We start from the raw sequence: 56,730 nt of genomic DNA, 5'->3' as shown, positions 1-56,730 counted from the left end.
GCAGCGCCAAGGATCGCGAGCGCGGCCGCTTCCTGGGCTGCCAGGCCGTGCCCGGCGGCGATTGCACGATCAAGGTCCGCACCGCCGAGCAATACGCGCCGGTCCATCCGCCGCGCCAGCTCACCGCGCGCCTCGAAGCCTGCCGCGACATCACCCACGACATCCGCGAATTCCGCTTCTCGCTCGAAACGCCGCTGCCCTTCGAGCCCGGCCAGTACGCCCTGCTGAGCTTGCCCGGCGTGACGGGACAGCGCGCCTATTCGATGAGCAACGTGGCCGATCCGGCCGATCCGTCACTGCACTTCCAGGTGCGCCGCGTGCCCGGCGGCGCCGGCACGCGAACGCTGTTCGACACGCTGCGGCCAGGACATCGCATCGAGATCGACGGCCCTTATGGACACGCCTGGCTGCGCCGCGACGTGAGACGCGACGTGGTCTGCCTGGCCGGCGGCTCTGGCCTGGCGCCGATGATTTCGATCGCGCGCGGCATTGCTTTCGATCTCAACTTTCAGGATAACGAATTTCATTTCCTTTACGGCGGCCGCACGCTCGACGACCTCTGCGGGCGCGACATGCTCGAGGCGCTGCCCGGCTTCGGCACGCGCATCCACTACCGCACGGCGGTATCCGCGCCCGACGCGAGCGAAGCCGCTGGCGGCGCGGACCACGTCGGGTTCGTGCACGAGCTGGCCGACGCGCTGCTCGGCGATCGCCTGCGCGACATGGAAATCTACTTCGCGGGCCCGCCGGCGATGGGCGCCGCCGTGCAGCAGATGCTGCTGGCGCGCCAGGTGCCGTTCGATCGCGTGCATTTCGACCAGTTTTATTGAACCCGTCACCCGGCGTCCCCTCGCGCGCCATCGGCGCGCGCCGCCGCGCGACCCTATCAGGAGCGAACCCTTGTCCAAACTGAAACTCGCCTTCGGCTGCTGGAACTACGATCGTACCCGCGCGCTGATGGACGGCTCGGTCCAGCCCGACGGCATCGACCTCAACTACCTGAACATGCCGGTGGAGGAAACCTTCTTCCGGATGCTGCGCAATCGGGAATTCGATGCATCGGAGATGTCGCTGTCCTCGTACACGATGTCCTGCTTCCGCGAACCGCGCCCGTTCATCGCGATCCCCGTGTTCCCCTCGCGCTTCTTCCGCCATTCCTGCATCTACGTGAACGCCAACTCCGGGATCCGCACGCCGCAGGACCTGATCGGCAAGCGCATCGGCAACCCCGAATACCAGATGACGGCGCCGGTCTGGATCCGCGGCATCCTCTCCGATCATTACGGCGTGCCGGTCGACAGCGTCACCTATTTCAGCGGCGGCGAGGAAGAACCGAACCGCTCGGAGAAGCTCAAGCTCGACCTGCCGTCCAACATCCGCGTCGAGCAGATCGGCCCGGACAAGACCCTTTCGCAGATGCTCTACGACGGCGAGATCGACGCGCTCTACACGGCGCGCATGCCCTCGTCCTTCCTGCGCGGCGACGGGCGCGTGAAGCGGCTGTTCGAGAACTACGTGGACCTCGAACGCGATTACTTCCGCACTACCGGCATCTTCCCCATCATGCATACCGTGGTGGTGCGCCGCGAGATCTACGAAGCCAATCGCTGGGTCGCCCAGTCGCTCTACAAGGCCTTCGTCGAATCGCAGCGGCGTACCTACCAGGATCTCAACGAAACCGCCGCGCTCAAGGCGATGCTGCCCTGGCTCCACGCGCACATCGAGCAGACGCGCGAGGAAATGGGCGACGATTTCTGGCCCTATGGCCTGCAGAAGAATCGCGAGACGCTCGAGGTATTCCTGCGCTACTCGCACGAGCAGGGGCTGTCGAAACAGCGGCTCACGCCAGAAGACCTGTTTGCGCCGGAAACCTTCGAATCGTTCAAGATCTGATCGCGCGGCAAAATCGCAGCAATGAAAAAACGGGCATGAAGCCCGTTTTTTCATTGCCCTTGCCAACCCGTCAGGCGCGCCCGGCACCTTCCTCCGGCGTGTCGGCGATGCCGGCGCGTGCCGCATGCACGTCGACGCGCTCGGGATAGACATAAGGCCCGAGCCGGCAGATCGACACGATCGCCAGCGTGATCATCGCCACGAAGCTCCACAGCGCGACGTGATACGAGTGCAACAGGTCGTAGCAGAGGCCGGTCAGGAAGATCATGATGCCCGCGCCCCAGCCCCAGCAGGCCCAGATGCCGCCGCAGACGCGCCCGAACAGGCGCAGGTCGAAATAGCGGCTGACGATGAAGGTGATGATGTCGGCCTCGGCGCCGATGCTCACGCCGATCAGGCCCGCCGCGATCATCGCGTCGAGACCGATCGCGCCGCTGGCCAGGATCAGCACGCCGGCCAGCGTGATCGCGAACGACATCGCCGCGACATAGGGCGCATGCATGCGATCCATCAGGTAGCCCGCGAGCAGGCGCCCGATCGCCGACGACAGGCCGGCGATCGACAGCATGCTGGTAGCCATGCCGATCGTCGCGCCGCGATCCATCATCATCGGCACCATTTGCGACAGCAGGGCCAGCATCACGCCCGACATGCAGAAGATCGCGATGCCGAGCTGGCGAAAGCTGCGGCTGGTGCGAACGATCCTCGAGAGCTTCGGCAAGCCGGCGTCGAGACTGCGCCTGCGCGCCTCCTTGGTGCCTTTCGGCATCCTGACGAGGAAGTACAGCGCCGGCAGCGAGAACGCCGCGACCGCGGCCGCCACGCCGAGATACCCGCCGCGCCAGCCGAAATGGCTGAGCAGGAAACCCGCGTATTGCGGCATCAGCGCGCCCCCCACCGCGGTGCCGCCGACGGTCAGGCCCAGCGCCAGGCCGCGATGCTTGTCGAAGCGCGCGCAGACCACGTTCGCGTACGGCAGTGCGTTGCTGCCCGGCGCGAAGAAGCCGACGGCGACGAACGCCAGGCAGAACAGCGGCACCGAGGGCGGAATCACGCCGACCAGCGCGATCGACAGCGCGAACAGGCTGAGGAAGATCAGCGTCGGCTTGCGCACGCCCCAACGGTCGATCAGCGAACCGAGCACGATGGTGCCCGGTCCCATCGCGAACTCGAAGATGGTCAGGCCCAGCGATACCTCGGACCGGCTCCAGTGATTCTGCGCGGCGATCGCGCGGATGAAAGTGCCGAACATGAACGCCGCGATCACGCCGGCGCCCACCGACAGACAGATGGCACCGCCAACGACGGCCCACCATCGATTCAATTCCTTGTTAACCACGTCTCGCTCCATGTGTCATTGCTATTGTCGGGTGCCCAGGGCCTGCAACAGGTCGTCGAGGTAGCCGATGTCGTTGACGAGCAGCATCGTCGAGCAAAGCGTCCGCAGCGTGTCCGAGCTGCGCGCCGCGCCCGCAACGGGCGCCGCCGCGATGCGGAACAGGCCCGATACGCTGACGGTCTCGCGTCGATAGAGCCGTGCCGCCAGCATGCCGAGCGCTGGATCGTCCGCGTCGCCGCCGACGATCACGACCAGATCGGGCACGCCACGCCAGGCATCGAGGCGATCGTCGGGCACCGGCGCTTGGCCGCCGCCATCGGCGGGCACACCGGCTCCGAGCTCGGCGAGCGCGACGGCCGGCGTCATGCCGGTCGCCGCGAGAAAGGCCGCCGGCCCGCTGAATTCGACGTTCGCGTGCCGCGGCTGCAAGCGGCAAAGCGCGACGTCGGGATCGTCGTCATCGAGAAACACCACGCGAATCCGGCGCGGCAGGGCATTCGCCGCCTCGATCCGGTAGCGTGCCTCGGGCCAGGATTGCCGGTGATCGGCCTTGCCCGGATGATCGTGGGGTGCAGTGTTGTGCATGTCGACACCTGCCTTCGCTGGCGCGCCGCCGCTGCATCGACGACGCCTCATCGGGAAACGGGCGCCGCGCGCGGCGCCCGCATGAACATCAGACCGAGGTATGCGGCTTGCCGTGTTCGGCGCGCAGCGCCTCCCTCGCGCCCTCCCTGAACGGCTGGCTGCGCGGCAGCACGGTGGCGACCGAGCGGATCCGCTGCGCATCGGCATCGCGCCCCGGCGGCAGTTGCCCCTGCTCGGCCAGCGCGCGTGCCGCCTTCATCAGGCGGTTGCGGACCATGATGATGCCGTTGTCGGTGGACACCAGGTTCTCGCGCGTGCGGTCCTGGATCGGCCCCATGCTCTCCTGCAACGACGCGTCCTGCATGCCGATGCCCTCCACGCCGCTGTAGGTCAGGCCGGCACGCTGCGACTCGCGATCCATCAGGTAGTCGTTGCCCTTGTTCTGCAGCGGCAGGTAGGTGCCGGGGATGTATTTCACGTGGATGCCGTGGCCCTCTTTCATGGCGTTCACCTCGGCCTCGGTCAGTTCGCGCGTCGGGTGATAGTCGAAGCTCCAGGCCCAGCAGTGCTCGTCGTCGATCGGCACCCAGAAGTGGCCGTGCACCGGGTGATCGCCACGCGGTGGCACCAGCGTGAAGCAGGGCATCACCCAGGGCGTGATCCGCCAGTAATACTGTTCGTTCTCCGCATTACGGCGCGCGCCGATGAACAGGCCGCCCTCCGCGTCGACCACCTCGAACACCGGGCTCAGGTCGTTCAGGTTGTATTGGTTGCCCTTCGCGCCCTTGAACAGCGGATCGCGATGCAGGCTCGCACTGTGCAGGAACGACACGTGGCTCGAATCGACGCCGCCCTCCAGCGCCTGCAGCCAGTTGCTTTCCTGAAGGCGCTTGGTGATGAAGCTGCAGCCGAGCGGCAAGGTGGCGAACTCGAATTCGGGCAGCGGCGGCTGGTCCTCGGGCGGCCCCATGTAGACCCAGACGATGCCGCCACGCTCCACCAGCGGATACGACTTGAGCTTGATGCGCTCGCAGAAGCCGCTTTCCGCCGGCTCCGACGGCACTTCCATGCAGCGGCCGTTCACATCGTATTTCCAGCCATGGTACGGGCAACGAATACCGCCCTCCTCGTTGCGACCGAACCAGAGCGACACGCCGCGATGCGCGCAGAACTCGTCGATCAGGCCGAGCTTGCCCTCCGAATCGCGGAACGCCAGCATGCGCTCCGACAGCAGTTGCAGGCGTACCGGCGCGCCGCCCGCCTGCGCGACCTCCTCCGACAGCAGCGCCGGCAACCAATAGCGCCGGAACAACTCGCCCATCGGCTTGCCGGCGCCGGTTTGCGTCAGCAGATCGTTCTGTTCTTTCCTCAGCATGTCCTGTCCTTCCTTGCGTATCGAATCTCGTCTCATGCCGGCCTGTCGGTCGGCTCGCTCTTGATGGTCGTTCCATATATAGGAACGCTGTTCTTTTCAATTGAACAAAGTTATCATCCGTCGAAATCCTTTGTCAAACGGAGATTTCCCATGTCGCAAGCGTGTAGCCGCGTAGGTATTTGCAAGGTTTCGGAGGTTGGTGAGGGCAAGGCGATCCGGATCGAGAAGCATGGCCTGACGCTGGCCGTGTTCAATGTGGACGGGCAGTTCTTCGTCACCGACGACACCTGCACGCACGGCCCGGGTTCGCTCTCGGAGGGTTGCCTCGAAGGCCATCGGATCGAATGCGATTTCCACAACGGCGCCTTCGACATCCGTACCGGCGCCGTGGTATCCGCGCCCTGCATGATTCCGCTGAAGACCTACGAGGCCCATGTCGAGAACGGCGAGATCGGTATCGACGTGGCCGACGAACACTGAGCACCACCCTGTATTTCCCTGGAGGAGACGAAGTCCATGCACCGTCCCAGAATCGCCATCGCGCTTGGCGACCCCGCCGGAATCGGCCCCGAAATCGCGTTGAAAGCCGCGCTCGACGCGCGCGTGCGCCAGATCTGCGATCCCCTGCTGGTCGGCGACGCCGATGCGCTGGCCTGGCACGCGCGTGCCTGCGGAATCGACGCGCGCATCCATGCGATCGCCGAGGCGCGCGAGGCCGTGACTTCGAGCGGGCGTGACGTCACCCTGCTCGCGCTCGATCAGTTCTCGCCCGAACCGCTGGAAGTCGGCAAGATCGCCGCCGCGCATGGCCGTGCCGCCATCGAGGCCGCGCGTGTCGCCATCGAGGCGGCGATGGCCGGTGCCGTCGATGCGGTAGTGGCCTGCCCGCAGACGGAGTATTCGATCAAGGAGGCCGGCATCGAATTCGACGGTTACCCGTCCTTCGTGGCGCGCTGCACCGGCACGCCGGCCGACGATGCCTTCCTGATGCTGTGCTTCGACACCACCCGCATCGTGCACACCACCTTGCACGTGAGCCTGCGCCGCGCGCTGGAACTGGTGACCGAGGAACGGGTGCTGCGCGTGCTGCAGGCAACCCATGCGGTGCTGTCGCGCAACGGTGGCGCGGCGCGCATCGCGGTGGCGGGGCTCAACCCGCATGCGAGCGAACACGGCATGTTCGGCGACGACGAGGCGCGCATCATCGAGCCGGCGCTGAAGGCAGCGCGCGAACTCGGCATCGACGCGGACGGCCCGTTCGGCGCCGATACGATGTTCCAGAAGTCCGGCTACGACGCTTTCGTCGTCATGTATCACGACCAGGGGCATATCGCGGCCAAGCTGCTGGCGACCAATCGCACCGCGGGCATGACGATCGGCACGCCGGTGCTGTTCTCCTCGGTCGCGCACGGCAGCGCGCTCGACATCGCCGGCGGCAACCGGGCGAATCCCGAGGCGGTGGTCGAGGCCGTGCACCGGCTGGTCAGCGCGACCCGGGCCGAGCGGCAGCGCGTGTAAGCAAGACGGCGACGATGTCGCCGTCATCAAACCAGGCTCAGAAGCGCGTCAGCATCCCCACCGCGCCCATTACCTGATTGCCCGTGGAAGACGCGCCGCCGGCGTTGTAGAGCGAGGCGACGTTCCTGCTGCCGGTGGCATGCTGGACCATCGCCTCGGCATACAACTCGGTACGCTTGGACAAGGCATAACGCGCGATCGCGTTGACCTGGTTCCACTTCGGATCCGTGCCGTAGGCGGTGGCGCCGCTCAGATGCGCGTCGGTATAGGCATAGGACACGCCGAGCCTGAGCGCCGGCGTGAGGTGGTACATGCCGTTCAGCTCGTAATTGTCGAAGCGCGCCGAGCCGTTGCCGAGCCCGAACGCGCTGGTGCCCTGGTACTGGCTGTGCGAATAGACGAAGCCCAGCACCGCAGGACCGAACGCGTAGTTCACACCGGCGGCGACGCTGCGCTGCACGTCGGCGCTCAAGTTGCCTTTCACCTCGGCCTGGTCGACCGCGCCTCCGGTATTCGCGAACGCGGTGCCGCCCGGCGTGCGCGTGCCCGAGCCATTGGTTTGCAAATACCCGGCGGCAGCCGTGAGTGGGCCGTGGGCATAGCTGGCCGCGACGCTGTAGGCGCGGCTGGTGGCGAAGCCGGTGCTGTTGCTGAAGGCATACATGCCGCCGAACTTGAAACCGGCGTAGTCCAGACTGGTGAATTTCACGGCGTTGTTGAAGCGCACGCTGTGCTGGAGATTGTCGTTGTCGTAGGGATGCGCGAAGCCGGAATCGCCAAAGGTGCCGGCCGTGGCCGACAGCGGCGAGACGAAATCGACCACGTCGTCGTATTGGCGGCCCAGCGTGAGCGTGCCGAACTGCTTGCTGGCCAGGCCGACATAGGCTTGCCGGCCGAACATGCGGCCGTTCTGCCCGAGCTGGCCGTTGTTGACGCTGAAGCCGTTCTCCAGCACGAAGATCGCCTGCAGGCCGCCTCCCAGGTCCTCGGTGCCGCGCAGGCCGAAGCGGCTGCCGCTGATGTTGCCGCTGGCGAGCGCGACGCGACCGCTGCCGCCCACGTTGTTGGTATAGGCGATGCCGGCATCGACCAGCCCGTACAGGGTGACCGAGCTTTGCGCGTGCGCCGAGGCTGCCGCGAAGGTGGCCAGGCAGGCCGTGGCCAGGGATATTCTTTTCACCGTGAGACTCCAGTTCCATTGAAACGCCGGGTTGAGACGCCGGCGAGTATAGGAAAGGCCGCTCCGGAAAATGTCGACCTGGTTGCGCAGGCACCTTTCCTGGAATTGGAAGAATCACGTCAAATCACTGAAACAATCGCGTGCCACGCGCGCGGGCCGCTCCTGGCATTGCTAATCCGCGCGGCGTGCTCGATGCGCCGGGCCGCGTCGAGAGCAGGTGATGGCCGAGCCGTCCTCCACCAAGCCTGCAGCCCGTTTCCATCCCGAGATAAAGAACTGATCGGGGCCGGCACCGATCCTGTGCGTGCCGGCCATGGCCACGCTCATTGACCGAAATAGACGGGCTTCATGCCGTCGTTTTCCAGGGTGACATGGTGATGGCGCGTACCCGAAGCCGAAGCGCCGCCGACGCTGCCGCCATAACCCTGCTCGTCGCTGATGGTGCGCACGGCGATCTGCTGCTGCCCCACGCGCTGCTCGGCTGCCTGCAGTTGTGCCGGGTACGTGGTGTCCTCGCCGCGCGCCGAGTTGTATCCGGCGGCTTGCAGTTGCACGAGTTCGGCGCGCACCTGTGCACGCGTCAACTGGCTGGTCTGCGCCTGGGCGGCGCCAGAGGCGAACGTGAGGGCAACGGCGGCTGCGGTGGCGGCGACGATACGATTGGCGAGAAGCGTCTTCATGATGGACTCCAGTGATATGTTGGTTGCGTTCGCAACGTTGTCGACCCATGTCGTTTCGCTGCGGGTTCGTGATCTCCTTGTCGATCACGTGTATCCACTGTAGTGCCGCGACGCTTCTCGATGAATGTCCGCGCGGCTCAACAAACTGCTCGTTCGTCTCAAGTGCCGTACCGGGTCCGCCAGCCTCTATAATCAAGCGCGCCCCGCCCTCACCTCACCCGCCCGCCCCATGCCGGAAACCCTCCACTTCCTGCTGCTCCCCGGCTTTTCTGCACTTGGCTGCATGTCGGCGATCGAGCCGCTGCGTGTGGCGAACCGCTTTCGCCCCGATCTGTACCGCTGGCAACTACTGAGCATGGACGGCGCGCCGGTGCTGGCCAGCAACGGTGTGGCGCTGAACGCCGACGCGGCCTTCGGCGAGGTGGAGCACGCCGATACGGTGTTCGTGATCGCCGGCTTCGAGCCGCTGGCGCGCTACACGCGCACGCTGGGCGACTGGCTGCGGCGCCAGCACCTGGGCGGCGCCACCATCGGCGGGATCGACACGGGCAGCTTCGTGCTGGCCGAGGCCGGGCTGTTCGACCCCTCGCACACGCTGACGCTGCACTGGGAGGCACTGGCCGCGTTCCGCGAGCGCTATCCGCGCCTGAACGCGACGCAGGAACTGTTCGAGACCGGCGAGCGCCGCATCACCTGCGCGGGCGGCACCGCCTCGATCGACATGATGCTGGAGCTGATCGGCCGCCGGCACGGCGCCGACCTGGCCGCGACCATCTCCGAGCAGTTCGTGGTGGGCCGGATCCGCCAGCATTCGGATCGGCAGCGGCTGGAGATCGCGGCGCGATACGGCGTGCACAACCGCAAGCTGATCCAGGTGATCGGCGCGATGGAGCGGCATACCGAGACGCCGCTGTCCTCGGATGCGCTGGCGCAGGACGTCGGCATCACGCGGCGCCAACTCGAGCGCCTGTTCAGCTCGATCCTCAACGACACGCCCACGCGCTTCTACATGCAGCTGCGGCTGGACCGCGCCCGCGAACTGCTGCAGCAGACCGACATGACGATCACGGCGATCTGCGTGGCTTGCGGCTTCGAATCGCCCTCGCACTTCTCGCGCAGCTACCGGGCGCGCTTCGGCGCGAGCCCGCGCAACGACCGGCAGACGCAGCGCTGAGCCTGGCACGCTGCGCGAGCCCGACAAGGCACGGAAGGCCTGCTGAAACCCAGCACACGCACCAGTGTAGAAAATCCGCTGAGCAATCGTGAGATTCGCGCGAAGCCCCGTCGCACGGAGCGCAATTCATCAATTGCAGCCTATTGCTGAGACACACTCAGTCAAACTGAGAATTCAAAAACAGGATGACGGCTACATTGCCATGCAGGCTCATCCGCGATGAGGTGGTGCAAGCACGGAGGTGCCCCAGCCAGGGCGGCGATCCATCGGTCGCCTCATCTCCACCCCATCCGACATCCTGTTGAGAACAAGCGATGAAACTTTCCACGCCATCGATCCACGGCACCACCCCAGCCACCGGCCAGGATTCCACCCAGCCGGCGGCGCACACGCCGGGTTCCCGGCCGCAGCCGACGGAGACGCGATCCCGCATGGGCGGCGCCCTGCAGAATCTCCCGCAACGGCCGACGTCGAATCGCTCGGACAAGTCGCGTCCGGATGCGGGTACCCAGCGCGCCTCCAGGCCGAACCAGCATGCCTCGGCGTACCCGATGGAGGCACCCGAGCACGCCGAGGCCTATCAGAACATTTCGGTATCCGGAGAATTCGAGCACGACGCGAGCCGGTACAGCAATGCACTCATGATGTACTGCGAAGCCGACAGCCGCGTGCCTGCCCCGTTGGTCGATACGATCCAGCAGCACCCCAAGGACATCGAGCTGGAATTTTCCACCTCGAACCGCATGCCGGCCAGCCGAGCGGGCAACACCGGCGCGTCAGTGAACGGCGTGGGAGTCCATACCGATCCGGCGGCGCTCGCGCAGCATATCGCCGCCGGACATCCGCTTTCGCTCTCTGTGCAGGTGAACGAAAACCATGTGCTCACCCAGAACAGCGGGTATGGCGCGCATGTCATCGATCATGAAATGTCCTTGCACGTCGCCCCCATCGTCGACGTGTTCCTGGAGGCCAAGACCATGGCCGCGCAGGGCAACCAGAGCGCGGTGGCCGAGTTCATCCGCGGCGAGCAGGCCGATGGCGGACGATTGAACGCGGACACGCACCATCGCAGCCTGGCCCAGATCCGGCCCGACCGCCTCCCGGATGCGCATACGGAGCGACTTGTCAAAACGCACGTCGAGCTGATGTCGGGCGCGGACGACGATACCGTGAGAAGCCAGATCGGGAACGCGATGCGGGCGGACGTGACAGTCCATCAGCACAATAACGACTGATTCGGCATGGACAACGACGAAGGGGCGGCGGCCACGCTCGCCGCGTGGCCGCCGCCCCTGGTTCGCAATGCCGGGCCGCCCGGCCCATCATCAACGCATCAGAACGAATGGCGCATGCCGATCCGCACGTCCGCCTGCGTCTGCGTGGTCGACGGCGTGAAGCTGTAGCCGATCACGGCATCCACGCCATTCGAGGCGCGCAGGTAGTCGCCGGAGATATACACGTCGGTACGCTTGGACAGCAGGTAATGCACGCCGGCCGAACCCTGGTTCCAGTGATGGCCCTCGAAGCGCGTGTGCTGGTAGCCGCCGATCAGGCTCAGCGCCGGCGTGAACTGATACGTCGCGCCGCCTTCATACACCTGCATGTGCGAGCTCTGGCCAAAACCCTTGATCGTCGTGTAGGTGAAGTTGCCGATCAGCGAGAGCTTGCCGATCGCGTAGCTCGCGCCCACGCCGAAGGTACCCTGCTTGTCGATGTTCATCGGCGTGCTGGAGAACAGGTCCGTCACCGCGCCCGTGGCCGGATCGACGCTGACGGTCGGCTGGCCGAGGAAGGTCTTGGTGCCGATCATCGCGTAGGGATCGAAGGCGTAGATGCCGTTCGGGTTGTTCAGCTGCGTATAGGCGGCGCCGGCCGAGAAATCGCCGTTCGCGTAGCTCGCGCCCAGGCTGTAGGCGCTGTTGCGGTGGAAATTGCCGGCCACGTTGCCGAACGAGTACATGCCGCCGAACTTGAAGCCCGCGAAGGTGTTCGACAGGAACTTCACCGAGTTCGGCAGGCGGTCGCCGTTGAATCGGTCGAAGTCGCCCTGGTGGATCGCGTAGCCGCTGGCCCAGGCCGAGACATTGGTCAGGTAGACCATCTCCTCGGTCATGTCGAGCTGGTCGCCGAAGGACAGCGTGCCCCAGTCGTTCTGCAGTCCGACATAAGCCTGGCGGCCGAACAGCGCGCCGCCGAAATTGAGCTGCCCGTTGCCAAGCCGGAAGCCGCTTTCCAGGGCGAACACCGCCTTCAGGCCGCCGCCGAGGTCTTCGGTGCCCTTGAAGCCGATCCGGTTGCCGTAGGACACGCCGTCGTCGAACTTGAACACATGCGCGCCGCCGGAATTGTTCACATAGGTAATACCGGCGTCGATGATGCCGTACAGCGTGACGCTGCTCTGCGCGTGACTCGTCGACGACACGCCCGCCATGGCCAGCGCGGCGGCGCCGGCTGCGGCAACTTTCATTCTTTTTTTCATCGTGGCAACCCCAAACCTGCATCCCTGTTGGAAGAATGACCCACGCGCGGCGCGGGTCCGAAGCCTTGCTTGAAACGGGTGACGCTGGCGTGGCCGGCAAAGCCGAATCGCGAACCGGACACGTGAGGAAAAAAATACAAACCCAATTTATGGGTCACCCGTCTGCGAACGACAACAAATGGTCTGTATGCGACCGACCCGTGAAAGCCCTGAGACGGGTTCGCGGTGCCGCCGCCGCGAACCTCGCGCGGGTTCCGGGCGCCTCAGTGCAGGCCGAGCGCCGTCCTGGCGGCCGGCAGCGCAGGCGCACCGCTGGCGGTGGTGACGCCCGCCAGCCAGGCGTCGAGCAGGTCGGGATGGGCCTGCAGGGCGCGTTTCGCGGCATCGGTGGGCGAGAGCTTGTCGATCAGCATCGAGGCGATCATGGCGTTCTCCACGTCCACGCTGAAGCTGACCTGCCGGAACAGCTTGCCGAGGTTCGGGCACTGGTTCGCGTAGCCGTTGCGCGCGACCGTGTTGACGGTGGCGCCGCCGTAGTCGGGGCCGAAGTAGGCATCGCCGCCCGACAGGTAGACGGGATGGAACCTGGTGTTCATCAGGTGCGGCTCCCAGGCCAGGAACACGATCCACTGGCGGTCGCGTTCGGCGCGCTCGACCTGGGTCAGCATGCCGGTCTCGCTCGATTCCACCAGGCTCCAGTTGCCCGCGCCTAGCGCCTTGTCGGCGATCATCCGCTTGATGTTCTGGTTGGCCGGCGCGCCCGGCTCGATGCCGTAGATGCGATTGCCGAAGCGGTCGGCGTACTTGGCGAGGTCGGCGAAGCTGTGCACGCCGGCGGCCGCCACGTAGTCGGGCACGGCCAGCGTGAACTTCGCGTGCGTCAGGTTCGGGTGCAGCACCTCGATCGACTTCTCCTCGACGAAGGGCTTGACCAACGGCCCCTGCGCCGGCATCCAGTTGCCGAGGAACACGTCGATCTGCCCTTTCTTGAGGCCCTGGAAGGTGATCGGCACCGACAGGTTCGAGACGCGCTGGCGATAGCCGAGGGCATCCAGCACCACGCCCGTCATCGCATTGGTGGCGTCGATATCGGTCCAGCCCGGCGCGGCCATCCGCACCTCGGTACAGGCGGCGGGCTCGGCCGCCCGTGCCAAGGCGCCCGGCAGGACGACGGCCAGCAAGGCCGACAGCGCGGCCGTCGCGAAGGTGCTGCGCCGCGGCGCGCGAGCCGCCCCGGCAGATCGATTGAAGCGTGTCATCGTGGGTTTTCCTTATGGAATGGATGGATGGCCTGCGGCGGGTGGCCGGCGCCCGGTATTCAGCCCTGCACGCGCGGATAGCGCGCCATCGCCTCGAGCGTGTCGAGTTCGATGTGGTTGCGCATGTAGCGCTGGCTCGCGTCCTGGAACGGCTGCCAGTCCCAGGAGGCGATGCGCCCCTGCGTGGTCGCCGCGAAATGGAAGCGGCGGCGGCGCTGGCTGGCCAGCACCTGCGCGTGGATCGCGTCCAGGTCCCAGCGCTTGGCCACTTCGGCGCGGAACGCGGTGACCAGCTCCGCCAGCGCCGGATCGTCGGCGAGGTTGCGCAACTCGCGCGGATCGTCGTGCAGGTTGTAGAGCTGGTCCGGATCCACCGGCGTGTGGATGAACTTCCACTCGCCGCGCCGGATCATCACGATCGGCGCGATCGCGCCTTCGGCCAGGTATTCGCCGATCGCCTCGTCGTGGCCGGCGCCGCCCCTTAGATGCGGCAGCAGGCTGCGTCCGTCGATGCTATCCGGCCATTCCACCGGCGCGCCGCCAGTGGCGAACTCCACCAGGGTGGGCAGCAGGTCCAGGTGCGAGACCGAGGCCGCCACGCGGCCCGGCGCGAAGCGCTTGGGCGCGTTGACGATCAGCGGCACGCGGCAGCCGCCCTCGAAGAAGGTCATCTTGTACCAGAGGCCGCGCTCGCCGAGCATGTCGCCGTGGTCGGCCGTCACGATCACGATCGTATCGTCGGCGAAGCCGCAGGCTTCCAGCGCGTTCATCACCGCGCCGAACTGCGCGTCGACATAGGAGCTCGAGCCGTAATAGGCATGGCGCGCCGCCCTCACCTGCGCCTCGCTGGGCGGCGTGCGGTCGATCTCGCTGACCGCGCGCAGCCGCTTCGAATGCGGGTCGCTCTCGTCGTAGCCGAGCGTGACGGCCGGCATCGGCACGTCCTCGTCCTGGTAGAGGTCCCAATACTCGCGCGTGATCGCGTAGGGATCGTGCGGGTGCGTGAGCGACATCACCAGGCAGAACGGCCGCGTGTCCTGCCCCGCCGATTTCTCGCGCGCCAGGTCGTAGAGCTTCTGGCGGGTGGCGAAGGTCACCTCGTCGTCGAAATCGAGCTGGTTGGTACGCACGCAGGGGCCCGCGTCGAGCACCGAGCCCATGTTGTGATACCAGCTCGGCCGCGCCTCGGGCTGGCTCCAGTCGGGCACCCAGCCGAAATCGGCCGGGTAGATGTCGGTGGTGAGGCGTTCCTCGAAGCCGTGCAGTTGGTCCGGCCCGCAGAAGTGCATCTTGCCGGCCAGCGCCGTGCGATAGCCGGCCGCGCGCAGGTAGTGCGCGAAGGTGAGCGTCTGGGCCGGCAGCTCGGCCGCGTTGTCGTAAGCGCCGATCGCGGCCGGCAGCTTGCCCGACATGAAGGAAAAGCGCGAGGGCGCGCACAGGGGGCTGGCGCAATAGGCCGATTCGAACACCACCCCGCCGGCGGCCAGGCGGTCGATGGTAGGCGTGATCGCGCCGCGATGTCCGTAGGCGGACAAGGCGAACGGGGTCAGTTGATCAGCCATCAAGATAAGGATATTCGGCTTCGTGTTAAGCATCGCGAATTGACTGAATTAGAATCGACGGGATCGCGGCGCTGCCGGCCGCGCCGGGTTTTCGGCGCGGCGAGCGCGCCGCGGCAGGCTTCACTGTCGCCGGCTGGAATCGCGCGGGGAAGAGGTCGTTTGCTTATGGGCCATCAGAGGTGCTTATGAGAAGTCCCGATCGGTTACCGCCGATGCAGGCGCTGTCCGCCTTCGAATCGGCGGCGCGCCTGGCCAGCTTCACGGCCGCCGCGCGCGAGCTGGGCTCGACGCAGCCGGCCGTCAGCCAGCGCGTGGTGCAGCTCGAGGAAGCGCTCGGCGCGCCGCTGTTCGAGCGCGGCCACCGCGGCGTGACCCTGACCGAGGACGGCGCGCGCCTGTTCGAGGCGGTGCGCCAGAGCCTGGACACGCTGCGCTGCGCCACCGCCGACATCCGCGAACGCCGCGCCCGCGGCGCCCTCACCCTGGTGACCGACGTGGGTTTCGCGACCTACTGGCTGATGCCGCGCCTGGCGCAACTGAAGGCCGAGATGCCCGACGTGGACGTGCGCGTGGTGACGGCCCAGCACGCCGACCTGCAACGCGACCACGCCGACGTGGCGATCCTGTTCGGCGACGGCGACTGGCCGGCCTGCACTTCCACGCGCCTGTTCGAGGAAGCCGTGACGCCCGTGTGCTCGCCGGCCTTCCTGGCCGCGCATCGACGCAAGCTGAAGGGCCCGGCCGACCTGCTGGCGCTGCCGCTGCTGCACGTGCAGCCGACCAAGCCGGAACGCTGGCTGGACTGGCACGGCTGGTTCGCCGCCCACCAGCTCACCGCCCCGCCCGAGCCGCATGGGCTGACGTTCAATAGTTATGCGCTGGTGGTGCATGCCGCCCTGATGAACCAGGGCGTGGCGCTGGGCTGGTCGCCGCTGGTGGACGAGCTGCTTGCGAGTGGCCAGTTGGTGCGCTGCGTGGAGGCGACGGCGGTGACCGAGCGCGGGTATTTCCTGGTGCGGCCGCCATCGCGGCCCGAGGCGCCGGCGGTGGGCCGGTTCCGGCGCTGGCTGTTCGACCGCTGCCGCGAGCCGGCCGGCGCCGGGCGCGCCGTGGCGGCGGCGCCGGTTCATGCCGCCGTGAGCGGGCGCTGAGGGGCTGGGCGGCTGATCATGGTTCGGCGCTGTCGGTTGGGTGCCGCCACCGCCCCGGTTTGGCGTTTCGATACCAGCGGCACGGCGTTTCGATTCTATCCACCCGGATTACGGACTGGTCTACTGGAGCCCTGCCGCGAGAAGCGGCCGCGTGTGGCGCGCCGCGCCACCGGTGATCCGAGGAAAGCATGTCCGGCTCCGTTCGCAACTCCCGATTCCTGTTGACGCTATCCTGCCCCAGCGCGGCCGGCCAGGTGGCCGCCGTGGTGGGCGTGCTCGATAGCCACCGCTGCTATGTCGACGAACTGACCGTGTTCGACGACGACCTGAGCGGGCGCTTTTTCGTGCGCTGCGTGTTCCATGCCTCCGATGCGGCCGATACGCCCGATATCGACGCGCTGCGAGCCGAGTTCGCGCCGATCGCCGAGCGCTTCCAGATGCAGTGGGCGATTCATGATGCCGATGCGCGGCCGAAGGTGATGATCCTGGTTTCCAAGCTCGAGCATTGCCTGGCGGATCTGCTGTTCCGCTGGAAGATGGGCGAGCTGAAGATGGATATCGTGGGGATTGCCTCCAATCACGCGGATCTGGAGCCGCTGGCGGTGCAGCATGGCTTGCCGTTTCGGCATTTTCCGATCACCGCGGAGACGAAGGCCCAGCAGGAGGCGCAGTGGCTGGATATGTTCGAGTCCAGTGGGGCTGAACTGGTGATTCTGGCGAGGTATATGCAGGTGCTGTCGCCGGAAACCAGCGCGAAGCTGGCGAATCGGGCGATCAATATTCATCACTCGTTCTTGCCGGGGTTCAAGGGGGCGAAGCCTTATCACCAGGCGCATACGCGTGGCGTCAAGCTGATCGGGGCGACGGCTCACTTCGTTACCGATGACCTGGATGAAGGGCCGATCATCGAGCAGGTGGTCGAGCGGGTCGATCACTCGTATCGGCCGGAACGGCTGCTGATGGTTGGACGGGATATGGAGTCGATCACGCTGGCTCGGGCGGTGAAGGCATTTATCGAGCGGCGGGTGTTTCTCAATGGGGATCGGACGGTGGTGTTTGGCTGAGTTTGATGTGACTCGGTGGGCGGGAACGCTTGCCGGGCTGAGTGTTTCCTTTAGTCTCTGACTTTGACAGCCCCCGCGCAGGAATGTGTGGGGGCTTTTTTTGGGTTCGTCGCAGGATTCCACGGAGCGATGCTGCATCGCTTTCGTTGAATTCCTTGGACTTCTTGTAGCGACCGCAATATGTGCTGGCGCCCTGATCGAGATGCCGTGTCGGCTGACGCCGTTCTCCGATTCGTCGATCAAAGGGATTACGAGCTGGCCGATGATTACGTCGATGCGTACTTACCCCGAAAGGATGATGCCCACCTCTTCAAATCCTTCACAGGCGATTCGCATCGAGAGGAAAAGCGCTGCTTTCGGGCAATTACATTTCCGTGGATCAAGGGCCCAGTAACAAGCCTCGTAGTGGCGGTGCTCCCAAATGAGCACTGAATGCCCGGAGAAGCTGGAGTAGGATATGATACGCAGTAGCCACCACCGCCTCCCTGACTCAGCAAACTACCATCAACCACTCAACCCCAATCATAAATTAATAGAAAATAAATCAATATAACCAACAAACAATATTCTACGTATTTTAACAACACAACAACAAGAAACGAGCTATTTATGGCATTAGTAACAATAAATCACATACGCTGGCGAGACCCGATCTCCGTTAAATTTGGATTCACCGGCATCGACGCTATTGAGGCAGCCACATTGGTGAGAAGTCGACTTACCGCGCAATTTCCAAGCCTAGACAAACCGAGTCAATGCGTTTACGTAGTCCGCTTAAAAGGAGATGTCGCAATCGCCTACGGCGATGAATTTTCTCCAGTCATATACATTGGAGAAGGCAACGCCGCAACACGCCTCTACAATCACGCAAAATGGATTGCGGAGTTACTCGTTGCCGTCCCCAATGCAGAAATCGAAATTAGAGTCGCCGATTGCGTACGATCCAATGATCTCAATCTTTGCCAATATGTCGAAGCCGATTTGATATCGGCATTTATTAACAAACACCACTGCCTTCCGTGGTTCAACAAGCAACGAGAAAAAAAATATTCAGGAAGGAGACAATACGATGACGCCGTCCTTACCGAGTTCAACCAGAGAATCGGCAAAGTTCAAGGGAGCAGGTATTTGTGGGCAATTCGCCCAACCAGCAACAACGCCCAATATGAATCATATAATTCTGGTTGGTACGAATGATCTAACTCGCCTGCGGTCCTTCCATTTCAAATACACAATCTTCCCGATTAAATATTTAAAAATCGGAACCCGTCAATTCAAATCAAGCGCAATTAGCACTACGCTCTTGCATCACTCCAACCGTCGCGTAACAGCCTAACCTAAAACTGGTCGGCCGACACCGCCGACCTGATCAATTGGAACAACGAATCGATGCGAACCAATAACAGCACACTCACATGCATAACTAAGTTCAAGCTAACGTCCGGGCATCAGCGTCTATATAGTGTAAAGCACTGATTCATTGCCGGACCCAAACCCGCATTTCTCTCGATGCCATGCGTCCAGCAAAGCTCTGCGTAAGCATGCCCCTCATTCCAAGCCACATGGCATCTTAGCTAGCACGCGCAAATACTAAAGACATCTACCTCAAATGTCTCGATTACATTTTGCAATCAAAAAAAGAGAGAGGAGGCAACACAGAAACCGACCCTTTTCGGAGCAACGACACTAAGATCAGACGCTGCGTCCAGGTTTTATTTTTAATAAATAGATAAAACTCAGCATATAGTCAAATTATATTTCACTCGACTTTTTTATGCCTTATAGAGAGGCAACCGTCTTTCCGCGGTGCTTTTTAGGGTCTTTCCGTCGCCCCCCACCCGCCCGCTCCGAATACCCATCATCCAGCGTCTTCAAAAACGCGATCACATCCCGGATCTCCGCTTCGCTCAACGCCGGCTTCCCTCCCAGCTTCCGATCGAACGGCGCATCCGCCACATCCGCGTTCTCCCGGTACTTCACCGGCAGATCGTCATACTTGTCCACCTTCCCATTCGCCTTGCGCGGATACCACTTTTCCGGGTTCGTATCCCGCTGCACATAAAAGCGCATCACATCCTCTAGCGTGTGATACCGCCCGTTATGAAAGAACACGCTCCGCGACGCCGAATTGCGCAGCGTCGGCGACTTGAACATCCCGCAGAAGCTCGTTTCCTTGGCCAGCTCCGGCCGCCCGCACAAGCCAAGGTCGTAATGATTCGGATCCCGATTCGCCGGAATCTCCGCATTCCGGGGCACCCCTAGCGCGGCAAACGAAAAATCCGCGAACTGCGCCGGCCGCCCACCCGGCCCGGGCGTATCCAGATGACACTTCGCGCAATTGCCCTTGGCCGGATCATTGAACAGCGACAGCCCATGCAGCTCCGCCGAGGTGAAATTCGCATGCCCCGACATCACCGCATCGAACTTGCTCGTATACGGATGAAAACTCGGATCCTCGGTCTGGAACGCCTCCAGCGCCAGCCCGATATCCTGGAACGCCTGCTGCGGCTGCGAGAAAACCTGCGCTCCATACACCGCGCGAAACCGCTCGGCATTCGCGCCGCGCCGCAGCGCCTCCACCACCGCCGCCGGATCGCGGTTCGCCATCTCGTCCGGATTCAGCAATGGCAAGCCGGCCTGCGCGTGCAAGGACGCCGCCGCGCCGTCGCGCATGAAGCCGCCCGTCGGCCCTTCATCCTCCACGTCTTCCGAGGCGGGCGTATAGAAGTGACGGCTGAACATCGGCGTGAACGTCAGGTAGCGCAGCGAGGGCACCGAGCGTGCGCCCGGATGCTTCATATCAGGGCCGCCCAGTTGCACCGCCAGCCCGTTCGGCGGCCCGTAGGCGTGCTCGGGGCTATGGCAGCTCGCGCAGGACATCCGCCCGGAAGCGGACAGCGAGGGATCGAAGAACAGTTGCTTGCCGAGTTCGGCGGCCGGGCTCAGATGCTCGGGCACCGCCGGGTAGCGCACCCAGACATTGAACTTGAACGGCGGGGGCGCGGCACGGCGGGCCTTGGCACCCGCCTTCGGTGCCGACGCGCCGCCCTGCCCCGCGTCGGCCACCTGAGGGAATTGCACGGCATCGGCGCTGCGCATCGCGATCGAGCCGAGCAGCCCGATCGCGGCGGCAGCCATCACTACGCCTTCCATTGCCTGGCGGGCCCTGACGGCCCGCGTCGACGCTTTCTCCATCAGAAGCTGAACATCGACATCAGATCGCCGATCGAGGTGGTGTTGACGGGCAGGTAGACGCTTTGCGCGGTGCCGACCGGGTTCGGCAGGCGGTCACGGCTGCGCGCGGAAAGCGGTTGCAGGCGCCAGTTGCGCTCGATGAACTTCAGCACCGAACCGTGATCGGCATAGGTGTGATCGACCGCGCCCTTGCGCGCGTAGGGCGACACCACCAGCATCGGGATCCGCGGGCCATCGCCGAAGAAGTCGAGGTTCTGGATCGCGCCGGAATCGAAGTGGCCGCCGCCCTCGTCGGTGGTGATCACGATCGCGGTATGCGCCCACAGCGTCGGGTTCGCCTGCACGTTGCCGATCAGCGTCTTCAGGAAAGTCTCGTAGGTCGCCGGCGCCGAGTAGCCGGGGTGGCCGCTGTCCAGGTTCTTCGGCACCACGAACGATACCGCCGGCAGCGTGCCGTTCTTCACGTCGTTGTTGAAGGTGGTCAGGCCGACCAGGTTCGAACGCAGCGAAGCGGTGGTCATCACCTTCTGCGAGGCCACCAGCGGATCGCCGATGTTGTTGTACTGCGTGGACTGCGCCGCGGCGGCAGCCTGCGCCTGCGGCAGACTGTCGACGGTCTCGAGCAATTGCGTCTCGCCTGTCAGGTCGCCCGACTCGCGCCCGCCCGTATACCACTTCCACGACACGTTCTTCGCGGCCAGCGCCTCGGCGATGGTCGGCACCGTCTGCGGCGGATAGTTGAAGTTGTTCGGGCCGATCGGCTGCACGTTGCCGTTCAGGTCGTAGCCCGGATTGTAGTTGTTGACCAGGTAGTACTTGCCCGCGTCGCAGTTGGCGGCCACGTGCCTGGCGGCGAGGTAGTCGAGGATCGGCTTCACGCCCGGCTGGCTCGCGTCGGAGCAGTTCACGTAGGAGCCGCCTTCATAACCGTCCTGCGTGTAGAAGTTCGGCGTGCCCGACATCGGGTTCGGGTTTTCGATCTGGTTCGCGGGCGGCGTGGCCACGGCGCCTGCGTTGTTGAAGAACGGCGAATCGGCGGTCGCGATCGAGAAGAAGTTCGCGCCCGTGCCACCCATGATCGACTGGTGGTAGTTGTCGCTGATCGCGTAGGTCTGCGCGAGCGACTGGAAGTACGGCGCGTCGCCGGTGGACATGTTCATGAAGCCCATCAGCTCGCCGCCTTGCGACGGGTTGCTCGGCGTGATGCCGCTGGTGTCGCCGCCCTGGCCCACCGTCGTGGCCACCCAGGTGAACATGTCGTGCTTGCTGTTGTCGCCGCCCGTCTGCTGCCACATCTGGAAGAAGCGGTGCACCGGGTCGCCCGTCATCGTGAACAGCGTCAGGCCGAACGGCTCGAGCTGCGTGATCTCCTGCGCGTAGGGCACGTACTTGCTGATCTGGAACGGGCCGTTCGGCAGGTTCGCCGGGAAGCGCGTGTCCGCCACGCCGGTGCCGGTGGCAAAGGTCTGCAGGTTGACGATGCCGATCTGCTCCGGCTGCGGCAGCGTCGTGTAAGCGCTCGCGCGCGTGGGCTGCAGCGTGTAGGCCGTCTGCGTGGCGCCCTGGCTCTGCTGAGCAAGTGCGAAGTTCGGGCCGGGCGAGCCGTCCGCGTTGATGATGCCTTGCGACAGCAGGTTCTTCACGGTCTGGCCGCTCGGCGCGACGTAGCCGCCGAACAGGCCGTCGAAGGTCTGGTTCTCGCCCACCACCACGATCACGTGCTGGATCGGCGTGGTGGTCGGGCCGTTGCTGAGCGCCAGCGCCGACGCCACGGCGGCCGCCGGCACCGGGCCGGAGGTCGCGCCCGTGACGGGAATTGTGACGGTGGCGCGGCTCGCGTCGGCGCCCACCGCGATGCTGCCGGTGTGCACGTTGAAATGCGCGATGTCGAACAGGTTGTCCAGCGGGTTGCTGGCGTTCGCCACGTAGGTGCCGTCGCTGATCGGGTTGCTGGCCGCGTTGGCCGACACGCCGAAGGCGGTAAACAGCGGCTGCAGCGCGCTGGTCACGTCCGCACCGGCCTGGGCGATGCTGGCCTGCGTGATCTTGGCCGCGCCGATCTGCGCGGCGCTGGGCGCGCCGCTCGGCACCAGGCCGAGCACGCGCTGCGTCTGCAGCGAGGTGAGTGGGTTCAGGTTCGCTACCGCGGCGGCCGGGCTGCCCGTGCCGTTCGCGGCCGGATCGATCACGGCCGACAGCGTGGCGGGACTGCCGTCTACGTCGTTGAACGGCGCCGTCAGCACGAAGGGCGGCGTGCCGCTGACGGCGGCGGTGAACTTGCCTTGCGCGTCGGTCACGCCGGCGTTGGTGGATTTGCCCGTGCTGTCGGTGACGGTGACGGCTACGCCCACGACAGGCGCGCCGGCGGCTACCACGCCGGACAGGTTCAGGCTGGCGGCCGTGGAAGCCGGCGAGGAGTTCGTGCCGTCGGAACTGCCGCAAGCGGCCAGGAACAGCAGCGTCGCTGCGCAAGCAAGCGTGGAGATGCGTGGGCTCATGGGGTCTCGTCGTTTGGGTCGCCAACCGCACCGTGTTCCGGTGTCTATTGCTCGCGGTAGCTTGGGGGAAAGCGTTTGCCGCTGAATGGTGGGGGAGATGCGTGACAGCTTTGTGTAGGGGGATGGGGAAATGCAGGTGGAATTATTACGAAACACCTACTTCCGCAGTCGATACGAATCGATATGGATCGGGAAAGATTCTCGGCATTCAGCCGATCATCAGCCACCAATGTGGCGCTGTACCGCTTCGACAGAACAAACCAGCTTGCCTAATCTTCGGTTTCCGAAAGAGCTGACCTCCCAGTGCCAGGGGCAAGCCTCAAAGCCCATGGCACGGTCGAAGTGAAATGAAGAAATTTGGAAAGATTGCGTTGAATATCGGCGCGACCTTGGTGGGCGGATGGCTGCTCGCCAATCTCGCGGCATGCCTGCCAATCGAGATGCCTGACCTGCTGAACGACGGCCTCCTCTTTCTTCTCAACGCGGCCGGCCATGATGAACTGGCCAACCCAGATGACATGGAAGTGCTCGCTATGCTGGCAATACTGATCATCTCGATTGCTGTCGCCGGCATCGTCGTCTGGCTCGCAAACGTAGCCATTACACGCTTGCGGGCCCGTCGCGCGCGCACTTGACGGCCAAACATCAGCATCTTCGAAAGATCAACACCATATTGAGCGCCGCTCGTCTCCCTTCATCCCCGCTCCGTCCACGAATCGACCAACTATCCGCGCAAGCTCCGCCGGCGCTTCGAGCGGCAACAAGTGCCCCACTCCCGGCACGACATGCATGACCGCCTGCGGAATACGTGGCAGCAACTCAACTTGCAGCGTGGCGATGGGATCCACTTGATCGCGCTCGCCGGAGATGACGATGGTGGGCACATCGATCGACGGCACTGCCTCGGTAATATCCTCGAGCATCGCCACATTCGGCCAAGCGGCCTTGGCCTGCGGCGCGCCCTTGAGGCTGTCTTCGATCACCTGCTCGCGCCGGGCGGCATCCAGTTTCCTCGCGGTGAGCACGTGGTCGATGACGAACTCGACCGATTCGCGCGATTGATACGCACCCGCCAGCATCGCGCGTTGCTCCTCGGGAAGCATGGTTGGCGACGGCGGCGACGGAGCAACCAGCACCAGGCCCTCCAGCCCACGCGGCCGACGCGATGCCATCAGTTGAGCGACCTTGCCGCCCATCGAATGCCCCACCAACACATAGCGCTGCAAACCCAACGCGTCGATGACACCTTCCGCATCGGCAGCAAGATCGCCGATGCGGTAACCGTCCATCGGCGCCGCGGAGTCGCCCCAGCCTCGATGATCGGTAGCGACGATTCGATAGCGGTCCGCCAACTCCGTAGCTACCGCATCCCACGTCCGCGACGAGCCGCCGTAATAGTGCAGGCACACCAGCGCCAGTTCCCCATTGCCCTGCTGCTTGACGTGGATGCGCGTGCCATTGGTTTCGATGTCCATCCAGATACTCCTTCTCGGTGATGTGACGCCATCGTAGATCCGAGTCTTTCATTCGATAATTGGCGATAGCGTATCGACAGTCGATAATCGTGCTATCGAATGAGGAACAGGAAATGGACCGACTGACAAGCCTCGCCGTGTTCGTCGCCGCGGTGGAAGAAGGCAGCCTGGCGGCCGCCGCGCGCCGTTTCGGGCTTTCGCCGGCGATGGCCGGCAAGCATGTGAGCGCGATCGAGGCGCAATTGAACGCGCGGCTGCTGCAGCGAACCACGCGACGCCTGAGCCTGACCGACGCGGGCCAGACCTACTACGAGCGCAGCAAGCAGATCCTCGAAGCCTTCGACGATGCCAATCGGGAAGCCCGCGATTCGCAGGGCAAGGCGCGCGGCGTGCTGCGTATCGCGGCGCCCGTCACGTTCGGCGCGATGCATCTCGGCGAAGTAACGGCGCGCTATCTGGAAGACCATCCCGACGTGAACGTGGAGGTCACGCTCGGCGACCGCTATGTCGACCTGCTCGATGCCGGCATCGACGTGGCGATCCGGGTCGGGAGGCTGGACGATCCCGCGCTCGTCGTTCGGCGGATTGCGCCTTGCCGGATGGTGGTATGTGCATCACCGGCCTACCTCGAACGACACGGCACGCCGCGCACGCCTCGCGACCTGCGCCAGGCGCCGCGGCTGGCGTTCAGCGAGGCCGTCTCCGCCGGCGACTGGACCTTGTTCGATTCGAGGAATCGCGCTCATGTGATCGACGGCCCTTGCCGGATCGCGGCCAACAACACGCAAATGCTGCTATCCGCCGCGTTGGCCGGCGCCGGCATCGCCTATGGCCCGAGCTTCGTGTTCGGCGAGCATCTTCGGCGCGGCGAGTTGGTGGCGCTGCTGCCCGCCTATCGCGCCACCGAGCTGGCGATCCAGGCGGTGTATCCGAGCGCGCGACGCATCCCGCTCAAGGTGCGCCGCTTCGTCGATTACCTCGCCGAAGCGTTTGGCGACGAGCCGCCTTGGGATCGGAGCGCAAGGCGGGCGGCCCGAGGCACGGCTCATGCCGCCTCGCTCTCGCCATCGAAACGCAGGCGCGCGGCCGTCACCTCGGCGTGATTGCCGTCGGCCCACTGGATCAGCACGTTGAGCGCCGCGAACATCGAGCGACCGAAGTCGGTGAGGCCATATTCGACGCTCGGCGGTTTGGTGGGAAACACCTCGCGATAGACATAGCCGTCTCGTTGCAGATCGCGAAGCGTCTGCGTGAGCATGCGCTGCGAAATATCGGGCACCAGGCGGCGAAGCTCGCCGAATCGATGCGGCTTCTCGGCCAGTGCCATCATCAGCAGCGAACTCCATCGCCCATTGATCACATCCATGACGTCGCGCACCGGGCAATTCGCCCACAGCGGATACTTGGCCCGCGCCTTTTCCAGCCGCGCCTTGATCGGGCATGCCGGCATCTCGGTGGTTCCCATTTGGTAACTATCTCCTCAAAAACTGCCTTCTTTACGGGGACGCAGGGAGGCCCGATGATCGAGTCACTCTCGAAATGAGACTAACACTCGGAATAAGGTCAGTCCATGAACGACACCATTTTCGTCACCGGCGCATCCGGCCATCTCGGCCGCCTCGTCATCCAGCATCTGCTGGTGCGCGGCGTGACGCCGGCCCGCATCATCGCGGGTTCCCGCAACCCCGGGAAGCTTGCCGATCTGGCGGCTTCGGGAATCGAGGTTCGCAAGGCGGACTTTGAAGACCACCAGGGCTTGATCGAAGCTTTCAAGGGTGTAAGCACCGCTTTCATCATCTCGACGGATGCCCTGGAAGAAGCTGGCGCGCGGCTGAAGCAACATCGCAATGCGGTCTCGGCGGCGGCAGCGGCCGGGGTTCAGCGCCTCGCCTATACCTCGCAATTCAATCCGGACAGTTCCTTGCTGAGCTTCGCTCACGATCATCTGGAGACCGAACGAGCCATCAAGGCAACGGGTTTGTCGTACCTGATCTTCCGCAACGGCTGGTACCACCAGAATCTGCTGATGTCGCTGCCCGCCGCATTGAAGAGCGGGCATTGGCATTCGGCGGCGGAAGGTGGGAGAACGTCCTATGCGGCGCGAGAGGAAATCGCCGAAGCGATTGCCGTGGCGCTGGCCGGCCCGAGCATCGATAGCCGGGTCTACACGCTCACCGGCTCCGAGGCGCTAACTCGCGAGGAAATCGCCGAGCTGGCGCGTCGCGCCACGGGCAAGCCGCTCGACGTGGTGAAGGTGAATGACGAGCAATTCACAGCCGGATTGAACGCGGCCGGCGTTCCTGCCGTGTTTGTTGCTGTCTTGGCGTCGATCGAGGCGGAAATCCGCGCCGGCAATCTCTCCATCGTCACCGATCATCTGGAATCGCTGATCGGTCGACCCGCAAAACGGCTCGGCGATTATCTGCAAGAGGACAAGGCCAGCTACCTGGGCTGAATGCCTTCCTGCGAGCACAGCCAATGGATGCTTACTCGAATACCACCTGCATGCCGCGCGTTGAAAAATAAAGCCTGATTGACTCGATGATCTCGTGACGAACGGCGTCGCTTGTCGGCGCCGATTTTCCTTGCATGTCGATGCTGTTCATCGAGTCCAGGTACACGACGAATGCTGGCTCACCGGGCTTCGATGGCAGCAGGCCTTCACCCGACACTCGGACATTCCATGCGTCATCGTTCAAAAGGATCTCGCCTCGGGAAACACGGGTGACCGTGAACGTCATGTCCCACCTCTGAAACTCGGTAATTATCTCGCCGCATCCTCTCACACGGTTCGCTGTGGCGCCGTGCCGCTTCGACGTCCCTCGCCGATCTGCTTAATCTTCCGTTTCCCAAACACCGGCCGTTGCCTGCGATGCGGCATCCGCAGAAAAACCGTGATGCACCGCCGGGACAACCGCTCGTCGAGGACAAAAAATGGCGTCATGCACAACGTTCTACAATGTGTTCAAGGACAACATGGATGCACTGGGACTGCCAGCTCCAGCCAGTCTTTTCTCTGCACAACAGACGGCAGCCGGGACCCTCGCAACGATCCTGGGTGCTATCGGCAAGCTTGGGGCTGATGCGACCATTGGTGAGATTATCGGTGCGACAACCAAGCTCGAGTTGCTGGCTGTCATTTCGGCCTTGTCAGCAAGCTACTACGCAGGCGCAATTATTGGTAGTTTGATGGTTGCAACAGGCGCCTCGGTTTCATGCACAAACACGGTGGCTGCGGCATCACACGCACGACAATGGGCTGCCGGAAGAGGAATTTTCATACCCCCGATCGTGTATCGTGTCCTCGTACAGCATCCGGAAATCTTCACCAGCAGCCACATCTTTGCATTTCGGGCACGCCTCGCTGGGGCAAGGGCAAACGCATGAACTGGATCATCGACAAAATCACATTGATCGCAACGGCGCTGGTCATCTCTGCTGTCGCGTGGGTGCTGCTTCATTACTCGGGTGAATGGTTTTTCCCGATCGCAACAATCATCGCCTTCGCCACGATATTCGCCGACAACCTCCGCCTTCGCAAACAGCTTCGCAACCTCGGACACGATTCGAACAAACGCCCGGCATCACGTCCACGCAACTGAGCCGCGCGTTTCCATTTCACTCCCCCGGCCTCTTCTCCTACCAGCCCGCTGTGGCGCCGTGCCGCTTCGACGTCCCTTCCCGATCTGCTTAACCTTCCGTTTCCCAAACACCGGCCGTCGCCTGCGATGCGGCATCCGCGGCGCAACAGCCATCCAGGAACAGGAAGAAGATCATGAAGCACTTCGCCCGAATCATGACGGTCACCCTCGCCAGCCTGCTGGCCCCCACCGTCCACGCCCAGTACGCCGGCCCTTCCGCGAACATCGCCACCACCGTGAAGGAAATCCTCGCAAACGGCCGGCACGACCAGCCGGTGCAACTGCAAGGCCGCATCGTCCGCCATCTCGGCGGGGAAGACTACGAATTCGCCGACTCGACCGGCACGATCCAACTCGAGATCGACGACAAGATCTGGCGCTGGGTACCGGGCAAGCCCGTCAACGAGAAGAACGAAGTGAAGATATTCGGCAAGTTCGAGCGCAAGGGCTGGGGCCACGCCAAGGTCGACGCCGATCATGTGGAGGTATTGCGCTGACCCAAACAAAAAGCGGAGCCCGAAGGCTCCGCTTTTTCATCAATGCCAGGCCAGGTAGTAGGACACCGCGATCGTCAGCGCCGCCGCGATCAGCGCCGCATAAGGCAGCATCTCATGGACAGGATGCCGTCGCGGCACCGCCAGCTCCATATCCTTCTGCATCTGCTTCGGGAACCGTCCGCGATCCTGCCAGTAATGGCGATAGAGGAACACCGGCACGATCAGCAGCATCGCGATCAGACCATTGCGCAGCGTGCCATCGCCTTGCAGGTTCGCACCCGCGCCCACATAAACGAGGTTCAGGTAGCCGCAGATCGAGCCCGCCACCAGCAACCAGGTCGGGCACTTGAACGGCCGCTTCCACTCGCCGCGATCCATGCGATGGATCCAGCCGGATTGCAAATTCAGGAACACGAAGATCATGTAGCAGACGTTCGAGATCGACAGCACCGTCATGTAGTCCGACATCATCAGCAACACGAGGTTGAAGCCGAGGTCGGTCCACATCGCGCGCGTCGGCGAACCGTGCTCGTTCACATGCGAGAGGTAACGCGGCAGCCAGCCATCGACCGAAGCCTGGTACAGCGTGCGCGACGAACCCATCATCGAAGTCATCACGATCAGCAGGATCGACAGCATCAGCATCACGACGATGGCATTGGCCACCCAGGCACCGCCGCCCACCATCTTCGCCATCGCGGCGGCCACGCCGGTGCCGTCGCCGATCTTCGGATCGAGCATCGCGCTGGTGCCGAGCGCGCCCTGGAAGGCCATCGGCACCAGGGTCATCACGATCAGGCACAGCGCGCCGGACCAGAAGATCGCCTTGGCGGTATCGCGCGCCGGATCCTTGAATTCACGCGTGTAACAGACCGCCGTCTCGAAGCCGTAGGAAGCCCAGCCGGCCATGAACATCGCGCCGAGCGCCATCACCACGCCCTGCCCGTTCCAACTGCCGAACGTCGCCGCGGTGAGATTGCCCTGCGCATCGTGCCCGAGCGGGAGCAGCGGCAAGAGATGCGACATCGGCACATCGCCCGTCACGAACGGAACGATACCGACGATCAGCAAGGGCGTGAGCGATGCGATACCGAGAATGCGCTGCGTCTTGGCAGCCTTCGACGCCCCGCTGTGCTGGAGCCGGAACGTGATCAGCAGCAGGATCGTGGCGATCACGAAGGTCGCGTTGATGCGCAGCGTGAGCCCAGGCTTGATGAAGCCGAGATTGGCGATGGTCAGTTGCCAGTGCTGGATCGCGGCATCGGCGGGGAACAGGGAGGTGAGCGCATAGCTCGCGGCCAGGCCGCAGCCGAGCGCCAGCATCGGGGACCAGGCCAGCCAGTTGCACCACACCGAAACCGGGGCGATCAGCTTGCCGTAGCGTACCCAACCAATCGCGCCGTACACGGACGCGCCGCCCGATTTATGTGGAAATAGCCCCGATATTTCCGCATAAGTCGCGCTTTGCAACAGGCCCATCGTGATTGCGCCAATCCATATGGCCCACGCGGGCTGGCCGATCGTGGCGCACACGCCGCCGATCGTGAACAGCACACCTGCCGGTACGCCGCTGGTGACCCAGAATGCATCCTTCCAACTGAGGCCGCGATGCAGTGAGCGGCCTTCTTCTGCATGTGAGATGGTCTTGTCGACCTCGCTGGTGCTGCGCGCGCGCAGTCCTGCTTGACTCATCCAGAACCTCCTAGTAAGAGTCCGCACAAGCGGCATAGTGTAACAAGCTTTTCACAAAATGCCTGGAAATATGCGGTTTTTCGAGCAAAACAATGCCCGTCCGACCATCGATCGGACGGGCATTTTTTACTTCGTTATCTTGAATGTTGTTATCTTTCTGCCAGTCTCGTCGGCTTATTGCGCGCCGTCGGTCCAGCTCTTGACGCGGTCACCGTGCTGCGAAATCCACTGCTCGGCGGCCGCATCGGGCTTCGCTCCGCCCTGGATCGCCAGCATCACCGCATCGAGTTCGCCCGGCTTCCACTGGAACTTCTTCAGGAAGGCCACCACCGGTTTCGCCTTGGTTTCCAGGTTCGGATTCGCGACGCTGTCCACGTGCTCTGCTTCGCCGAACACCTTCTTCGGATCGTCGAGGAAGCGCAGGTCCCACTTCGCGAACATCCAGTGCGGCACCCAGCCCGTCACGATGATCGGCTTCTTCGCGTTCTCGGCCCGCGCCAGCTCGGCCGTCATCGCGCTGCCCGAACTCGCCATCAGGTTGTACGACAGGCCATAGGCCTTGATCGCGTCATCGGCCTTGCGCATCACGCCGGCGCCGGCATCGATGCCGACGATGCGGCCGGCGAAGTCGGCCTTCTCGCCCTCGAGGTCGGCGATGCTCTTGGCCTTCACGTAGGTCGGCACGATCAGGCCGATTTTCGCGCCCGGGTAGTTCACGCCGAGATCGACCACCTTGCTCTTGAACTGATCCCAGTACGCGCCGTGCGTCACCGGCAGCCAAGCCGACAGCGTCGCATCGAGGTCGCCGCGCGCCACGCCCTGCCACATCACGCCGGCCGCCACCGGCACCAGCTGCACCGGGTAACCCAGCTTCTTCTCGATGATCTGCGCGGCCACGTTCGAGGTGCCGACGCTGTCATCCCAGCCTTCCACATAGCCGATCTTGATGGTCGGCTTGGTATCGGCGACTGCCGCGGGCGCCACGGCCGTCAGCAGCGCCGCGAAGGCGCCGCACCAAGCCAGCTTTCCGATGAAATTCATGGTCGATCTCCTTGGGGTGGTCCTGAGCAATCCGTAGCGTTGCTCTATGGGGTCTCTCTAGGTTCCGTAACCACAATTCCCCGGTATCGTCGTTTTCCGACACGTCCTTGCTCATACGCGACGCGCCGGATTTCCCGCGGTATTGCTCCGACCAGTGCCTTACTTGTCGACCACCAGATCCGACAAGGGCTTGCTGCAGCACAGCAGCACCATGCCCTGGTCGATCTCGCGCTGGCGGATGCCGCCGTTGTGCTTCATCTCCACCTGGCCCGACACGAGCTTGACCTTGCAGGTGCCGCACATGCCCTGGGAGCACGACGAAGGCAGGCGCACGCCGGCCTGGCGCGCGGCCTCGAGCACGTGCTGGTCGGCGCCGCAACTGATCTCGCGGCGGCTCTTGGCGAAGCTCACCGTGTAGTGCGTGGTATCGGGCACCGGCACGCCCTCCTCCACCAGCGTCTCCACCACTTCGGGCGCGGCCTCGTCGAGCAGCGTCTCGAACGAGAAGCTTTCCTCGTGATACTGCTTGCGATCAAAACCGGCTTCGTCGAGCAGGTCGCGCACGGCCTTCATATAGGGCGCCGGCCCGCAGGTGAAGATCTCGCGTTCCATGAAATCCGGCGCGATCAGCTTGAGCAGCGGCAGCGAGAGGTAACCCGTCACGCCGTGCCAGTTGGTACGCGTGCCGATCCGCTCGCAGACGAACGAGGTGCGGAAATTGGCCTGGTTGGCGGCGATCAGGTCCAGCTCGCGCGAGAAGATGATGTCCTCGGGCGTGCGCGCGCTGTGCACGAACACGATGTCGCGATCCTCGGCGAGATCGTGATGCGCACGGCTCATCGACATCAGCGGCGTGATGCCGGAGCCGGCCGAGAGGAACAGGTACTTGCGCGCCGGATGCCGCGCGCAGGTGAATTCGCCGGCCGGGCCGAGAACGCGCACCTGCGCGCCGGCCAGCAGGTTGTCGTGCAGCCAGTTCGAGACCTTGCCGCCCGGCACGCGCTTGACCGTGATCGACAGCGTATGCGGCCGCGCCGGCGAGGACGAGATGGTGTAGCAGCGGTTGATGGTCTCGCCGTCGATGTCGAGCTCGAGCGTGACGAACTGGCCCGGCTCGAAGGCGAACGAGCGGCCCGAGGGCGAGCGGAAGAAGAAGCTCTTCACGTCGTGCGTTTCCTGCCGCACGTGGCAGCAGATCAGCGTTTCCTCGACGTCGCTCGTCCAGCGTTCCGGCACGGCGCGCCAGAATTCGGGCTGCGTCACGCGGCTGTCCACCGGTTCGAAGTTCGCGGCATCTCGCATCATGTCTTGCTCCGCCTGTTCCTGTCTGTGCTGTCGGGGGTCAAACGCCGAGGTGGTCGGCCATGCGGCCGATGTACCAGGCCGAGAATTTCTCGACCAGGCCTTCCGTGTAGGGCGAATACGGGCCCGGCTCGTAGGCGCTGCTGGAGGCGCCGCGCTGCGAGAATTCCACCAGCGCGCGGTCTTGGTCGTTGGTGGCGTTCCACACGGCCGTGAGGTTCTTCACCTCGTAGTCGATGCCTTCCTTGGCGTCCTTGTGCACCAGCCACTTGGTGCGCACCAGGGTCTTGCCGGCCGACAGCGGGATCACCGAGAAGGTGACGATATGGTCGGCCATGAAGTGATGCCAGGAGTTCGGCTGGGTCCAGAACGACAGGCCGCCGAGGTCGGCACGCTCGAATTCGCCGAGCAGCTTGCGCGAGGCGGCCTTGGCGTCGAGCGTCTGCGATTCGCCGGCGCGGTCGAGCGGCAGGCGCTGGGTGCGAAAGCCCGTGGTGTCCAGCAGGCGCTCCACCTCCACCGAGGGCAGGCCCAGCTCGCCCCATTGCTGCTCGCGCTCCACGCAGGTGCGCTCGAAGGCGGCCATGCCTTCGGCGGTGGCCGGCGAGGGCTGGTAGCCGAAGCCGTATTCGTAGAGCGAGATGGTCAGCTCGGGATGGTTCGCGACGCAGTGGTAGCACTCGCGATTGTTCTCCATCGTGAGCTTCCAGTTGCCTTCCTCGATGATGTCGATCTGCGCGGCGATCTTGGTGTTCGGCAGGTCGTGCGGCAGCAGGTAGGGCTCCATCGCGGCGCGCAGGTTCTCGAAGTCGGCCGGCGGCTCGTCGGCCAGGCAAACGAACAGCAGGCCGCCCAGGTTCTGCAGGTGCACCGACTTCAGGCTGTGCTTGCAGCGGTCGAACTTCTCGCCCATGTGCTCGGCGAACATCAGCGCGCCGCTCAGGTTGTAGGTCCAGCTGTGATAGGGGCAGACGATATTGCCGACCGAGCCCTTGTCCTCGTTGCAGAGGCGCGCGCCGCGATGCCGGCACACGTTGTGGAAGGCGCGGATTTCCATGTCGTCGTCGCGCACGATCAGGATCGAATCGCTGCCCAGCTCGACGGTCACGTAGTCGCCCGGTTCCGGCACGTCCGGTTCGATCGCGACCTGAATCCAGTGCTTGCGGAAGATCGCCTCCATGTCGAGCTGGAAGATCTCCTCGCTCAGGTAGAACGGGGCTTCCAGGCTGTAACCCGCTTTGCGGCGCTCCACCAGCGCGCGAACGTCTGCCGTTTGATTCATCGTTTGCTCCGGACTCAATCCTTGGTTCTTGCCGACAGGCATGGGTCAGCGATTTCAGTAATCGATCAGTTGATGCTCGCGCAAATACGCCAGGATCACTTGTGCTTTTTCGACCGAACTCCCCTCAATTACGACGTTCCCGCCGCGGCTTTCGGTGGTGGTCGCGGACAGCATCCGAGCATGCCCGGAGCGCTTCTCGGCGGCCGCGAGCTTGACGGGTTTGCGCTCCACCGGGCCGGTGCGCCAGGCCGCCGATTCGGCCGAGGCGGCGGCCGCCACGCGCACCGGCGCGATGCTGCCGGCCTGCTGGCGCGCGAAGGCATAGCGCGGCTGGGCATTGGCCAGCGGATGCACGGCCACCAGCGCCGGCAGGCGCACCGCCACCTTGCGGCGCAGGCCCTTGGGCAGGAATTGACGGATCACCGCCTCGCCGTTCGAGACCTCGATATCGACCGCCGTGCCGGCCAGGCCGACATCGAGCCGCGCAGCGAGCTGGTAAGGCAGCAGGCCGGTGTCGAAGGCGCCTTCGGCGCGCGTGCCGGTCAGCACCAGGTCGTAGCCGGCCAGGCGCTCGGCCAGCGGCGCGACGGCGTCGTCGCCGGGCCCGCATTCGAGCACCTCGAGCTTGCGCGCACCGAGCGCGAGATAGTCGGCCAGCGCCGGATTGGCCGCGTCGCCGGCATGCAGCACGTCGAGCTGGGCGCCGTGTTCGCCGGCCAGCCTGCGGCCCAGCTCCAGCGCCGCGGCGTCGTTGCGGCTGTAGCGCGGCGTGCCGCTGACGGGATGACGGCCCACCGAAACCAGCACGGCGAGCTTCGCGAGTTTGCGCGGGGCGTTCATGCAGCCACTCCTTCCAGGTGCCGGTTGCCGTGTTGCTCGGCCCGGCCGCGTGCCGCGCGCGCGGCATTCACTTGTTCGACCAGGGCGGCGATGGTCGCCTGCGTGTCGGCCACCACGGTCAGGTTGGCGCGCTTGGCGATCGGCGCGCTCGCATCGAGGTTCACGGCGATCACGTGGCGGCAATCCTTGATGCCCTGCAGATGCTGGACCGCGCCCGAGATGCCGAAGGCGATGTAGACGCTGGCCTCGACGGTCTTGCCGGTGGCGCCCACCTGCTTGTCGCGCGTGAAATGGCCGTTGTCGACCGCCACGCGGCTCGCGCCGATCGCGGCGCCGAACACGCCGGCCAGTTGCTCGAACGCGCCGATATCGGTCACGCCGTTGCCGGCCGAGACGATGAAGTCGGCTTCCTCCAGCGCGACCTGGGCCGCGTCGATTTCTTCCAGGCCGAGGTCGCGATAAGCGCCGATGCGATCGGCGCCGAGCGAGAACGGCGCGTCGATGCGTTCGCCGGCGCCCACGAAGGGCAGCTTCGGCTCGACCGCGTTGGGCGCGAGCAGCACCACCTCGGGCAGCGCGCGTGTCGAGAAGGCCCGCTTCGCATCGGCGTAGACGCCAACATGCTTCGCGTCGATCTCGACCACCTGCACGGCCACGCTCGCGCCGAGCGCGGCGGCGTAGCGACGGCCCAGGTCGCCGTCGCCGGTGGCGTTGTCGGGAAGGAATACATGGCGCGGCGCGAGCGCCTCGGCGCAAGCCAGCAGTGCGCGCAGCTCCGCGTCGGGCGCGAAGGCGCGGCGCTCGAAGCCCGGCAGCTCGATCAGGCGATCGGCACCCAGCGCGGCCACCTCGTCCTTCAGTTCCCCGAAGGACAGCAGCACCACCTCGGTGCGCGCGTCGGCCAGCAGCGCCGCGGCGGCCAGCACCTGGCAGCTGTGATCGTCGAGCGAGCCGCGCTCCGGATGCGCCACCACCAGCAGCCGGTGCTCGGCCGCCTCGATCTCGCGCCTCGGCTTGGGCGCGTCCTTGCCATGCCCGTGGCCGGTCCAGAGCGCGACCTTGCCGCCCGCCACGGCGACCTCGCCGAGGGTGATGCGCTTGAGTCCGGCCGGCGTGACCACGAAGGGCCGGCGCGGATCGATACGTTTGATGGTGTTCATCGATTCACTCCAGCGAGGCGGCGACCAGTTCGGCGACATCGAGCACGTCCGGCCGGGGGCCGATCACGCCTTCGAGCATCGCGGTGCAATTCGGGCAGCCCACCGCCACCACCTCGGCGCCGATCGCGCGCGCGTCGGCGATACGGATATCCGGGATCCGCTGCTTGCCGGGGATGTCGGTCAGGGGTGCCCCGCCGCCGCCGCCGCAACAGCGGCCGTGCAGGCCGTTGCGCTCCATCTCCACCACCTGGATGCCGATCGACTTCAGCAGCTTGCGCGGCGCTTCCGTCTCGCCGTTGTAGCGGCCGAGATAGCAGGGATCGTGATAGGTGATGGTCTTTTCGCGCAGCGTCTCGCTGGCCTTCGGCGCGATCTTGCCGGCTTCGGCCAGCTCGGCCACGAAGGCCGTGTGGTGCTTGACGGTGTAGCGGGCGCCGAGCGCGCGATATTCGTTGCGCAGGCTGTGCATCACGTGCGGATCGGCGGTGACGATCTGCTTGAACGACAACGCGTCGAGCGTCGCGATCAGGCGTTTCGCCATCTGCTGGAAGGTGGCCTCGTCGCCGAGCCGGCGCGCGGTGTCGCCGGTATCGGTCTCGGCGCGGCCGAGCACGGCGTAATCCACGCCGGCCTTGTTCAGCACCTTCACCAGGGCGCGCAGCGTGCGCTGGTAGCGCATGTCGAAGGCGCCCTCGCCGGCCACGATCAGCACGTCGACCGGGCGGCCCGGCTGCGCCACCGGCGCCTCCAGGTCGACCGACCAGTCGTAGCGCGCCGCCGTGTCGTAGCCGCCCTGGGTGCCGGTCTCGCGCAGGTTCGCGATCACCTCGGCGCCCTTGCCCGGCACCGTGCCGTGCACCAGGGTCTGGTTGCGGCGCATGTCGACGATCGCGTCCACGTGCTCGATCAGCATCGGGCACTCCTGCACGCAGGCGCGGCAGGTGGTGCAGGACCACAGCGTGTCGGCCTCGATCAGGCCCGAGACGATAGGCCCGTTAGGCTCGCCGCCATGGCGGCCCACCGCGATGCCCGGCGTCGGGCTGCCGGCATAGGCCGCGTCGGTGCCACCCGCCATGCCCGTCACCAGGTCCTGGATCAGCTTCTTCGGGTTCAGCGGCTGGCCCGAGGCGAAGGCCGGGCAGGCCGCCTCGCACTTGCCGCATTGCACGCAGGCGTCGAAGCTCAGCAGCTGGTTCCAGCGGAATTCGACGGGCTTGCCCACGCCGTATTCATGCTTGCCGATGTCGGGCAGCTTGAGCGCCGTCGGCGGCACGGCCGAGCCGTTGCCGGTATAGCTCTCGCGCGTCGCCGCGAAGCGCTCCTGGCGCGGATGGAAGGCCAGGTGCAGCAGGCCGGCGATGGCATGCTTCATGGGGCCGCCGCGCGCCGCGCCGAAGGTCATCGCGAACGCGCCGATCGCGATCAGCACGGCGCAGATCACCGCCACCGCGCCCGACATCGCACCGGCCGGCACGATCGCGTAGAGCGTCAGGCCCAGCGCGAACGAGCCGAGCAGCCAGGGCAGCGTGTTCCAGGGGCCGCGCGAAAGACGCGCCGGCACGTTCCTGGCGGCGCGGCGGCGCCACACGAACACGGCGCCGACCAGCATCGCCAGCGAGGCCAGGAAGATCAGCTTGTCGAGCCAGGGCGAATAGATCGCCAGGCCGTAGTTGACGAACACCAGGCCGAGCGCGGCGATCGCGCCGCCGGCGGTGGCCACGTGGGTCTTGGCGATATACGGGTCGCGCGCCACCACGTGGTGCAGGTCGACGAAATAGCGCTTGGGGATGGTGAACAGGTTGGCGATGCCGAAGGCACCGGGCGCGGTGGCGCGCCCCACGCGCCAGAACGCCGAGCGGCGCGCCACCGCGAACGCGAGCCCCGCCACCGACAGCCACAGCAGCGCGGTAATCAGGAAAGCCGGATTCATCGTCAGAAGTCCTTCACGAGACGCAGCGAGTCATAGATGGCGCCGTGCACGTTGTGCATCGAGATGCAGTCGCCGACACGGAACAGCAGGAAGCGGCCGTTGCCGAGTTCTTCCGACAGGCAGGGCTGCGGCTCGGCCGCGAACAGCGTGTGCGGATCGATCTGGCCGCGGTTCAGCGATTCGGGCTTGAGCTTCCAGTACAGTTCGTCGTTCGGCGAGGAACCGTTCTCGATCACCACCTGGTCGACCGCGCGCTCCTCGAGTTCTTCCGTGTACTCGTTGCGCAGCACCGCGATGGTCTTGCCGTTTTCCTCGTAGACGCGGTCCAGCATGTAATTCGGCGTGTGGATCACGCCATAGGCGTAGAGGCGCCGGTAGAAGATCGGAAAGGTGGTGCCGCCGCAATCGTCGGCCACCTTCACGTCGGGCGTGACGATCTCCACCTGCGAGCCGCGGCTGGCCATGTAGTCGGCCACGCCGGCGCCCGCGTGGGTGCTCACGCCGTCGAACAGCAACACGTTCTTCCCGGGCTCGACCTTGCCGGTCAGGATGTCCCAGGAACTGACGGCACGGCCTTCGGCCACGCCCCAGGCCGGCACTTGCCAGGTGAAGCTGGAGCCGCCGGTGGCCAGCACCACGATGTCGGGCTTCTCGGCCATGATCATCTTCTCGTCGGCGGCCACGCCGAGCCGGCGATCGACGCCCAGGCGCTTGGTCTCCATGTCGAACCAGCGGATGATGCCGGACATCTGCTCGCGTTGCGGCGCCTTGGCCGCGATCATCACCTGCCCGCCCACTTCCGGGTTCTTCTCGAACAGCACCACCTCGTGGCCGCGCAGCTTGGCCACGCGCGCGGCTTCCAGGCCCGCCGGGCCGGCGCCGACCACCACCACCTTGCGCTTCGGCCCGCGCGAGCGCTCGACGATGTGCGGCATGGTCGCTTCGCGCGAGGTGGCCGCGTTCTGGATGCAGAGCACGTCCAGGCCGTTGTACTGGCGGTCGATGCAGTAGTTCGCGCCCACGCACTGCTTGATCTCGTCCTCGCGGCCGTCGCGGATCTTGATCACCATGTGCGGATCGGCGATCTGCGCGCGCGTCATGCCGACCAGGTCGATCATGCCGTTGGCGAGCAGGCGCTCGGCCTGGCCCGCGTCGCGAATGCTCTGCGCGTGCATCACGGGGATCTTCACCACCGACTTGATGCCGGCCGCGAGATGCACGAAGGGCTCCGGCGGCAGCGCCATCGGCGGCATGCAGTTGGCGATGGTGTTGTGGGTGTCGCCGCCCGAACCCACCACGCTGAGGTAGTCGATCAGGCCCGTCTCCGACATCGCCTGGGCGATCTCCTTGAGGCTCTCGTGGTCGAGCCCGTCCTCGTGGAATTCGTCGCCGCACATGCGCAGGCCGACGCAGAAATCCTTGCCCACCGCCTCGCGCACGGCGCTCAGCACCTCGATGCCGAAGCGCAGCCGGTTCTCGAGGCTGCCGCCCCATTCGTCGGTGCGGTGGTTCGAGCGCTGGCTCCAGAACTGGTCGATCAGGTGCTGGTGGGCCGCCGAGATCTCGATGCCGTCCATGCCGGCGGCCTGCACGCGCTTGGCGGCCGCCGCGAAATCGCCGATGATGCGGCGGATTTCCTCGATCTCGATGATCTTCGCGTTGCCGCGGTGCACCGGCTCGCGCACGCCCGAGGGCGACATCAGGTGCGGCCAGTGCTCGCCGTGGAAGGAGGAACGGCGGCCCATGTGGGTGGCCTGGATCATGATCTTCGCGCCGTGCTTGTGCATCGTGTCGGCCAGGCGCGTGAGCGGATCGATCACCTTGTCGGTCGACAGATTGACCGACTTCCACCAGCCTTGCGGGCTGTCGATCGACACGGGGCTGGAGCCGCCGCAGATCGCCAGGCCCACGCCACCCTTCGCCTTCTCTTCGTAGTAGCGGATGTAGCGGTCGCCCGGCAGGCCGCCCGGCTCCGCGTACACCTCGGCGTGCGCGGTGCTGACGATGCGATTGCGCAAGGTCAGCTGGTTGAGCGTCATGGGCTTGAACAGGTTCGGATAACGCATTGGGGGCGACCTCTGGCGGGCTCAGTCAGGCGTATGGGTATGAAGGTGGATCAGGCGGCGAGCGGCGAGACTTCGAACACGCAATGGCCGTGATGGTCGGCATGCTCGCCGGCGCAATGCGCCTCGGTCGAGAAGGCGCGCGGCGCGCCCTTGCCTTCCGGCGTGGTGTCGTTGACCCAGTCCATCGCGCCGGCGAACCAGCCCGCGAACATGTAGCAGAGCTTGCCGATCTTCTCGGGCTGCTGCAGCACGAAGGAGGAATGGCGCAGCTCGATGCGGGCGCGCGCGCTGGCCGGATCGGCCTCGATGATCTTGAACAGGCCCCAGCCGCGCTGCGAGAGGCGGTTCAGGTAGTGCTCGAACACCGCCATGCCGCTCAGGCCGTGCAGTGCCGCTTCCTTGTCGCACCAGTGGTAGGCGGACTTGTAGCCGGCCTTGTAGAGGATCTCGGCATAGGCGTCCTGGCCCAGCGCGTCCTCCACGGCCACGTGGTTGTTGGTGAAGAAGTGGCGCGGCACGTACAGCATCGGCAGCGCGTCGGTGGTCCAGACGCCGGTGTTGGGATCGACGTCGATCGGCAGTTGCGGTTGCATCGTTGACTCCAGGAATGGCTTGCGGCGCCCGTCGCCGGGCGCGAGTTCCCCCGCGCGCCGTCGCTGCACGAGCGGGCGCATGGCGGTATCGATCAATGAAAGGGTTTTCCGGTCCGGGCTCAGGCGCCCCACACGTCCTTGAACACGCGCACCCAGTTCTCGCCCATGATCTTGCGGATGCGCGACTCCTTCCAGCCGGCGCGTTCCATCGCGGCGGTCAGGTTCGGGAATTCGCCGATGGTGCGGATGCCTTCCGGGTTCACGACCTTGCCGAAGTTGGTCAGGCGGCGGTAGCGGCCCTTGTCGTGGGTGAGCATGTCGAAGAATTCGGTGCTGTAGCCCTGCGTGAAATCGGTGCCGATGCCCACCGTGTCCTCGCCGATCAGGTTCACCACGTAGTCGATCGCCTCGATGTAGTCGTCGATGGTGGCGTCGATGCCGCGCTTGAGGAACGGGGCGAACATGGTCACGCCGACGAAGCCGCCGGCGTCGGCGATCTCGCGCAGTTGCTCGTCGCTCTTGTTGCGCGGGTGTTCCTTGAGGCCCGAGGGCAGGCAGTGCGAATAGGTGACCGGCTTCTTCGAGAAGGCGATCGCTTCCGAGGAGGTGTTGCCGCCCACGTGCGAGAGGTCGACCATGATGCCGACCCGGTTCATCTCGGTGATCACCTCGCGGCCGAAATCCGACAGGCCGCCGTCGCGTTCGTAGCAGCCGGTGCCCACCAGGTTCTGGGTGTTGTAGCAGAGCTGCACCACGCGCACGCCCATGTCGGCGAAGGCTTCGATGTAGGACAGGTTGTCCTCGAAGGCGTGGGCGTTCTGGAAGCCCAGGATCACACCGGTCCTGCCTTCGCGCTTGGCGCGGGCGATGTCCTCGGTGGTGCGCACCAGGGTGAGCAGTTCGCTGTTCTCGCGGATCTGCTGCTTCATCGTGCCGATGTTGTCGACCGTCTTGATGAAGCTGTCCCACACCGACACCGTGCAGTTGGCGGCCGTCACGCCACCCTTGTGCATATCCTCGAAGACCGACCGATCGAACTTCGAAATGTTCAGGCCATCGATGATGATGCTGTCCTGGTGCAGCGTGCTCATGGGGTTCTCCAGATTGTCGCGTAGTGGGGGCGATCGGTCGGTGGATCGGGCGGCTGGCGTTTTCCCTGAGAGGCCCGTCCTGCAAGGCTTCAGGGCGGGTTTCGGGAGCGGCTGCCGACGGCTCTATTCTTGTCGTTCGGATTTTTTGCCGATTGATGAATTCAGACGCTTTCTTTGCCTTTTCCGACATGCGCGTCCGTTTTGTACAAGTCGGCCCGCAATCGCCCGCCCGTCCGTCGTTCGCGGGCAGATGGCGGGTCGTCTCCAGGCGGATGGGCGGGCTACGGGTCTACCCTAGCCGGGCGGCACCGGCGCGGTGCCGAATGCGCGCCGGAAGGATCGGCGCGGTGCAGAGGCTCCCCGCCGCGGTGCGCCGCAGCATGAGGCGCGAAGCCCCGACGTACGGTGCGATCAGGGTTTAGCCGTATGGCATGCTTGTTGCGCGGGATTCCACAATAGCCGAGCCGTGTTCCCCGGCGCGCCGATTCCCGATTCAAGGAACGCTCCCCATGTCCCCCGACCGCACCGCGTCGTTATCCCACTTCGCGTTCGTTCCGCTGCCGAACTTCACGATGATCGCCTTCACCAACGCGATCGAAGTGCTGAGGATGGCCAACTACCTCAGCGGCCAGCCGCTCTATCGCTGGTCGGTGGTCTCGCCTGGCGGCGGCCCGGTCACGGCCAGCAACGGCCTGAGCGTGGACACCACGCCCGCCGAATGCGTCGGCCAGCCCGACGTGGTGTTCGTCTGCGGCGGCGTGGACGTGCAGCGCGCCACCACCGCCGAGCACCTGGCCACGCTGCGCCGCTTCGCGCGTGCGGGCGTGGCGCTCGGCAGCCTGTGCACGGGCACCTACGCGCTCGCCAAGGCGGGCCTGCTGGCCGGTTACGCCTGCGCGATCCACTGGGAGAACATGTCGGCGCTGAAGGAGGAATTCCCCGACACGCGCTTCCTCAAGGAACTGTTCGTGATCGATCGCGACCGCATCACCTGCACGGGCGGCGTGGCGCCGCTCGACATGATGCTGAACCTGATCGCGCCGCGCGTGGGCACCGCGCGCGTCACCCAGATCGCCGAGCAGTTCATCGTCGAGCACGTGCGCGATACCAGCGCCCAGCAGCGCATGCCGCTGGTGGCGCGGCTCGGTTCCGCGAATAAGTCGCTGTTCGAGGTGATCGCGCTGATGGAGAACAATATCGAGGAGCCGCTCTCGCGCGAGGAACTGGCGCGGCTCGCGAACATGTCGCAACGCCAGTTGCAGCGCCTGTTCCGCGAGCACCTGGGCATGACGCCCACCCACTACTACCTGACGCTGCGCCTGCGTCGCGCGCGCGAACTGCTGCTGCAGACCGACATGTCGATCATGCACATTACAATGGCATGCGGTTTCCAGTCGGCCTGCCACTTCAGCAAGAGCTATCGCGACGCCTTCGGCACCGCGCCCACGCGCGAGCGCCGCAAGCAGGTGGCACCGCTGGCGCAACCGATGCTGCCGATCGGCGCATCGCAACCGGTGCTCGCGCTGCACGCCTGACGTCCCCGCCCCGGGCGGACACGGGCTGCCGCCCGGCGCCTCCGCCCCCGGGACGCACGTGCAAGACCCAGCCGCGCTGGCGAGCGCCTATCTCGCCTACCTGAACGACCCGCACGGCGACGCGGGGCTGGCGCTCGCGCGCCGGCTGCGCGAGGCCGGCCATGCCGCCGCCGCGATCGAGCAGGTCGGGCGCTGCGCGGCCGCCGCCGAGACGCCCTTCGCGCTCGCGCTGGCGGGCGTGGAAATGAACTATCTCGGCCGCTTCGCCGAGGCCGAGGCGCTGCTCACGCGCGCCGAGGCCGGCCTGGCCGGCGACCCGAACCTCTACATCGTCCGCTTCGAGCAGACCATCGCCCGCTACGGCCAGGGCCGTTATCGCGATGCGCACCGGCTCTACCGGGAACTGCGCGACGCCACGCATCGGCAAGTCATCGTCGAGACGCTCTACCCCGGCCATCGAGGCAGCTTCGAATGGGCCGAACGCAAGTTCCTCGGCCATCACGATTCCGTGGCCGGCAAGCGCGTGCTGGTGATGATGGAAGGCGGCGCGGGCGACCTGTTCATGCATTCGCGCTACCTCGCGTGCCTGAAGCAGGAAGGCGCCGCATCGATCGACGTGCAGGTCCCCGAGGTGGCGCGCGGCGTGCTGCGCAGCGACGGCCTGGTGCGCGAGTCGGGCCCGCACATCGGCTCGCTGGCCGAGGATTGCGATTGCGTGACCTGGCTGTTCAGCCTGTTCGCGCGCTACCAGACCACGCCCTACCAGCCACGCTTCGACCAGCCCTATCTCGAGGCGCCGCCGGCAGCCGCGCTGCCCGAAGCCGTGCGCGCCGCGCTGGACGCGCCGAACCAGGCGCGCATCGGGCTGGTCTGGCGCAGCAATTCCGGCGTGCGTCACGAGCCTTATCGCTCGATCGCGCTCGACGCCCTGGCGCCGCTGCTGGCGCAGCCCGGCTGCCGCTTCTATTCGTTGCAGGTGGGCGAGCCCAGCGAGGCGGAGCGCGTCGCGATCGCCCGGCACGGCATCGTCGATCTCGCGCCGGCGCTGCGCAGCTTCGCCGACACGGCCGCCGTGCTGGACCGGCTCGACCTGCTGGTCTCGATCGACACCGGCGCGGCGCACCTGGCCGGCGCGTTGGGGCGCCCGGTCTGGCTGCTGCTCTCCCAGGCAGGCGACAGCCGCTGGCTGAACCACGTCGACTACACGCCCTGGTATCCCACCATGCGGCTGTTCCGCCAGTCGACGCTGGGCGACTGGCAAGCGCCGGTCGCGGCGGCGGCCGAGGCGCTCGGTGCACGCGAGTTCGTGGGCTGAGCGGCGGCTGCGTCTTTCCAACCCGTTGCACGCGCAACAAACAAAACGGCCCGCGCCGAGGCGCGGGCCGTTTCCAGTCGACTACCCGCGGATTCAGGCCGCGATCAGCCCATGCGGGTCGATCACGAACTTGCGCGGCGCGCCGCCATCGAACTTGCGATAGCCTTCCGGCGCCTGGTCGAGCGAGATCACCGTGACGTTGACGATCTCGGCGATCGGCAGGCGGTCGAACAGGATTGCCTGCATCAGGTTGCGGTTGTACTTCAGCACCGGCGTCTGGCCCGTGTGGAAGGTATGCGACTTGGCCCAGCCCAGGCCGAAGCGGATGCTCAGGCTGCCGTGCTTGGCGGCGGCGTCCTTCGCGCCCGGATCGTCCGTCACGTAGAGGCCCGGAATGCCGATCGCGCCGGCCGGCCGCGTGATCTCCATCAGCGAGTTCAGCACCGTGGCGGGGGCCTCCTCGGCATGGCCGGACGAACCGTGGCCGTGCGCCTCGAAGCCCACGCAGTCCACCGCGCAATCGATCTCGGGGCGGCCGACGATCGCCGCGATCTGCTCGCCGAGCGGCGTGTCCTTGGACAGGTCGACGGTTTCGAAACCGACCTTGCGCGCGTGCGCGAGACGCTCGGCGTTCATGTCGCCGACGATCGTCACCGCCGCGCCGAGCAGGCGCGCCGAGGCGGCCGCCGCCATCCCCACCGGGCCCGCGCCGGCGATATAGACGGTCGAGCCCGGCTTCACGCCGGCCGTGACGGCGCCGTGATAGCCGGTGGGCAGGATGTCGGACAGGCAGGTCAGGTCGCGGATCTTCGCCATCGCCTGGTCGCGATCCGGGAACTTGATCAGGTTGAAGTCGGCATAGGGCACCAACACGTATTCGGCCTGGCCGCCGATCCAGCCGCCCATGTCGACATAACCATAGGCGCCGCCGGCGCGCGCCGGATTGACGTTCAGGCACACGCCCGTGCTCTGTTCGCGGCACATCGGGCAGCGCCCGCAGGCCACGTTGAACGGCACCGTGACGATGTCCCCGATCTTGAGCGTCTCCACGTCGCCGCCCAGCTCGATCACCTCGCCGGTGATCTCGTGGCCGAGCACCAGGCCGACCGGCGCCGTGGTCCGGCCGCGCACCATGTGCTGGTCGGAGCCGCAGATGTTCGTGCTGACCACCTTCAGGATCACGCCATGGCCGATCTTGCGACCGCTCGGATCGACCATCCGCGGATAGTCGATCTTCTGCACCTCGACCTGGCCCGGGCCCTGATACACGACTCCTCGATTGCTGCTCATCGCTTCGTCTCCTGTCTGTCTGGCTGGGTGCTGCGCGTCGCCCGGCGCGGCCGCGCGCGGGTCGGGCAGCAAGCCCACAGAGGGTAGTCCGCGGGCCGGGGCGCACGGCGTGCAAAACCCGACACGCGGTTGACCGTGGCCGACATCGGCAATGCGAGGGATTGCCGTGGATTGCGCAATGCACGCGGCTTTTGTTGCGCTGCGATGTGAGCGCCGCCGGGACGCGGAAGCGGGATTTCGCGGGCCGCTTGACCGCATCGCGGCAACGCGCCATGATCGCGAAACGGATCGGCACGAGGTGCTGCATCCGCTCCCGCCTCGCCTCATTCGCGGCCTTTCGCGCCACGGACTCACCTCTCGCCCGGTTCCACCCTCCCGGCCTTTCGCGCCGGCGTTTCCCCCTTCGTTCCGCTTCACGGCTCCTTTCCGGCCGATGTTCCCCATTCGTTTCTTGTCTTCGGGAGGCTCCCTTGCCCGCTTCGACTATCTCGCGGCGCGCTCACGCCGAACGCGCCTTGCTGCTCGTGCTGTCGCTGTCGGTGTTCTTCATCGGCGCCGGTGAATTCATGCTCTCGACGATGCTCGCGCCGCTCGGTGCCGCCTTCCGTGCCGATACGACACGCGTCGCCTGGCTGGTCTCAGCCTATGCGCTGGCCTATGCAATCGCCGCGCCCCTGCTCGGCAGGCTCGCCGATCGGGTCGCGCGCGGTCGTTTGCTGTGTCTTGCCCTGCTCGCGTTCGCGATCGATGGGCTGGGCGTCGCTTTCTCGCCCACGCTCGGCGTGGCGATCGGCTTGCGCGTGTTTGGCGGCCTGGCTTCGGCCATCATCATTCCGGGCGCGTTCGCAATGGTCGCCGAACGGGTAGCGCGAGCGCGCCACGCCTCGGCAATGGGTGCTGTCATGCTGGGTATGACGCTCGGCATCGTGCTCGGGCCGGCGTTGGCAGGCTTGCTCACCGCCTGGGCCGGCTGGCGCGCGCCGTTCGTGGCGAATTCGACGGGCTGCCTCGTCGTGCTCCTGCTCGGCGCGCGTCACCTGCCGAACGACCACGCGCCGCGCGCATTTCCCGGTTCGAGTAGCTGGCGCTGGCTGCAGGTGGCGTCCATCACACGGCCGCTGCTGGCAAAAGGGCTCTGGAACGGCACCGCCGTGTCCGCCTTTCTGCTATCCGGGGAAGTATTGCGACAGCGCCATGGTTTCGACGTCGCGCGGCTCGGACTGAGCATGAGCGTGTTCGGCATCGGGCTCGGCATCGGCAACCTGGCGGCCGGGCGGCTGCGTGAGCTGGCCGGCGGCGAGGAACGCGCGTTGAGGACGATGGTGATCGTGCTGCTCGTCTCGGTGCTGGCCTTTCACGCGTGGCCGCTGCCCTTGGCAGCGGCGCTGGCCTGCCTCGCGGCCTGGGGTGCCGCGCTCGGTGCCGGCGCGCCGCTGGCCACCACGGTGCTGGCCGAGCGCTCATCCGGCGACAAGGGCACGGTGCTAGCCAGCGCCGAAACGCTCAACAACTTGGTGATCCTGGCGCTGGTGCCGCTGGCCTCGCTGCTTTCGGCGCGAGGCCACGCGATGCTGGCAACGGCCCTGTTCGCCGCCGGAATCGGTGCTGGCGCCACGTTGACCTGGCACGACGCGCTCGCCGCACGATAAACGTGCGAAGGCCGCGCCTTCCTCGCGGAAGGCGCGGCCCGTCAGGCCAGGCTCGGGTACTCAGGCGCTCACAGCCCCAGCGCCGAGATGAAGCGGTTCGTGAAGCCCAGCGTGCCGGCCTGGCCGTAGCTGTTGCAGGTCGGCGACGCCCAGCTTTGCGTGCAGTCGTTGTCGCGGTCGAAGGACCAGAAGTGCACGCCGGCCAGGCCGTTCTGCTGCGCGAAGCTCGACACCGTGGCGACGTCGGCCAGGGTGAAGGTCTCGCCCTGCGTATCGTTGCCGCCGATCATCGGGGTCAGCTCGATCTGGTTGTACGGCACGCCCCAGTAGTTGTGCAGGCTGTTGGCCGCGGCCACCGCCGACTTGCCCATGTCGCACTGGCCGCTGCCGTTGAGCGTGCAGTTGCTGGCGTTCGCGCTGCCGTAGTCCATCGTCATCAGGTTGATGGTGTAGTTCTGCAGGCCGGCGGCCTTGATCGCGTTCATCACCACCACGCCCGTGTCGCCCAGGCTCTGCGCGGCGTTGCCGCCCAGCGTGGCGAGCGTGAAGCTGAAGCGCAGGTTCGGGTACTTAGGCTGGGCGGCCTTCACGCGCTGCACCAGGGCGTTGATCACGGCCTGGCTCTGGCCGGCCTCGATATCGAAATCGATGCCCTTCAGGTTGGCCGAGTTATAGGTGTTGATGAACTTGGTGAAATTCGCGTCCGAGCCGCAGCTGAACGAACCGGCCGCGCCGCCCGTCGAGATGATGTAGTTGCGGCCCGCGTTGACCATGTTCTGCACATTGGCCGCGGCCACCTGCGAGCCCGTCAGCCCGGACCAGCTCTCGCTGCCGCACTCGCCGGTGGCGAACGACCAGGTCAGCGTCTTCAGCTTGGCCGGCAGCACGCTCAGGACCGGCTGCAGCGAACCGGTCACCGCCGTCGAGATGACGTTGGTGTTCCAGTTCAGGTTGATCGTGATGTCCTTGTAGGCACTGAAAATGAAATTCGAGGGCAGCGCCGCCGCGGCCGCCGTGTTCGCCGCCGCCTGCACCGAGGGCGTCGCCTGCGCCTTCAGCAGGCTCGCGCCGCCGGCGCCGTCGTCTCCGCCACATGCCGCCAGCACGAGACTGGAAAGCCCGATCACCAGACCATTTATCATTTTTGCGTTCAAAATCATCTCCTGAGGGTAATGGAAAATTTATCCATCTTTAATCGGCCAGACACTTTCAACCACAAGGCACTACATGCAAAATCAGGCCGGCGATTTTCATTTTGATATTGACCGGCGAATTGATCGAAACGGAATCCATTGCACGGACCGGCCGCAGCGAACGGCACCGTTGCAATATCCGGAATTGAAAGAAGCGCCGAGAATTCATGTCCAGCATGGTTTTCCATGCCTTCAATGAACAGGCTCGATTGGCGGATCGGGCTTCCTGGGCCGTTGCCGCGCGCGAAACTTACCGGAATCAAGGATAGTATTTTTCCTCGAAAATACACCTGTTTACTTTGATAGGTAAATGGAAAATTTTCGAATCGATGGATTTTACCAAACTTTTAAGTAGTTACATCAATGTGATATTCGATAATCCGCCATGCCGATTTTATTTGAATTGGCACGGCCAATATCCGCGGAAAATCGCGGCGATCGGAAGGATCGACCGGACAGCATCCGGCCGCGCCCGGGCCGTTATACTTGCCGGACCTTGCTGCTTCGACTCCGCATTGCCCGTCCAGGACAGAACGACGATGCCCGGCTCCAGGAAAACCAGCCTGATCGCGCCCGCCATGGCGCCCAAGCGCGTCGAGGCTCGGGAATCCCCGCCCGCGCCCGGCCTCGCGCCGCAGGCCGAGCATCTGGTCGCGATGGGCGAGTTCCACTACGCAGCGGCCGCCGGCAGCCCCTTGCAGCGGCGCGCGACGAACGCGGCGGCCGGCCCCGATTCCGCCGGGCCGTCCACGGCGGCCGGGCCGGCAAGCCGGAACGCGCCGGCCAACCGCACCGGCCTGCCCGATCGGCTGAAGGCCGGCATCGAATCGCTGTCCGGCTACAGCCTCGACAAGGTCAAGGTCAGCTACAACTCGTCCCGGCCGGCGCAACTGATGGCGCATGCCTATGCGCGGGGCCACGAGATTCACATCGCGCCGGGCAAGCAGGCGCACCTGCCGCACGAGGCCTGGCACCTCGTGCAACAGGCGCAAGGCCGCGTCGCGACCACCACGCAGGCGGCCGGGCTGCCCGTCAATGACGACGCCGCCCTCGAACGCGAGGCCGACGTGATGGGCCGCAAGGCCGCCGGCCTGACGCCCGATCGCGCGGCCGGCACGCCGGCCACGCTCGCGCCGCTCCCCGCCGCCGCGAGCCCCGCTGCCGCCGGCCCTGCCCAACTGGGCAAGTTCAATGACGAGGAACGCAAGCGCCTGTTCGAGAAGCTGGCGAAGTCGCGCCTCAGAAACCAGTTCAAGAAGGCTCGCCCGAAGGGCCGGCGACGCATCATCAAGAAGCAGGCCAAGTTCAACTACGGCTACAAGGAAGCGGACCTCGCGCGCCTGCTCGGGGGCGACCCCGACGCCGGCCAGGCCCTGATCCCGTACAACCCGCAACTCAATCCCGACATCAACCCCGCCTATTCGCAGATCGACCTGGGCGACACGCGGGGTTATTACCGGCGCGGATTCGGCGGCCAACCGTTCCTCTATCTCGACTCGTCCGCGTATTCGGACAAGCAGATCCCCAGCAACTACGACGACGTCATCGCGCACTTCAAGGGCCAGGATGCCGAGGTGGCATTCGACATCCTGAGCGCGATCGAATCGGGCGAAACCAGCGGCAAGGACCGCCAGAGCCAGGCCAGATCGCTGTTCCTGCTGCTCACGCAATTCATCGAGCCGCACAGCACGCGCGTGCCCGGCGCCGACAAGCTCGCGCGCGCGCTGTTGCGGCGCATCGCGCTGGGACAACTGACGTTCCAGCAGGCCTTCAATCGCAAGAACGGCCTGTTCGTGTCGGCCTGGGCGACCAAGGGCGGCGCCCCGAAGGGCGGCCAGGTGGCGGGCCGCGCGCTGTTCGGCTTCAGCAAGGACGCCGACCGCTACGACCTGGAAAGCCTCGAGGACTACCTCGGCGATTCGCTGGTGGACGAGCTGCTCGAGACCGTCGACGGTTACTACAGCGACGAAAGCGACACCGAGGACGACGGAGACGATTTCGTCGACCCCGACGCCGACCTCGGCACCGACCCGCGCAACGTTTCTCTGGAGAGGATCAACACGGCGCTCGAGACGCTGGGGCTGTCGGCCCGCGTCCACAACCGCGACCAGGTGGTGCTGTTGCCGAGCATCGAGAAGCTGATCAAGGACGAGGGCCGCAAGCTGCTGCGGCTGCACCATCCCGACAAAGGGGGCACGCAGGACGCGTTCGACCAGATCTGGAACGCCCGCCAGTTGCTGCTCGACGTGATCGCCGAGTTCGCGAAAAAAGGCTTTATCGACATCAACCAGCGCAACCTTGATATCCATCTGAACGACGAGGGCTTGGCGCCGCAACCGGTGGCCGGCGACGGCAACTGCTTCTACGCGGCGGTGCTGGACCAGATCCATTACCTGGACGGCATCGCGGCGGACCCGGCGGTGCTGCGGCAGCGCGTGGCGCAGCTGATCCTCGACAACGCCGCCTACTTCCAGGTATTCACCACCGGCGAGCAGTTGAACCGGATCGTCGACGACATCCTGACCAGCCGCAGCTGGCGCAATATCGGCGGGGATTTCGCCCCGCAACTGATAGCGACCGTCCTGCAGCGGCGGGTGCGGATCATCCAGCCGTCGGGGCCCCTCGTGATCGACCCGATCGGCGGGCTGACCCTCGACGACACCAACACCTTCGTCACCGGCAACCGGCAGATCAACCTGGCCTACGACGGCCAAACGCACTACGACTCGACGCGCAACACGCGGCAGCAATTGCAGGACGGATGAAGGGCCGCCCGGCTTGATGATTGGTGTCAGCGGCTCTTGTTGGCCCGGATCACCGCGTCCGCCGCCGCGTCGGCCTCGGCCGCCACGCTGTCGTGCACGCGCGTGCTCTGCCCCGGCAAGGGCGATTCGTTGTCGAGCAGGTGCCCGCCGCGCTCATGCGTGTCGACCGTCACCTGCATCGACAAGCCGATGCGCAGCGGATGCGCCGCCAGGTCAGCCGGCTCGATCGAAATCACCACCGGCACGCGCTGCACCACCTTGATCCAGTTGCCGGCCGCATTCTGCGAGGGCAGCATCGAGAAGGCGCTGCCGGTGCCGGCCGAGAAACCCTCCACATGGCCGCGATACACCACCTTCGAGCCATAGATGTCCGACACGATGCTGACGGGCTGCCCGGCGCGCATGTTGCGGATCTGCCCTTCCTTGAAATTGGCCTCGATCCACAGCGCCTTCAACTGGATCAGCGACAGCAGCGGCACGCCGGGCCCGACCTGCTGGCCGACCTGCACCGCGCGCTGGCCGACCGTGCCGTCCACCGGCGCGACGATGGTGGCGCGCTTCAGGTTGCGCCAGGCCAGCTTGAACTGCGCGGCGGCCTGCACCACCGAGGGGTTGTCCTCCACCGCGAGCCGGCTGCCGAGCACGCGCGCCGATTCGAGCTGCGCCTGGGCGGCGGCCAGTTGCGCCTGCGCGCCGACCATCTGCGCGCGGGCACGCGCCAGCTCCTCGGGCGAGACCACCTCGACGCTGGCATGCGCGCGCGCCTCGTAGGCGCGTCGCGCCACCTCCAGGTCGGCCTGGCGCGCGCTCACCGCATCGGCATACATCGCGTTGGACACGCCCGCGTTGGCCGCCTGCCGCACCGCCTGCGCGAGCTGTGCCCTGGCCTGCGCCAGCGATACCGCCGCCTCGGCATCGTCGAGCCGCACCAGCGTCTGCCCCGCGCTCACGCGCTGCGTGTCGCTGACCAGCACGTCGATCACGGTGCCCGGCACCTGCGCGGCGACCTGCACGATATTGCCGGCCACGTAGGCATCGTCGGTCTCCTCGCGGTAACGCCCGCTGAGGAACCAGTAGATCGCGGCGGCGATCGCCAGGATCGCCACCAGGCCGAAGAACAGCGCGAAGTGACGGCGCCGCGCCGCGCGCTTCGCCTCGAGCCGGCCTGCATCCTGCGTTGCGCCGGTGGCTTCGCGGCGCGCCTTGTTGTTGTCGTCGTGCATGCGGTCAGTCGAAGTGCGAATCGGTGAGTCGGTCGTGAGCGGGGAAAGCAAGCTCGTAATGCGCGATCGCGGGCGCGGCCAGCTTCGTGACGTCGAAGCCGCCGCCCAGCGCATCGATCAGCCCGACGCGCAAGGCGCGCCGCTCGGCCATCAGGTCGATCAACTGGGTGCGCTCGTCCACCAGGGTCAGCCGCGCATTGTTGACGTCCTTCTCCATGCCGAAGCCGCGGCGGTGCCGCTCGTCCGCGATGTCGACGATCTTCTGCGCGGCGTCCACCGAGTGCTGCTGCTCGGCGAGCAAGGTATCGACGGTGCGCAGCTGGGTCAACTGGCGGGCCACCTGGCCGAGCGCCTCGTCGACGGTCTTGTTGTAGAGCGCGATGCTGAGGTCGGCATTGGCCACGTCGCCGGCCAGCTTCGCCTTCAGCCGGCCGCGATCGAAGATCGGCAGGGTCACGGCCGGCCCGATCGAGCCGCCGAAGGCGCGGCCCTTCAAGAGGCCGGCCGGCGTCAGCGCGAACAGCCCGCCGATCGCCGAGAGATTCAGGTTCGGGTAGAAATCGGCCTTGGCGCCGTCGACGGCCGAGAACGCGGCCTGCACGCGCAGCCGCGCGGCGACGATGTCGGGCCGCCGGCCCAGCAGGTCCACCGGCAGTTGCGCCGGCAAGGGCGCATCGACCAGGTCGCCCGGATGCGGGCGCTTCAACGCGAGCCCGCGCTCGGGGCCCTTGCCCGTCATCACGCCGATCTGCACCTGGGCCAGCTGGATCTGCTCGTCGACCTGCGCGAGCTGCTTGATCAGACGCCCACGCTTGATGGCGGCGTCGTTCGCGTCGTAGGCGTTGTCGATGCCGCGCGCCGCGCGCTCGCGCAGCACCGCGTCGATCTGGTCGCTGGCGCGGCGCTTCTCCTGCAACAGGTCGCGCTGCGCATAGGCCTGGTCGAGCTGGCAATACAGCGTGACCAGCGCCACCGCGAGCGTGAGCCGCGCCTGCTCGGCGTCGACGCGCGCGGCATCGCGGTTCGACAGCAGCCCGCGCGTGGCGGCCGCGTTGCGCCCCCAGAGATCGATCTGGTAGTTGAAGCCGGCATACAGCGACGAGGACGAGATGCCGGGGTCGCTGAACAGGTCCACCGGCACGTTCACGCCGCCGGCGCGCACGTTGGCCACGCCGTCGCTGCGCGGCACGCGCGCCTTGGTGACCGAGCCGCCGGCCGTGCCGACCAGCCCCGTCATCGAGTCGTATTGCTGCAACTGCGCCTGGGCGATCGCGATGCGCGCCTTGGCGGCCTGCAGGTTCGGGCTGTTCTCGTAGGCTTCGGCCACCAGCTGGTCGAGCTGCGCGTCGCCGAGCTGCCTGACCCAATCGGGCGCGGGCCACGCACCCGCCGGCTGCCCGGCGGTGCCGCTCGTGGCCAGGCCGGCCAGCGCATTCGCGCCGGGCACGCGTGGCTGCACGGTGGTCTTGAAGCCGGACGGCACGCAGCCGGCCAGCGCGAGAATCGCCGCGAGCACGCCGCCCGCGAGTGCCGGACGCGCCGGCAGGAAGCTCCGCTTCATCCGTGGCGCACCCTCTCGCCAAGTCGCGCGGCCCAGCCCGGGCGCGCCTCGTCGAGCGAACCCAGGCGCCCGAACAGGCCATCGGCGATGCCGAACCAGATGCCCTTGAGCTTGGCGCCCTTGTCGTCCTCGCAGAGCACGATCTGCACCACCTGCCACAAGGTCAGCAGGTTCGGCGCGATCGCCACCGGGAAACGCATGCCGTATTGCATGCCGAGCTGCACGGCATTGCGCGCGCTGTAGTAGCGGCGATACCAGGGATGGTTCATGGCCGAGATCTCGAACGGGCCGAAGCGATGGCGGCGCTTGTTGCCGATCCGATGCGGCAGCACCAGCGAGGGCACCACGTAGACGGGCACGTCGCGCGCCAGCGCGCGAAAGCAGTATTCGGTATCGACGTGGTCGATGAACAGCGCTTCGTCGAAGCGGCCGAGGCGCGCGTAGGCCTCGCGCGAGATCACGCTGCCCGAGGAAATCAGGAAGGCGCAGCGCTGCGCCGGCGTGTCGGCACGCATCGCCAGGCGCCGCACGGTCACGCCGTTGGTGGCGAGCTCGGGCAGGTAGCGCTGCTCGTTCTCGTCGAAGATGCGCGGACCGGCCAGGAAGGCGCGCGCGCCGAAACCGGCGCAGACCTCGCGCATGGTGGAGAAGAAGCGCGGCGGCACGCTCGAGTCCTGGTCGAACAGCGCCACGGCATCCATGCCGCGCGCGTAGAGGGCGGCAAGCCCGGCGTTGTAGGCGCCGGCGATGCCGCCGCGGTTGCCGTGCGCGATCAGCTCGATGCCCTCGCGCAAGGCCAGCACGCGCGCGGCGGGATCGCCGCCGGGCGTGTTGTCGACCACCACCAGCGCATCGCAGTCGCGGGCCAGTTCGCCGATCCGCGCGAGCTGCGCCGCGCTCGGATGGTAGAGGATGATCAATGCCCCGAGTGTCATGGTGTTCCCCGTATCGTTGGCGAGCGGCCCGGCGCTGGCGGTCATGGCGCGGCTCCCCTCAATGTCCGATCGTCATCGCGGCGCCGCGCCTGGGGCGCGTCATCCACATCAGGCAGGCCAGCAGCAGGCAGGTCATGCTGGCCATGAAGTACATGTCGCTGGTGGCCATCATGTAGGCCTGCTTCTGCACCACGTTGCTGATCGACAGCAGCTCGCGCGTGCCGCTGATGCCGCTGGCATGCAGGGCGTCGATGTAGCGCTGGGTGTTGCCGTCGGATTTGCGCACCGCCTGCGAGACCACGTCGTAATGGAAGGTCGCGCGGTTCTCCCACAGCGTCACGCTCATCGCCGTGCCGAACGCGGCCGACAGCGTGCGCAGGAAGTTCGACAGGCTGGAGGCGGCCGCCAGCTTGTCGTCCGGGATGCGCGACAGGGTGGCCGCCGTGAGCGGCACGAAGAAGCACGGCAGGCCCATGCCCTGGATCAACCCGGGCGTGATGACCTGCAGGAAGGTCATGTTCAGCGTGAAGAAATGCGCGTTGTGCCATTGCACGCAGGCGAACACCAGGAAGCCGAAGCTGGCCAGCACGCGCGCGTCGAAGCGGCTCGAATAGAGGCCCACCAGGATCGAGAACAACAGCGCCAGCACCCCGAGCGGCGAGGCGGCCAGCCCCGAATGGAAGGCGTTGTAGCCCATCACGGTCTGCAGCCAGAGCGGGAACACCACGCCCACCACCGAGAACACCATCATCCCCAGCGAGATGATCAGCACGCAGAACGAGAAGGTGCGATCGCGGAACAGGCTCAGGTCCACCACCGGGTGGGCCTCGCCGCGCTCCCAGATCAGCAGCGAGACGATAGACAGCGCGGCCACCACGGCCAGCGTGCGGATCAGCGTCGAATCGAACCAGCCGCGATCGTGGCCGAGGTCGAGCATGGCCTGCAGCGCGCCCACGCCGATCACCAGCAGGGCGATGCCGACCACGTCGATCGGGCCGGCGCGGCCGTCGTCGCGGGCGGGCTTGAGCAGCGAGACGCAGACCGTAAACGAGAACAGCCCGACCGGCAGGTTGATCAGGAAGATCCACGGCCAGGAGTAATTGCTGACGATCCAGCCGCCCACCACCGGGCCGAGGATCGGCGCGAGCAGCACCGTCATCGCCCATAGCGCCAGCGCGAGCGTGCGCTTGTCCTGCGGGAAGGCGCGCATCAGGATGGTCTGCGAGAGCGGCACCATCGGCCCGGAGAACAGCCCCTGCATCGCGCGGCAGACCACCAGCACGTTCAGGTCGCTGGCCATGCCGCACAGCAGGGAGGTCAGCGTGAACAGCACGATCGAGGTGACGAACAGGCGCCGCTCGCCGAAGCGGCGCGCCAGCCACCCCGTCAGCGGCACCGCGATCGCGGCCGCCACCGAGTAGGAGCTGATCACCCAGGTGCCCTGGCTGTTCGACACGCCCAGGCTGCCCGAGATCGAGGGCACGGCCACGTTGGTGACGGTCGAGTCGAGCACCTCGATGAAGGTGGCCAGCGACAGCGCGAAGGTCAGCAGCGCCAGGCGCGCGCCGCGCATGGGCTGCTCGGCCTCGCCGGACATGCCGCCGTGCCAGACCGGCCCGACCGTGTGGATCACGTGCCGCGCCGGCAGATGGTAGGCACCGGTGAGCTTGGCGTCGCCGGTCGCGCAGCCGCCCAGGCTCCG

The 56,730-nt window shown here is 65.8% G+C and carries 49 protein-coding genes (1 of these 49 only partly in view); 19 read left to right on the top strand and 30 right to left on the bottom strand.

The window, feature by feature from the left end; translation table 11 throughout:
- Both F3J10_RS02905 and F3J10_RS02900 read left to right on the top strand, forming a co-directional pair.
- Positions 1–830: the 3' portion of a 2Fe-2S iron-sulfur cluster-binding protein gene (locus F3J10_RS02905; RefSeq protein WP_103691790.1), read on the top strand. The gene continues 199 nt to the left of window position 1, outside the view; 830 of the gene's 1,029 nt are visible here — the last part of the coding sequence; its start codon lies beyond the left edge, outside the window; it ends in the stop codon at positions 828–830.
- A gap of 70 nt (positions 831–900) precedes the next feature.
- Positions 901–1,893: a 4,5-dihydroxyphthalate decarboxylase gene (locus F3J10_RS02900; protein ID WP_103691789.1), complete on the top strand. Its 993-nt coding sequence runs from the start codon at positions 901–903 to the stop codon at positions 1,891–1,893.
- A 70-nt stretch (positions 1,894–1,963) separates the two neighbouring features.
- Here the strand turns inward: F3J10_RS02900 and F3J10_RS02895 are convergent, their stop codons facing one another.
- The 3 genes from F3J10_RS02895 to F3J10_RS02885 form a co-directional block, all read right to left on the bottom strand.
- Complete coding sequence (locus F3J10_RS02895; RefSeq protein ID WP_167240940.1) at positions 1,964–3,244, bottom strand: MFS transporter; 1,281 nt, start codon at positions 3,242–3,244, stop codon at positions 1,964–1,966.
- 9 nt (positions 3,245–3,253) lie between these two features.
- Complete coding sequence (locus F3J10_RS02890; RefSeq protein ID WP_167240938.1) at positions 3,254–3,703, bottom strand: hypothetical protein; 450 nt, start codon at positions 3,701–3,703, stop codon at positions 3,254–3,256.
- A gap of 202 nt (positions 3,704–3,905) precedes the next feature.
- Complete coding sequence (locus F3J10_RS02885; RefSeq protein WP_167240936.1) at positions 3,906–5,192, bottom strand: Rieske 2Fe-2S domain-containing protein; 1,287 nt, start codon at positions 5,190–5,192, stop codon at positions 3,906–3,908.
- Between the two features lie 150 nt (positions 5,193–5,342).
- Between F3J10_RS02885 and F3J10_RS02880 the strand changes: the two genes are divergently transcribed.
- Both F3J10_RS02880 and F3J10_RS02875 read left to right on the top strand, forming a co-directional pair.
- Complete coding sequence (locus F3J10_RS02880) at positions 5,343–5,672, top strand: non-heme iron oxygenase ferredoxin subunit (RefSeq protein WP_103691785.1); 330 nt, start codon at positions 5,343–5,345, stop codon at positions 5,670–5,672.
- 36 nt (positions 5,673–5,708) lie between these two features.
- Positions 5,709–6,710: a 4-hydroxythreonine-4-phosphate dehydrogenase PdxA gene (locus F3J10_RS02875; RefSeq protein WP_167240934.1), complete on the top strand. Its 1,002-nt coding sequence runs from the start codon at positions 5,709–5,711 to the stop codon at positions 6,708–6,710.
- 37 nt (positions 6,711–6,747) lie between these two features.
- Here the strand turns inward: F3J10_RS02875 and F3J10_RS02870 are convergent, their stop codons facing one another.
- Together F3J10_RS02870 and F3J10_RS02865 are read right to left on the bottom strand one after the other, a co-directional pair.
- Positions 6,748–7,890 carry a porin gene (locus tag F3J10_RS02870; RefSeq protein WP_166911466.1) on the bottom strand — a complete coding sequence of 381 codons (1,143 nt, stop codon included), beginning with the start codon at positions 7,888–7,890 and terminating at the stop codon, positions 6,748–6,750.
- Positions 7,891–8,213: 323 nt separating this feature from the next.
- On the bottom strand, positions 8,214–8,570 hold the full coding sequence (locus F3J10_RS02865) for a DUF4148 domain-containing protein (RefSeq protein ID WP_167240932.1): 357 nt from the start codon (positions 8,568–8,570) through the stop codon (positions 8,214–8,216).
- A gap of 229 nt (positions 8,571–8,799) precedes the next feature.
- Here F3J10_RS02865 and F3J10_RS02860 point away from each other — a divergent pair, with 229 nt between their 5' ends.
- Complete coding sequence (locus tag F3J10_RS02860) at positions 8,800–9,744, top strand: GlxA family transcriptional regulator (protein ID WP_167229755.1); 945 nt, start codon at positions 8,800–8,802, stop codon at positions 9,742–9,744.
- A gap of 314 nt (positions 9,745–10,058) precedes the next feature.
- Complete coding sequence (locus F3J10_RS02855; RefSeq protein ID WP_167240930.1) at positions 10,059–10,979, top strand: hypothetical protein; 921 nt, start codon at positions 10,059–10,061, stop codon at positions 10,977–10,979.
- A gap of 98 nt (positions 10,980–11,077) precedes the next feature.
- On the opposite strand, the gene F3J10_RS02850 is transcribed toward F3J10_RS02855, so the two are convergent.
- From F3J10_RS02850 to betC, 3 genes are all read right to left on the bottom strand, one after another.
- A complete protein-coding gene (locus F3J10_RS02850) occupies positions 11,078–12,175 on the bottom strand; it encodes a porin (RefSeq protein WP_223996694.1) in 1,098 nt (365 codons plus the stop codon).
- A gap of 311 nt (positions 12,176–12,486) precedes the next feature.
- The gene (gene choX, locus F3J10_RS02845; protein WP_167240928.1) at positions 12,487–13,482 is read right to left on the bottom strand and encodes a choline ABC transporter substrate-binding protein; all 996 of its coding nucleotides are present in this window, start codon (positions 13,480–13,482) and stop codon (positions 12,487–12,489) included.
- Between the two features lie 59 nt (positions 13,483–13,541).
- Positions 13,542–15,077, bottom strand: coding sequence for a choline-sulfatase (gene betC / locus F3J10_RS02840; RefSeq protein WP_167240926.1), 1,536 nt, complete (start codon positions 15,075–15,077; stop codon positions 13,542–13,544).
- A gap of 179 nt (positions 15,078–15,256) precedes the next feature.
- Between betC and F3J10_RS02835 the strand changes: the two genes are divergently transcribed.
- The 3 genes from F3J10_RS02835 (at position 15,257) to F3J10_RS02825 (ending at position 18,456) form a co-directional block, all read left to right on the top strand.
- A complete protein-coding gene (locus F3J10_RS02835; RefSeq protein WP_240155345.1) occupies positions 15,257–16,195 on the top strand; it encodes a LysR family transcriptional regulator in 939 nt (312 codons plus the stop codon).
- A 188-nt stretch (positions 16,196–16,383) separates the two neighbouring features.
- Positions 16,384–17,259: a formyltetrahydrofolate deformylase gene (purU, locus tag F3J10_RS02830; protein WP_025099116.1), complete on the top strand. Its 876-nt coding sequence runs from the start codon at positions 16,384–16,386 to the stop codon at positions 17,257–17,259.
- Between the two features lie 609 nt (positions 17,260–17,868).
- Positions 17,869–18,456 carry a hypothetical protein gene (locus F3J10_RS02825; protein WP_167229739.1) on the top strand — a complete coding sequence of 196 codons (588 nt, stop codon included), beginning with the start codon at positions 17,869–17,871 and terminating at the stop codon, positions 18,454–18,456.
- A 582-nt stretch (positions 18,457–19,038) separates the two neighbouring features.
- Here the strand turns inward: F3J10_RS02825 and F3J10_RS02820 are convergent.
- Both F3J10_RS02820 and F3J10_RS02815 read right to left on the bottom strand, forming a co-directional pair.
- Positions 19,039–20,412, bottom strand: coding sequence for a cytochrome c peroxidase (locus tag F3J10_RS02820; RefSeq protein WP_240155343.1), 1,374 nt, complete (start codon positions 20,410–20,412; stop codon positions 19,039–19,041).
- Between the two features lie 41 nt (positions 20,413–20,453).
- The gene (locus F3J10_RS02815) at positions 20,454–22,952 is read right to left on the bottom strand and encodes an alkaline phosphatase family protein (RefSeq protein WP_240155340.1); all 2,499 of its coding nucleotides are present in this window, start codon (positions 22,950–22,952) and stop codon (positions 20,454–20,456) included.
- A gap of 347 nt (positions 22,953–23,299) precedes the next feature.
- On the opposite strand from F3J10_RS02815, the gene F3J10_RS02810 reads away from it, so the two are divergent.
- Positions 23,300–23,587 carry a hypothetical protein gene (locus F3J10_RS02810; protein WP_167240918.1) on the top strand — a complete coding sequence of 96 codons (288 nt, stop codon included), beginning with the start codon at positions 23,300–23,302 and terminating at the stop codon, positions 23,585–23,587.
- A 27-nt stretch (positions 23,588–23,614) separates the two neighbouring features.
- Here F3J10_RS02810 and F3J10_RS02805 read toward each other — a convergent pair whose 3' ends face one another.
- Positions 23,615–24,427: an alpha/beta hydrolase gene (locus F3J10_RS02805; RefSeq protein WP_167240916.1), complete on the bottom strand. Its 813-nt coding sequence runs from the start codon at positions 24,425–24,427 to the stop codon at positions 23,615–23,617.
- 113 nt (positions 24,428–24,540) lie between these two features.
- Between F3J10_RS02805 and F3J10_RS02800 the strand changes: the two genes are divergently transcribed.
- Positions 24,541–25,530 (top strand): LysR family transcriptional regulator, encoded by a 990-nt coding sequence (locus F3J10_RS02800; protein WP_167240914.1) that lies wholly within the window; start codon positions 24,541–24,543, stop codon positions 25,528–25,530.
- Here the strand turns inward: F3J10_RS02800 and F3J10_RS02795 are convergent.
- Positions 25,473–25,892: a helix-turn-helix domain-containing protein gene (locus tag F3J10_RS02795; protein WP_025099104.1), complete on the bottom strand. Its 420-nt coding sequence runs from the start codon at positions 25,890–25,892 to the stop codon at positions 25,473–25,475. The genes F3J10_RS02800 and F3J10_RS02795 overlap by 58 nt on opposite strands.
- Positions 25,893–25,997: 105 nt before the next feature.
- Between F3J10_RS02795 and F3J10_RS02790 the strand changes: the two genes are divergently transcribed.
- Positions 25,998–26,882, top strand: a complete 885-nt coding sequence (locus F3J10_RS02790) for an SDR family oxidoreductase (protein ID WP_167240912.1) — start codon at positions 25,998–26,000, stop codon at positions 26,880–26,882.
- Between the two features lie 31 nt (positions 26,883–26,913).
- Here F3J10_RS02790 and F3J10_RS02785 read toward each other — a convergent pair whose 3' ends face one another.
- Positions 26,914–27,168, bottom strand: a complete 255-nt coding sequence (locus F3J10_RS02785) for an Imm74 family immunity protein (protein ID WP_167240910.1) — start codon at positions 27,166–27,168, stop codon at positions 26,914–26,916.
- A 235-nt stretch (positions 27,169–27,403) separates the two neighbouring features.
- Between F3J10_RS02785 and F3J10_RS02780 the strand changes: the two genes are divergently transcribed.
- The 3 genes from F3J10_RS02780 to F3J10_RS02770 all read left to right on the top strand — a co-directional run bounded on the left by F3J10_RS02780 (position 27,404) and on the right by F3J10_RS02770 (position 28,565).
- A complete protein-coding gene (locus tag F3J10_RS02780; RefSeq protein ID WP_240155338.1) occupies positions 27,404–27,814 on the top strand; it encodes a hypothetical protein in 411 nt (136 codons plus the stop codon).
- Complete coding sequence (locus F3J10_RS02775; protein ID WP_167240906.1) at positions 27,811–28,029, top strand: hypothetical protein; 219 nt, start codon at positions 27,811–27,813, stop codon at positions 28,027–28,029. The genes F3J10_RS02780 and F3J10_RS02775 overlap by 4 nt, the downstream gene beginning before the upstream one ends.
- 173 nt (positions 28,030–28,202) lie before the next feature.
- A complete protein-coding gene (locus tag F3J10_RS02770) occupies positions 28,203–28,565 on the top strand; it encodes a NirD/YgiW/YdeI family stress tolerance protein (protein WP_166911444.1) in 363 nt (120 codons plus the stop codon).
- 39 nt (positions 28,566–28,604) lie between these two features.
- Here the strand turns inward: F3J10_RS02770 and F3J10_RS02765 are convergent, their stop codons facing one another.
- The 10 genes from F3J10_RS02765 to F3J10_RS02720 all read right to left on the bottom strand — a co-directional run bounded on the left by F3J10_RS02765 (position 28,605) and on the right by F3J10_RS02720 (position 41,562).
- The gene (locus F3J10_RS02765) at positions 28,605–30,257 is read right to left on the bottom strand and encodes an APC family permease (RefSeq protein WP_167240904.1); all 1,653 of its coding nucleotides are present in this window, start codon (positions 30,255–30,257) and stop codon (positions 28,605–28,607) included.
- Positions 30,258–30,431: 174 nt separating this feature from the next.
- Positions 30,432–31,298 (bottom strand): glycine betaine ABC transporter substrate-binding protein, encoded by an 867-nt coding sequence (locus F3J10_RS02760; RefSeq protein WP_025099100.1) that lies wholly within the window; start codon positions 31,296–31,298, stop codon positions 30,432–30,434.
- Between the two features lie 159 nt (positions 31,299–31,457).
- Positions 31,458–32,603 carry a hybrid-cluster NAD(P)-dependent oxidoreductase gene (locus F3J10_RS02755; protein ID WP_167240902.1) on the bottom strand — a complete coding sequence of 382 codons (1,146 nt, stop codon included), beginning with the start codon at positions 32,601–32,603 and terminating at the stop codon, positions 31,458–31,460.
- A gap of 37 nt (positions 32,604–32,640) precedes the next feature.
- Positions 32,641–33,882 (bottom strand): aromatic ring-hydroxylating dioxygenase subunit alpha, encoded by a 1,242-nt coding sequence (locus F3J10_RS02750; protein ID WP_025099098.1) that lies wholly within the window; start codon positions 33,880–33,882, stop codon positions 32,641–32,643.
- 54 nt (positions 33,883–33,936) lie between these two features.
- A complete protein-coding gene (locus tag F3J10_RS02745) occupies positions 33,937–34,722 on the bottom strand; it encodes an electron transfer flavoprotein subunit beta/FixA family protein (protein ID WP_167240900.1) in 786 nt (261 codons plus the stop codon).
- Positions 34,719–35,882 (bottom strand): electron transfer flavoprotein subunit alpha/FixB family protein, encoded by a 1,164-nt coding sequence (locus tag F3J10_RS02740; RefSeq protein WP_167240897.1) that lies wholly within the window; start codon positions 35,880–35,882, stop codon positions 34,719–34,721. The genes F3J10_RS02745 and F3J10_RS02740 overlap by 4 nt, the downstream gene beginning before the upstream one ends.
- Positions 35,883–35,886: 4 nt before the next feature.
- Positions 35,887–37,812, bottom strand: a complete 1,926-nt coding sequence (locus F3J10_RS02735; protein ID WP_167240895.1) for a (Fe-S)-binding protein — start codon at positions 37,810–37,812, stop codon at positions 35,887–35,889.
- A 2-nt stretch (positions 37,813–37,814) separates the two neighbouring features.
- Positions 37,815–39,878: an NADH:flavin oxidoreductase gene (locus tag F3J10_RS02730; RefSeq protein WP_166911438.1), complete on the bottom strand. Its 2,064-nt coding sequence runs from the start codon at positions 39,876–39,878 to the stop codon at positions 37,815–37,817.
- 50 nt (positions 39,879–39,928) lie between these two features.
- Complete coding sequence (locus tag F3J10_RS02725) at positions 39,929–40,471, bottom strand: DUF5943 domain-containing protein (RefSeq protein WP_025099093.1); 543 nt, start codon at positions 40,469–40,471, stop codon at positions 39,929–39,931.
- A gap of 119 nt (positions 40,472–40,590) precedes the next feature.
- Positions 40,591–41,562, bottom strand: a complete 972-nt coding sequence (locus F3J10_RS02720; RefSeq protein ID WP_025099092.1) for a dipeptidase — start codon at positions 41,560–41,562, stop codon at positions 40,591–40,593.
- A gap of 509 nt (positions 41,563–42,071) precedes the next feature.
- Here F3J10_RS02720 and F3J10_RS02715 point away from each other — a divergent pair.
- Together F3J10_RS02715 and F3J10_RS02710 are read left to right on the top strand one after the other, a co-directional pair.
- On the top strand, positions 42,072–43,097 hold the full coding sequence (locus F3J10_RS02715; protein ID WP_025099091.1) for a GlxA family transcriptional regulator: 1,026 nt from the start codon (positions 42,072–42,074) through the stop codon (positions 43,095–43,097).
- Between the two features lie 58 nt (positions 43,098–43,155).
- Complete coding sequence (locus F3J10_RS02710; protein ID WP_167240893.1) at positions 43,156–44,412, top strand: glycosyltransferase family 9 protein; 1,257 nt, start codon at positions 43,156–43,158, stop codon at positions 44,410–44,412.
- A 93-nt stretch (positions 44,413–44,505) separates the two neighbouring features.
- On the opposite strand, the gene fdhA is transcribed toward F3J10_RS02710, so the two are convergent.
- Positions 44,506–45,702 (bottom strand): formaldehyde dehydrogenase, glutathione-independent, encoded by a 1,197-nt coding sequence (fdhA, locus tag F3J10_RS02705; protein ID WP_025099089.1) that lies wholly within the window; start codon positions 45,700–45,702, stop codon positions 44,506–44,508.
- Positions 45,703–46,226: 524 nt separating this feature from the next.
- On the opposite strand from fdhA, the gene F3J10_RS02700 reads away from it, so the two are divergent.
- Complete coding sequence (locus F3J10_RS02700) at positions 46,227–47,351, top strand: MFS transporter (protein ID WP_345791185.1); 1,125 nt, start codon at positions 46,227–46,229, stop codon at positions 47,349–47,351.
- A 68-nt stretch (positions 47,352–47,419) separates the two neighbouring features.
- Here the strand turns inward: F3J10_RS02700 and F3J10_RS02695 are convergent, their stop codons facing one another.
- Positions 47,420–48,493: a glycosyl hydrolase family 18 protein gene (locus F3J10_RS02695; protein ID WP_226285043.1), complete on the bottom strand. Its 1,074-nt coding sequence runs from the start codon at positions 48,491–48,493 to the stop codon at positions 47,420–47,422.
- 14 nt (positions 48,494–48,507) lie between these two features.
- Positions 48,508–48,807, bottom strand: a complete 300-nt coding sequence (locus F3J10_RS02690) for a hypothetical protein (RefSeq protein ID WP_167240889.1) — start codon at positions 48,805–48,807, stop codon at positions 48,508–48,510.
- Positions 48,808–48,873: 66 nt separating this feature from the next.
- Between F3J10_RS02690 and F3J10_RS02685 the strand changes: the two genes are divergently transcribed.
- Positions 48,874–51,309 (top strand): DUF4157 domain-containing protein, encoded by a 2,436-nt coding sequence (locus F3J10_RS02685; protein ID WP_240155334.1) that lies wholly within the window; start codon positions 48,874–48,876, stop codon positions 51,307–51,309.
- Positions 51,310–51,335: 26 nt separating this feature from the next.
- Here the strand turns inward: F3J10_RS02685 and F3J10_RS02680 are convergent, their stop codons facing one another.
- The 4 genes from F3J10_RS02680 to F3J10_RS02665 all read right to left on the bottom strand — a co-directional run.
- Complete coding sequence (locus tag F3J10_RS02680) at positions 51,336–52,532, bottom strand: HlyD family efflux transporter periplasmic adaptor subunit (protein WP_166911431.1); 1,197 nt, start codon at positions 52,530–52,532, stop codon at positions 51,336–51,338.
- A gap of 4 nt (positions 52,533–52,536) precedes the next feature.
- Positions 52,537–54,093 carry an efflux transporter outer membrane subunit gene (locus F3J10_RS02675; RefSeq protein ID WP_166911429.1) on the bottom strand — a complete coding sequence of 519 codons (1,557 nt, stop codon included), beginning with the start codon at positions 54,091–54,093 and terminating at the stop codon, positions 52,537–52,539.
- A complete protein-coding gene (locus tag F3J10_RS02670) occupies positions 54,090–55,028 on the bottom strand; it encodes a glycosyltransferase family 2 protein (RefSeq protein ID WP_167240999.1) in 939 nt (312 codons plus the stop codon). The genes F3J10_RS02675 and F3J10_RS02670 overlap by 4 nt, the downstream gene beginning before the upstream one ends.
- A gap of 58 nt (positions 55,029–55,086) precedes the next feature.
- A partial coding sequence (locus tag F3J10_RS02665) for a DHA2 family efflux MFS transporter permease subunit (protein WP_240155332.1) occupies positions 55,087–56,730 on the bottom strand: 1,644 nt, incomplete at its 5' end.

Source organism: Burkholderia sp. Cy-637, from assembly GCF_011753175.1.
Classification (GTDB): Bacteria; Pseudomonadota; Gammaproteobacteria; order Burkholderiales; family Burkholderiaceae; genus Burkholderia; species Burkholderia gladioli.
The sequence above is the reverse complement of the archived record's forward strand: the minus strand, read 5'-3'. Positions and strand labels throughout refer to the sequence as shown.

What these genes read in the sequence shown, in the direction of transcription:
- F3J10_RS02895 (WP_167240940.1), bottom strand. Translation starts at nt 3,244, where the DNA reads ATGGAGCGAGACGTGGTTAACAAGGAATTGAATCGATGGTGGGCCGTC.
- F3J10_RS02885 (WP_167240936.1), bottom strand. Translation starts at nt 5,192, where the DNA reads ATGCTGAGGAAAGAACAGAACGATCTGCTGACGCAAACCGGCGCCGGC.
- F3J10_RS02880 (WP_103691785.1), top strand. Translation starts at nt 5,343, where the DNA reads ATGTCGCAAGCGTGTAGCCGCGTAGGTATTTGCAAGGTTTCGGAGGTT.
- F3J10_RS02875 (WP_167240934.1), top strand. Translation starts at nt 5,709, where the DNA reads ATGCACCGTCCCAGAATCGCCATCGCGCTTGGCGACCCCGCCGGAATC.
- F3J10_RS02865 (WP_167240932.1), bottom strand. Translation starts at nt 8,570, where the DNA reads ATGAAGACGCTTCTCGCCAATCGTATCGTCGCCGCCACCGCAGCCGCC.
- F3J10_RS02860 (WP_167229755.1), top strand. Translation starts at nt 8,800, where the DNA reads ATGCCGGAAACCCTCCACTTCCTGCTGCTCCCCGGCTTTTCTGCACTT.
- F3J10_RS02855 (WP_167240930.1), top strand. Translation starts at nt 10,059, where the DNA reads ATGAAACTTTCCACGCCATCGATCCACGGCACCACCCCAGCCACCGGC.
- F3J10_RS02850 (WP_223996694.1), bottom strand. Translation starts at nt 12,175, where the DNA reads ATGGCGGGCGTGTCGTCGACGAGTCACGCGCAGAGCAGCGTCACGCTG.
- choX (WP_167240928.1), bottom strand. Translation starts at nt 13,482, where the DNA reads ATGACACGCTTCAATCGATCTGCCGGGGCGGCTCGCGCGCCGCGGCGC.
- betC (WP_167240926.1), bottom strand. Translation starts at nt 15,077, where the DNA reads ATGCTTAACACGAAGCCGAATATCCTTATCTTGATGGCTGATCAACTG.
- F3J10_RS02835 (WP_240155345.1), top strand. Translation starts at nt 15,257, where the DNA reads ATGCAGGCGCTGTCCGCCTTCGAATCGGCGGCGCGCCTGGCCAGCTTC.
- purU (WP_025099116.1), top strand. Translation starts at nt 16,384, where the DNA reads ATGTCCGGCTCCGTTCGCAACTCCCGATTCCTGTTGACGCTATCCTGC.
- F3J10_RS02825 (WP_167229739.1), top strand. Translation starts at nt 17,869, where the DNA reads ATGGCATTAGTAACAATAAATCACATACGCTGGCGAGACCCGATCTCC.
- F3J10_RS02820 (WP_240155343.1), bottom strand. Translation starts at nt 20,412, where the DNA reads ATGGAAGGCGTAGTGATGGCTGCCGCCGCGATCGGGCTGCTCGGCTCG.
- F3J10_RS02815 (WP_240155340.1), bottom strand. Translation starts at nt 22,952, where the DNA reads ATGAGCCCACGCATCTCCACGCTTGCTTGCGCAGCGACGCTGCTGTTC.
- F3J10_RS02810 (WP_167240918.1), top strand. Translation starts at nt 23,300, where the DNA reads ATGAAGAAATTTGGAAAGATTGCGTTGAATATCGGCGCGACCTTGGTG.
- F3J10_RS02805 (WP_167240916.1), bottom strand. Translation starts at nt 24,427, where the DNA reads ATGGACATCGAAACCAATGGCACGCGCATCCACGTCAAGCAGCAGGGC.
- F3J10_RS02800 (WP_167240914.1), top strand. Translation starts at nt 24,541, where the DNA reads ATGGACCGACTGACAAGCCTCGCCGTGTTCGTCGCCGCGGTGGAAGAA.
- F3J10_RS02795 (WP_025099104.1), bottom strand. Translation starts at nt 25,892, where the DNA reads ATGGGAACCACCGAGATGCCGGCATGCCCGATCAAGGCGCGGCTGGAA.
- F3J10_RS02790 (WP_167240912.1), top strand. Translation starts at nt 25,998, where the DNA reads ATGAACGACACCATTTTCGTCACCGGCGCATCCGGCCATCTCGGCCGC.
- F3J10_RS02785 (WP_167240910.1), bottom strand. Translation starts at nt 27,168, where the DNA reads ATGACGTTCACGGTCACCCGTGTTTCCCGAGGCGAGATCCTTTTGAAC.
- F3J10_RS02780 (WP_240155338.1), top strand. Translation starts at nt 27,404, where the DNA reads ATGGATGCACTGGGACTGCCAGCTCCAGCCAGTCTTTTCTCTGCACAA.
- F3J10_RS02775 (WP_167240906.1), top strand. Translation starts at nt 27,811, where the DNA reads ATGAACTGGATCATCGACAAAATCACATTGATCGCAACGGCGCTGGTC.
- F3J10_RS02770 (WP_166911444.1), top strand. Translation starts at nt 28,203, where the DNA reads ATGAAGCACTTCGCCCGAATCATGACGGTCACCCTCGCCAGCCTGCTG.
- F3J10_RS02765 (WP_167240904.1), bottom strand. Translation starts at nt 30,257, where the DNA reads ATGAGTCAAGCAGGACTGCGCGCGCGCAGCACCAGCGAGGTCGACAAG.
- F3J10_RS02760 (WP_025099100.1), bottom strand. Translation starts at nt 31,298, where the DNA reads ATGAATTTCATCGGAAAGCTGGCTTGGTGCGGCGCCTTCGCGGCGCTG.
- F3J10_RS02755 (WP_167240902.1), bottom strand. Translation starts at nt 32,603, where the DNA reads ATGATGCGAGATGCCGCGAACTTCGAACCGGTGGACAGCCGCGTGACG.
- F3J10_RS02750 (WP_025099098.1), bottom strand. Translation starts at nt 33,882, where the DNA reads ATGAATCAAACGGCAGACGTTCGCGCGCTGGTGGAGCGCCGCAAAGCG.
- F3J10_RS02745 (WP_167240900.1), bottom strand. Translation starts at nt 34,722, where the DNA reads ATGAACGCCCCGCGCAAACTCGCGAAGCTCGCCGTGCTGGTTTCGGTG.
- F3J10_RS02740 (WP_167240897.1), bottom strand. Translation starts at nt 35,882, where the DNA reads ATGAACACCATCAAACGTATCGATCCGCGCCGGCCCTTCGTGGTCACG.
- F3J10_RS02735 (WP_167240895.1), bottom strand. Translation starts at nt 37,812, where the DNA reads ATGAATCCGGCTTTCCTGATTACCGCGCTGCTGTGGCTGTCGGTGGCG.
- F3J10_RS02730 (WP_166911438.1), bottom strand. Translation starts at nt 39,878, where the DNA reads ATGCGTTATCCGAACCTGTTCAAGCCCATGACGCTCAACCAGCTGACC.
- F3J10_RS02725 (WP_025099093.1), bottom strand. Translation starts at nt 40,471, where the DNA reads ATGCAACCGCAACTGCCGATCGACGTCGATCCCAACACCGGCGTCTGG.
- F3J10_RS02720 (WP_025099092.1), bottom strand. Translation starts at nt 41,562, where the DNA reads ATGAGCACGCTGCACCAGGACAGCATCATCATCGATGGCCTGAACATT.
- F3J10_RS02715 (WP_025099091.1), top strand. Translation starts at nt 42,072, where the DNA reads ATGTCCCCCGACCGCACCGCGTCGTTATCCCACTTCGCGTTCGTTCCG.
- fdhA (WP_025099089.1), bottom strand. Translation starts at nt 45,702, where the DNA reads ATGAGCAGCAATCGAGGAGTCGTGTATCAGGGCCCGGGCCAGGTCGAG.
- F3J10_RS02695 (WP_226285043.1), bottom strand. Translation starts at nt 48,493, where the DNA reads ATGATAAATGGTCTGGTGATCGGGCTTTCCAGTCTCGTGCTGGCGGCA.
- F3J10_RS02685 (WP_240155334.1), top strand. Translation starts at nt 48,874, where the DNA reads ATGGATTTTACCAAACTTTTAAGTAGTTACATCAATGTGATATTCGAT.
- F3J10_RS02680 (WP_166911431.1), bottom strand. Translation starts at nt 52,532, where the DNA reads ATGCACGACGACAACAACAAGGCGCGCCGCGAAGCCACCGGCGCAACG.
- F3J10_RS02675 (WP_166911429.1), bottom strand. Translation starts at nt 54,093, where the DNA reads ATGAAGCGGAGCTTCCTGCCGGCGCGTCCGGCACTCGCGGGCGGCGTG.
- F3J10_RS02670 (WP_167240999.1), bottom strand. Translation starts at nt 55,028, where the DNA reads ATGACACTCGGGGCATTGATCATCCTCTACCATCCGAGCGCGGCGCAG.